This window comes from Streptomyces sp. NPDC088194 (genome assembly GCF_040702025.1).
GTDB lineage: Bacteria > Actinomycetota > Actinomycetes > Streptomycetales > Streptomycetaceae > Actinacidiphila.
Genome location: NZ_JBFBIV010000070.1, coordinates 1 through 47,473, shown reverse-complemented (window position 1 = coordinate 47,473; position 47,473 = coordinate 1). Strand labels below are relative to the sequence as shown.

44 protein-coding genes, 1 pseudogene and 1 riboswitch are annotated in these 47,473 nt (G+C 74.3%); of the genes and pseudogenes, 24 read left to right on the top strand and 21 right to left on the bottom strand.

What is annotated here, in order from left to right; all coding sequences use genetic code 11:
* Positions 1–89 precede the first annotated feature (89 nt).
* A complete protein-coding gene (locus tag AB0399_RS30035; protein ID WP_329367304.1) occupies positions 90–647 on the top strand; it encodes a hypothetical protein in 558 nt (185 codons plus the stop codon).
* 289 nt (positions 648–936) lie between these two features.
* Positions 937–2,142: a S8 family peptidase gene (locus AB0399_RS30030; RefSeq protein ID WP_366413484.1), complete on the top strand. Its 1,206-nt coding sequence runs from the start codon at positions 937–939 to the stop codon at positions 2,140–2,142.
* A 107-nt stretch (positions 2,143–2,249) separates the two neighbouring features.
* On the opposite strand, the gene AB0399_RS30025 is transcribed toward AB0399_RS30030, so the two are convergent.
* Both AB0399_RS30025 and cobN read right to left on the bottom strand, forming a co-directional pair.
* Positions 2,250–3,194, bottom strand: a complete 945-nt coding sequence (locus AB0399_RS30025) for a D-2-hydroxyacid dehydrogenase family protein (RefSeq protein WP_328474267.1) — start codon at positions 3,192–3,194, stop codon at positions 2,250–2,252.
* A gap of 77 nt (positions 3,195–3,271) precedes the next feature.
* A complete protein-coding gene (cobN, locus tag AB0399_RS30020) occupies positions 3,272–7,009 on the bottom strand; it encodes a cobaltochelatase subunit CobN (RefSeq protein WP_366413486.1) in 3,738 nt (1,245 codons plus the stop codon).
* A gap of 281 nt (positions 7,010–7,290) precedes the next feature.
* Positions 7,291–7,377: riboswitch (cobalamin riboswitch) on the bottom strand.
* A 115-nt stretch (positions 7,378–7,492) separates the two neighbouring features.
* Here cobN and cobG point away from each other — a divergent pair.
* The 3 genes from cobG to AB0399_RS30005 are packed head-to-tail and all read left to right on the top strand — an operon-like array spanning position 7,493 to position 11,195.
* Positions 7,493–8,923, top strand: a complete 1,431-nt coding sequence (gene cobG / locus AB0399_RS30015) for a precorrin-3B synthase (protein WP_366413483.1) — start codon at positions 7,493–7,495, stop codon at positions 8,921–8,923.
* 20 nt (positions 8,924–8,943) lie between these two features.
* Positions 8,944–9,606 carry a precorrin-8X methylmutase gene (locus tag AB0399_RS30010; RefSeq protein WP_328466302.1) on the top strand — a complete coding sequence of 221 codons (663 nt, stop codon included), beginning with the start codon at positions 8,944–8,946 and terminating at the stop codon, positions 9,604–9,606.
* A complete protein-coding gene (locus AB0399_RS30005; RefSeq protein WP_366413482.1) occupies positions 9,603–11,195 on the top strand; it encodes a precorrin-2 C(20)-methyltransferase in 1,593 nt (530 codons plus the stop codon). Before AB0399_RS30010 ends, AB0399_RS30005 begins: the two co-directional genes overlap by 4 nt.
* A 111-nt stretch (positions 11,196–11,306) precedes the next feature.
* On the opposite strand, the gene AB0399_RS30000 is transcribed toward AB0399_RS30005, so the two are convergent.
* Positions 11,307–12,050: a cobalt-precorrin-6A reductase gene (locus AB0399_RS30000; RefSeq protein WP_366413481.1), complete on the bottom strand. Its 744-nt coding sequence runs from the start codon at positions 12,048–12,050 to the stop codon at positions 11,307–11,309.
* A 1,122-nt stretch (positions 12,051–13,172) separates the two neighbouring features.
* On the opposite strand from AB0399_RS30000, the gene AB0399_RS29995 reads away from it, so the two are divergent.
* From AB0399_RS29995 to AB0399_RS29980, 4 genes are all read left to right on the top strand, one after another.
* A complete protein-coding gene (locus tag AB0399_RS29995) occupies positions 13,173–13,523 on the top strand; it encodes a hypothetical protein (RefSeq protein ID WP_329367291.1) in 351 nt (116 codons plus the stop codon).
* A 298-nt stretch (positions 13,524–13,821) separates the two neighbouring features.
* Positions 13,822–14,097, top strand: coding sequence for a hypothetical protein (locus AB0399_RS29990; protein WP_328466309.1), 276 nt, complete (start codon positions 13,822–13,824; stop codon positions 14,095–14,097).
* A 161-nt stretch (positions 14,098–14,258) separates the two neighbouring features.
* The gene (locus AB0399_RS29985) at positions 14,259–14,537 is read left to right on the top strand and encodes a hypothetical protein (RefSeq protein ID WP_366413480.1); all 279 of its coding nucleotides are present in this window, start codon (positions 14,259–14,261) and stop codon (positions 14,535–14,537) included.
* A gap of 152 nt (positions 14,538–14,689) precedes the next feature.
* The gene (locus AB0399_RS29980) at positions 14,690–15,037 is read left to right on the top strand and encodes a hypothetical protein (protein WP_329367286.1); all 348 of its coding nucleotides are present in this window, start codon (positions 14,690–14,692) and stop codon (positions 15,035–15,037) included.
* 184 nt (positions 15,038–15,221) lie between these two features.
* On the opposite strand, the gene AB0399_RS29975 is transcribed toward AB0399_RS29980, so the two are convergent.
* The 9 genes from AB0399_RS29975 to AB0399_RS29935 form a co-directional block, all read right to left on the bottom strand.
* On the bottom strand, positions 15,222–16,082 hold the full coding sequence (locus AB0399_RS29975; RefSeq protein WP_366413479.1) for an alpha/beta hydrolase: 861 nt from the start codon (positions 16,080–16,082) through the stop codon (positions 15,222–15,224).
* 422 nt (positions 16,083–16,504) lie between these two features.
* The gene (gene cobM / locus AB0399_RS29970) at positions 16,505–17,248 is read right to left on the bottom strand and encodes a precorrin-4 C(11)-methyltransferase (protein ID WP_329367282.1); all 744 of its coding nucleotides are present in this window, start codon (positions 17,246–17,248) and stop codon (positions 16,505–16,507) included.
* Complete coding sequence (cbiE, locus tag AB0399_RS29965) at positions 17,245–18,474, bottom strand: precorrin-6y C5,15-methyltransferase (decarboxylating) subunit CbiE (protein ID WP_366413485.1); 1,230 nt, start codon at positions 18,472–18,474, stop codon at positions 17,245–17,247. The genes cobM and cbiE overlap by 4 nt, the downstream gene beginning before the upstream one ends.
* A 178-nt stretch (positions 18,475–18,652) precedes the next feature.
* Positions 18,653–19,225: a dihydrofolate reductase family protein gene (locus AB0399_RS29960; RefSeq protein WP_366413478.1), complete on the bottom strand. Its 573-nt coding sequence runs from the start codon at positions 19,223–19,225 to the stop codon at positions 18,653–18,655.
* Positions 19,226–19,378: 153 nt separating this feature from the next.
* Complete coding sequence (locus tag AB0399_RS29955; RefSeq protein WP_366413477.1) at positions 19,379–19,789, bottom strand: rodlin; 411 nt, start codon at positions 19,787–19,789, stop codon at positions 19,379–19,381.
* A gap of 160 nt (positions 19,790–19,949) precedes the next feature.
* A complete protein-coding gene (locus AB0399_RS29950) occupies positions 19,950–20,168 on the bottom strand; it encodes a hypothetical protein (protein ID WP_328466323.1) in 219 nt (72 codons plus the stop codon).
* Between the two features lie 353 nt (positions 20,169–20,521).
* Entirely contained in the window at positions 20,522–21,001 is a 480-nt protein-coding gene (locus AB0399_RS29945; RefSeq protein WP_329367274.1) for a chaplin, read from the bottom strand.
* Positions 21,002–21,138: 137 nt separating this feature from the next.
* On the bottom strand, positions 21,139–21,381 hold the full coding sequence (locus AB0399_RS29940) for a chaplin (RefSeq protein ID WP_329367273.1): 243 nt from the start codon (positions 21,379–21,381) through the stop codon (positions 21,139–21,141).
* A gap of 377 nt (positions 21,382–21,758) precedes the next feature.
* Complete coding sequence (locus AB0399_RS29935) at positions 21,759–22,169, bottom strand: rodlin (RefSeq protein ID WP_328466329.1); 411 nt, start codon at positions 22,167–22,169, stop codon at positions 21,759–21,761.
* A 443-nt stretch (positions 22,170–22,612) separates the two neighbouring features.
* On the opposite strand from AB0399_RS29935, the gene AB0399_RS29930 reads away from it, so the two are divergent.
* Genes AB0399_RS29930 through AB0399_RS29895 form a run of 8 tightly spaced genes read left to right on the top strand, consistent with a single transcriptional unit; the run spans position 22,613 to position 33,174 of the window.
* The gene (locus AB0399_RS29930; protein ID WP_366413476.1) at positions 22,613–23,863 is read left to right on the top strand and encodes a glycosyltransferase; all 1,251 of its coding nucleotides are present in this window, start codon (positions 22,613–22,615) and stop codon (positions 23,861–23,863) included.
* On the top strand, positions 23,860–25,962 hold the full coding sequence (locus AB0399_RS29925; RefSeq protein WP_366413475.1) for a sugar transferase: 2,103 nt from the start codon (positions 23,860–23,862) through the stop codon (positions 25,960–25,962). Before AB0399_RS29930 ends, AB0399_RS29925 begins: the two co-directional genes overlap by 4 nt.
* The gene (locus tag AB0399_RS29920) at positions 25,962–27,365 is read left to right on the top strand and encodes an O-antigen ligase family protein (protein ID WP_366413474.1); all 1,404 of its coding nucleotides are present in this window, start codon (positions 25,962–25,964) and stop codon (positions 27,363–27,365) included. Before AB0399_RS29925 ends, AB0399_RS29920 begins: the two co-directional genes overlap by 1 nt.
* Complete coding sequence (locus tag AB0399_RS29915) at positions 27,362–29,080, top strand: lipid II flippase MurJ (RefSeq protein ID WP_366413473.1); 1,719 nt, start codon at positions 27,362–27,364, stop codon at positions 29,078–29,080. The genes AB0399_RS29920 and AB0399_RS29915 overlap by 4 nt, the downstream gene beginning before the upstream one ends.
* Positions 29,077–29,859 (top strand): polysaccharide deacetylase family protein, encoded by a 783-nt coding sequence (locus AB0399_RS29910; RefSeq protein WP_366413472.1) that lies wholly within the window; start codon positions 29,077–29,079, stop codon positions 29,857–29,859. The genes AB0399_RS29915 and AB0399_RS29910 overlap by 4 nt, the downstream gene beginning before the upstream one ends.
* Entirely contained in the window at positions 29,856–31,181 is a 1,326-nt protein-coding gene (locus AB0399_RS29905) for a glycosyltransferase (RefSeq protein ID WP_366413471.1), read from the top strand. Before AB0399_RS29910 ends, AB0399_RS29905 begins: the two co-directional genes overlap by 4 nt.
* Positions 31,182–31,189: 8 nt before the next feature.
* Positions 31,190–31,888: a lipopolysaccharide biosynthesis protein gene (locus AB0399_RS29900; protein WP_366413470.1), complete on the top strand. Its 699-nt coding sequence runs from the start codon at positions 31,190–31,192 to the stop codon at positions 31,886–31,888.
* A 2-nt stretch (positions 31,889–31,890) separates the two neighbouring features.
* Positions 31,891–33,174 carry a GNAT family N-acetyltransferase gene (locus tag AB0399_RS29895; RefSeq protein WP_366413469.1) on the top strand — a complete coding sequence of 428 codons (1,284 nt, stop codon included), beginning with the start codon at positions 31,891–31,893 and terminating at the stop codon, positions 33,172–33,174.
* Positions 33,175–33,192: 18 nt separating this feature from the next.
* Here AB0399_RS29895 and AB0399_RS29890 read toward each other — a convergent pair whose 3' ends face one another.
* Positions 33,193–34,539: a glycosyl hydrolase gene (locus AB0399_RS29890; RefSeq protein ID WP_366413468.1), complete on the bottom strand. Its 1,347-nt coding sequence runs from the start codon at positions 34,537–34,539 to the stop codon at positions 33,193–33,195.
* 331 nt (positions 34,540–34,870) lie between these two features.
* On the opposite strand from AB0399_RS29890, the gene AB0399_RS29885 reads away from it, so the two are divergent.
* Positions 34,871–35,320, top strand: coding sequence for a tyrosinase family oxidase copper chaperone (locus AB0399_RS29885; RefSeq protein WP_329367258.1), 450 nt, complete (start codon positions 34,871–34,873; stop codon positions 35,318–35,320).
* A 39-nt stretch (positions 35,321–35,359) separates the two neighbouring features.
* Positions 35,360–36,211 carry a tyrosinase family protein gene (locus AB0399_RS29880; RefSeq protein ID WP_366413467.1) on the top strand — a complete coding sequence of 284 codons (852 nt, stop codon included), beginning with the start codon at positions 35,360–35,362 and terminating at the stop codon, positions 36,209–36,211.
* 110 nt (positions 36,212–36,321) lie between these two features.
* Here AB0399_RS29880 and AB0399_RS29875 read toward each other — a convergent pair whose 3' ends face one another.
* Positions 36,322–36,606: a chaplin gene (locus AB0399_RS29875; RefSeq protein ID WP_329367254.1), complete on the bottom strand. Its 285-nt coding sequence runs from the start codon at positions 36,604–36,606 to the stop codon at positions 36,322–36,324.
* 299 nt (positions 36,607–36,905) lie between these two features.
* Positions 36,906–37,580 carry a hypothetical protein gene (locus tag AB0399_RS29870; RefSeq protein WP_366413466.1) on the bottom strand — a complete coding sequence of 225 codons (675 nt, stop codon included), beginning with the start codon at positions 37,578–37,580 and terminating at the stop codon, positions 36,906–36,908.
* Between the two features lie 294 nt (positions 37,581–37,874).
* On the opposite strand from AB0399_RS29870, the gene AB0399_RS29865 reads away from it, so the two are divergent.
* Positions 37,875–38,375 (top strand): DUF5949 family protein, encoded by a 501-nt coding sequence (locus tag AB0399_RS29865; protein ID WP_329367250.1) that lies wholly within the window; start codon positions 37,875–37,877, stop codon positions 38,373–38,375.
* Between the two features lie 106 nt (positions 38,376–38,481).
* Here the strand turns inward: AB0399_RS29865 and AB0399_RS29860 are convergent, their stop codons facing one another.
* Positions 38,482–38,748: a hypothetical protein gene (locus AB0399_RS29860; protein WP_366413465.1), complete on the bottom strand. Its 267-nt coding sequence runs from the start codon at positions 38,746–38,748 to the stop codon at positions 38,482–38,484.
* Positions 38,749–39,066: 318 nt separating this feature from the next.
* Between AB0399_RS29860 and AB0399_RS29855 the strand changes: the two genes are divergently transcribed.
* Positions 39,067–40,125, top strand: a complete 1,059-nt coding sequence (locus tag AB0399_RS29855) for a hypothetical protein (RefSeq protein ID WP_366413464.1) — start codon at positions 39,067–39,069, stop codon at positions 40,123–40,125.
* Here AB0399_RS29855 and AB0399_RS29850 read toward each other — a convergent pair.
* The 3 genes from AB0399_RS29850 to AB0399_RS29840 all read right to left on the bottom strand — a co-directional run bounded on the left by AB0399_RS29850 (position 40,122) and on the right by AB0399_RS29840 (position 43,075).
* Positions 40,122–40,703, bottom strand: a complete 582-nt coding sequence (locus tag AB0399_RS29850) for a hypothetical protein (protein ID WP_366413463.1) — start codon at positions 40,701–40,703, stop codon at positions 40,122–40,124. The two genes, AB0399_RS29855 and AB0399_RS29850, sit on opposite strands and share 4 nt — an antisense overlap.
* Before the next feature lie 53 nt (positions 40,704–40,756).
* Entirely contained in the window at positions 40,757–41,224 is a 468-nt protein-coding gene (locus AB0399_RS29845) for a DUF1992 domain-containing protein (protein ID WP_366413462.1), read from the bottom strand.
* Positions 41,225–41,341: 117 nt separating this feature from the next.
* Positions 41,342–43,075, bottom strand: coding sequence for a SpoIIE family protein phosphatase (locus AB0399_RS29840; RefSeq protein WP_366413461.1), 1,734 nt, complete (start codon positions 43,073–43,075; stop codon positions 41,342–41,344).
* A 173-nt stretch (positions 43,076–43,248) separates the two neighbouring features.
* Here AB0399_RS29840 and AB0399_RS29835 point away from each other — a divergent pair, with 173 nt between their 5' ends.
* Positions 43,249–43,641, top strand: a complete 393-nt coding sequence (locus AB0399_RS29835; protein ID WP_328466366.1) for a VOC family protein — start codon at positions 43,249–43,251, stop codon at positions 43,639–43,641.
* A gap of 78 nt (positions 43,642–43,719) precedes the next feature.
* On the opposite strand, the gene AB0399_RS29830 is transcribed toward AB0399_RS29835, so the two are convergent.
* The gene (locus tag AB0399_RS29830; protein WP_366413460.1) at positions 43,720–44,400 is read right to left on the bottom strand and encodes a MarR family transcriptional regulator; all 681 of its coding nucleotides are present in this window, start codon (positions 44,398–44,400) and stop codon (positions 43,720–43,722) included.
* Positions 44,307–45,938 (bottom strand): annotated as a pseudogene (locus tag AB0399_RS29825) (FUSC family protein); the annotation flags it as partial. The pseudogene AB0399_RS29825 and the gene AB0399_RS29830, both read right to left, overlap by 94 nt.
* 184 nt (positions 45,939–46,122) lie before the next feature.
* Here AB0399_RS29825 and AB0399_RS29820 point away from each other — a divergent pair.
* Positions 46,123–46,419 (top strand): type II toxin-antitoxin system VapB family antitoxin, encoded by a 297-nt coding sequence (locus AB0399_RS29820; RefSeq protein ID WP_328466369.1) that lies wholly within the window; start codon positions 46,123–46,125, stop codon positions 46,417–46,419.
* Between the two features lie 21 nt (positions 46,420–46,440).
* Positions 46,441–47,088: a LytR C-terminal domain-containing protein gene (locus AB0399_RS29815; RefSeq protein WP_329367234.1), complete on the top strand. Its 648-nt coding sequence runs from the start codon at positions 46,441–46,443 to the stop codon at positions 47,086–47,088.
* Positions 47,089–47,473 lie beyond the last annotated feature (385 nt).

Sequence of the window (47,473 nt, the reverse complement as noted above, 5' to 3'; positions counted from 1 at the left end):
GTAAAGGGGGTGCCAGGAAGGGCGCGCCGGGCGTCAGGGGGGCGTCAAGGAAGGGCGCGCGAGCCCGGCCGAAACCTAGCGTCTGGGGCATGGGACACGGTGAGCGCTCCGGCGCGGTACCCCGGGCGCGGATCGGCGGAGCGGACGGCCCCGCGGTCGCGGCCGATCGCGCCTGGGCCGGGCGGCGGTGGAGCGCGTACGGCGCGGCCGCGACGGTGCTGGCCGTGGCGCTGGTGATGGACGGGTGGGACGGCACGCTGGACATGCTGCGGCTCGCGGCGTGCGGGGCGCTCTCGACGGCGCTGTTCGCGATCCTGCTGCCGGCGCGCACCACGGCGGGCGACGGCTGGCTGGAGGTGCGCGGGCTGGTGCGCAGGCGGCGCGTGCACACGGACTACCTGGTGTCGGCGCGGTTCCTGGGGGAGATAGACCGCCGGGTGGTGCTGCGCGACGCGTTCGGCGGGCGGGTGTCGGTGGAGGTGCGGGTGCTGCTCGCCAACCCGTTCCTGTGGCACGAGCTCGACCGCGGCGCCCGGCGCGCCCACGCCGCCGGGCTGCTCCCCGACCGCAGCGCGCTGCGCGAACTGGCCGAGTCGATCGACACGGCCGGCGCCCGCGAGCTGCTGTCGGCCGCGGGCATGCCCTGACGGGCGGTCGTGGCGCCCGATCGGCTGACGCGGAAGCGCGGCAGGTGTGTCGGGGTGGGAGGCGGCCTCGGTCGCGGCGGATGGTGGTGGGTGGTGGTGGCGCCCGCCGGACGCGCTCTCGTTCCGCGTGTGGACGTTCGCGCCGCTCCAGAAGCCCAGCAGCTCGGCAACTCAGCAACTCAGTCGCTCAGCAATCCAGCAGCTCCGAAGCTCCGTATCCCGGTAGCCGCCGTGGCCCTCGTGGCCCCTGCGGTTCCCCCACCGAATCCCCCCACTCCACGGAGACCGAATGCGCCTGTTCGCGCGCGGCCTGTCCGCCGCCCTCCTCCTCGCACCCCTGGCCGTCCTGCCGTCCGCCGCGTCCGCCGCGTCGGCGGCGCCGCTGCCGGGGCCGGCCAGGCCCACCCCCGCCCCGCTGATCGCCGCCACCGGCGACGCGGTGCCCGGCCAGTACATCGTGACCCTCGACCAGGGCGTGAACCTCACCGGCGAGGTCCGCACCCTGGGCATCAGGCCGCTGTTCAGCTACGACAAGGTGCTGCACGGCTTCGCCGCCGCGCTGACCGCCTCCCAGCTCGACACCGTGCGCGACACCCCGGGTGTCACGGCAGTCGAGCAGAACGGCCGGATCACCGGCTCCGACCTCACGATCAGCGGGCCGCACAGCCGGGCCACGGCCACCAGTTGGGGCCTGGACCGGATCGACCAGCACAACCTGCCGCTGGACGACGAGTTCAGCACCGTCGGGACCGGCGCCGGCGGCACCGCGTACATCATGGACACCGGGATCGACTTCGGGCACAGCGAGTTCGGCGGCCGGGCGGTGCCCGGGTTCGACGCGGTCGGCGACGGCCAGGACGGCCAGGACTGCCACGGCCACGGCACGCATGTCGCGGGCACCGTCGGCGGCGCCACGTTCGGCGTCGCGCCCAAGGCGACACTGGTGAGCGTGCGCGTGCTGGACTGCAAGGGCAACGGCAGTGACGCCGAGGTGATCGCCGGGTTCGACTGGGTGGCGAAGAACGCCCAGCAGCCCGCGGTGCTCAACGCCTCGCTCGGCGGCGACTACTCCCCGGCGGTCAACTCGGCCGTGGACGCGCTGGCCGACAGCGGGGTGCTGCCGGTGGTCGCGGCCGGCAACGACACCAAAGACACCTGCGGGGCCTCCCCGGCGAGCGCCGGCCAGGCACTGGCGGTGGGCGCCACCGACCGCGGCGACGACGAGACCGGCTTCAGCAACTACGGCACCTGCGTGGCGCTCTTCGCGCCCGGCCAGGACATCATCTCGGCGAAGCTCGGCGGCGGCAGCGTCGCCAAGAGCGGCACGTCGATGGCCAGCCCGCACGTGGCCGGCGCCGCGCTGCTCTACAAGACCGAGCACCCGTCGGCGACCGCCGAGCAGGTCAAGGCCGCGCTGGTCGACAGCAGCACCCAAGGCGTGCTGACGGTCGAGCACGACTCCCCGAACCGGCTGCTGTTCACCGGCGGCCTGTGAGCACCACCCGGTAGGACCCGGTGGAAGACCGGGTACGACGGCGGCGCGCCCGTACGGCTTGAAGATCCGAAGGTCCGAAGATCCGAAGGTCCGAGAGCCCTTCCTGATCAGAGGGTCCGTACGGGCGCGCCCGCCCGCCACGCCTCGATGTCCTCGACGGCGTCGGTGTAGAAGATCCGGTACGTCGTGTCGGTCACGTAGCCCATGTGCGGGGAGAGCAGGGTGCGGGGCGCCGCACGCAGCCAGTGGCCGTCGGGCAGCGGCTCGGTGTCGTAGACGTCCAGGCCGACGCCGGCCGGGCGGTCCGTGGCGAGGGCCCGGCGCAGCGCGTCCTCGTCGATCAGCCCGAACCGCGAGGTGTTGACGAGGTAGGCGTCCGGGCGCATGGCGCCGAGTTCGGCGTCGCCGACGAGGCCGCGGGTGCCGTCGGCGAGCACCATGTGCACGGTGACGACCTTCGCGGTGGCGAACAGCTCGTCCTTCGCGACCAGCCGGGCGCCGCTCTCGGCCGCGCGCTCCGCGGTGAGGTTCGGGCTCCAGGCGACCACGTCCATCCCGAAGGCGGCTCCCACCGCGGCCACTTGGGCGCCCAGCCGGCCGAGGCCGACGACGCCCAGCACGTCGCCCGCCAGGTCCGGCGCGATCCGCTGCTGCCAGCCGCCGGCCCGGATCGCGGCGTCGTCGGCGGCGACCTGGCGGACCAGGCCGAGGATCATCGCCCAGGTCAGCTCGGCGGTGCCGGTCGGATGGGTGCGGGTGCCGCTGACCAGCACGCCGAACTCGGCGGCAGCGGCCACGTCGACGGCCGCGTTGCGCATGCCGGTGGTGACCAGCAGCCGCAGCCGGGGCAGCCGCCGCAGCACCTCGCGCGGGAAGGCGGTGCGCTCGCGCATCGCCACCACCACGTCGAACGGCTCCAGGGCGGCGACCAGTTCGTCACGGTCGGCGAGGTGCCCGGGGAAGAAGACCGTCTCGGCCCCGGGCAGCCGCCCGGACCAGTCGGCCAGCGACTCGGCGACCTGCTGGTAGTCGTCCAGTACGGCGACACGCATCGGCACGGCGGCTCCTCCTGGGTGGGTCTCCTGGGGTCTCCTGGCTGCGGCGATCCTACGACCGCGCTCCCTGGGGCCTACCCCGCGCTGTCCTCCGCGTCGCCGCCTTCGAGGTCGCCCTCGGTGTCCAGGTAGACCTGGCGCAGTTCGGCGAGCACCGCGGGGTCGGGCTCGGCCCACATGCCGCGGGACTCGGCCTCCAGCAGGCGTTCGGCGATGCCGTGCAGGGCCCAGGGGTTGGCGTCCTGGAGGAAGGCGCGGTTGGCGGGGTCGAGGACGTACGCCTCGGTGATCTTGTCGTACATCCAGTCGGCGACGACGCCGGTGGTCGCGTCGTAGCCGAACAGGTAGTCGACGGTGGCGGCGAGTTCGAAGGCGCCCTTGTAGCCGTGCCGGCGCATCGCCTCGATCCAGCGCGGGTTGACCACGCGGGCGCGGAAGACCCGGGAGGTCTCCTCGACCAGGGTGCGGGTGCGGACGGTCTCGGGGCGGGTGGAGTCGCCGATGTACGCCTCGGGGGCGGTGCCGCGCAGCGCCCGGACCGCGGCGACCATGCCGCCGTGGTACTGGAAGTAGTCGTCGGAGTCGGCGATGTCGTGCTCGCGGGTGTCGGTGTTCTTCGCGGCGACGGCGATCCGGCGGTAGGCGGTCTCCATCTCGCCGCGGGCCGCCCGGCCGTCCAGGCCCCGGCCGTAGGCGTACCCGCCCCACACGGTGTAGACCTCGGCGAGGTCGGCGTCGGTGCGCCAGTCGCGGGAGTCGATGAGCTGGAGCAGCCCGGCGCCGTACGTGCCCGGCCGGGAGCCGAAGATGCGGGTGGTGGCGCGCCGCTCGTCGCCGTGTTCGGCGAGGTCGGCGCGGGTGTGGGCGCGGACGTGGTTGCGGTCGTCGGGCTCGTCGAGGGAGGCGGCCAGCCGGACCGCGTCGTCCAGCAGGGCGACGGTGTGCGGGAAGGCGTCCCGGAAGAAGCCCGAGATGCGCAGGGTGACGTCGATCCGGGGGCGGCCGAGTTCGTCCAGCGGCACGGGCTCCAGGCCGGTGACGCGGCGGGAGGCGTCGTCCCACACCGGGCGGATGCCGAGCAGGGCGAGCGCCTCGGCGATGTCGTCGCCCGCGGTGCGCATCGCGGAGGTGCCCCACAGGGACAGCCCGACGGAGGCGGGCCAGTCGCCGTTGTCGGTGCGGTAGCGGGTCAGCAGGGAGTCGGCGAGGGCCTGTCCGGTCTCCCAGGCGAGCCGGGAGGGCACCGCCTTGGGGTCCACGGAGTAGAAGTTGCGGCCGGTGGGCAGCACGTTGACCAGGCCGCGCAGCGGCGAGCCGGACGGCCCGGCGGGCACGAAGCCGCCGGCCAGGGCGTGCACGGTGCGGTCGAGTTCGTCGGTGGTCGCGGCGAGCCGGGGCGCCACCTCGCGGGCGGCGAACTCCATGACGGCGGCGGCCTGCTCGCCGTACCCGGCGGTGGCCGCGGGCACGGCGGCCGGGTCCCAGCCGGCGTCCTCCATCGCCTGGACCAGGGCGCGGGCGCGCTCCTCGACGGCGTCGGCGGCGGTGCGGGTGGCGGCGGACTCGTCGAGGCCGAGGGCCTCGCGCAGCCCGGGCAGGGCCGCGGTACCGCCCCAGATCTGCCGGGCCCGCAGGATCGCCAGCACCAGGTTGACCCGGTCGGTGCCGGCCGGGGCCTGGCCGAGGACGTGCAGGCCGTCGCGGATCTGGGCGTCCTTGATCTCGCAGAGCCAGCCGTCGACGTGCAGCAGGAAGTCGTCGAAGCCCTCGTCGTCGGGGCGGTCGGCCAGGCCGAGGTCGTGGTCGAGGCGGGCGGCCTGGATCAGGGTCCAGATCTGGGCGCGGATGGCGGGCAGCTTCGCCGGGTCCATCGCGGCGATCTGGGCGTGCTCGTCCATCAGTTGTTCGAGGCGGGCGATGTCGCCGTAGGAGTCGGCGCGGGCCATCGGCGGCACGAGGTGGTCGATGAGGGTGGCGTGCGCGCGGCGCTTGGCCTGGGTGCCCTCGCCCGGGTCGTTGACCAGGAACGGGTAGATCAGCGGCAGGTCGCCGAGCACCGCGTCCGGGCCGCAGGCGGCGGAGAGCCCGGCGTTCTTGCCGGGCAGCCACTCCAGGTTGCCGTGCTTGCCGAGGTGGATCATCGCGTCGGCGCCGAACCCGCCGTCCGCGGCCGGGGCGGCGATCCAGTGGTACGCCGCCAGGTAGTGGTGCGAGGGCGGCAGGTCGGGGTCGTGGTAGATCGCGATCGGGTTCTCGCCGAAGCCGCGCGGCGGCTGGATGAGGATCAGCAGGTTCCCGTGCCGGAGCGCGGCGAGCACGATGTCGCCCTCGGGGTTGCGGCTGCGGTCCACGAAGAGCTCGCCGGGCGGCGGGCCCCAGTGCCGCTCCACCGCGGCGCGCAGCTCCTGCGGCAAGGTGGCGTACCAGCGGCGGTAGTCGGCGGCGGGGACCCGTACCGGGTTGCGGGCCAGCTGCTCCTCGGTGAGCCAGTCCTGGTCGTGGCCGCCGGCGTCGATGAGCGCGCGGATGAGGGCGTCGCCGGAGTGGGGGGCGGGGTCGGGCGTACGTTCCAGGTCGTCGCCAGGGTGCGGGTCGCCGGGGGTGCGGTCGGGGGCGTTCGCCGGTGCCGGCCCGGTGTCCAGGCCGGTGTCCAGGCCGGTGTCCAGGCCGGTGTCCAGACCCGGGACCGGGTCGGGGCCGAAGTCGTAGCCCTCCTCGCGCAGCCGGCGCAGCAGGACCATCGCGCTGGCGGGGGTGTCGAGGCCGACCGCGTTGCCGATGCGGGAGTGCTTGGTCGGGTAGGCGGAGAGCACCAGGGCGATGCGCTTGTCGGCGGCGGGTATGTGGCGCAGCCGGGCGTGCCGTACGGCGATACCGGCCACCCGGGCGGCGCGTTCGGGGTCGGCGACGTACGCGGGCAGGCCGTCGGCGTCGACCTCCTTGAACGAGAACGGGACGGTGATCAGCCGCCCGTCGAACTCCGGCACCGCGATCTGGGTGGCCGCGTCCAGCGGCGAGACGCCCTCGTCGCTCGCCAGCCAGGCGGCGCGCGAGCCGGTCAGGCAGAGTGCCTGGAGCACCGGCACGTCCAGGCCGGTGAGCGCGCCCGCGTCCCACGCGTCGTCGTCGCCGCCCGCGGACGCCTCGGCGGGACGGGTGCCGCCGGCCGCGAGCACGGTGGTGACGATCACGTCGGCGGCGGCCAGTTCGGCGACGAGTTCGGGCTCGGGGGTGCGCAGGGAGGCGACGAAGTACGGCAGCGCGCGGCCGCCGCCCGCCTCGATCGCGTCGCACAGGGCCGCGACGAAGGCGGTGTTCCCGCTCATGTGGTGGGCGCGGTAGTAGAGCACGGCGACGGCGGGGGCCTGGGCGGGCGTCTCGGCGGCCGTGCGCTCCAGCGGGCCCCAGGAGGGCGCGGGCGCGGGCGGGTCGAAGCCGTGGCCGGTGAGCAGCACCGTGTCGGACAGGAAGCGGGCGAGCTGCTCCAGGTTGGCGGGGCCGCCGTGCGCGAGGTACGCGTGCGCCTCGGCGGCGAGGCCGACCGGCACGGTGGAGGCCGCCATCAGCTGGGCGTCCGGGGCCTGTTCACCGCTCAGGACGACCACGGGGAGGCCGGTGGCCAGCAGCGCGTCCAGCCCCTCCTGCCACGCCCGCAGGCCGCCGAGCAGGCGTACGACGACCAGGCCGGCGCCCTCCAGCAGCCCCGGCAGGTCGTCCAGGGCGAGGCGGGTCGGGTTCGCGAAGCGATACGGCACCGGCCCGCCCGCCGCCCGCGCGCTCAGCAGATCGGTGTCGGAAGTACTCAGCAGCAGAACGCTTTCGCGGTGCCCCTGGTGGTGTGCCGCCGCATCCGCGGAAGCACGGTCACCCTCAAGGGGCGTGTGGGGGTCCCTCCCAGGCGAAGCGCTGGGGGAGAGCGGAGCGACCAGCCCAGGCGCACCCGCGGACGAAGACGCGTCGGCAAGGGGCGGCCCCTCGCTCGCCGGAGAGGTGGTCCTGGAACCGGCAGAACGGGGCAACTCGGGAGGACCCGTAACGGTCACGGCAAACCCTTCCTCGGGGTGTCCGCGCCCCGGGCAGTGTCGGACGGCGGGAGTTCCTGGCTCGCTCGACCGCCGGAGGCACCCGGTGGTCAAGTTCACAGTGGCGGGACCGCGCCGGATTCGCACCGGGCTTCCTCCCCTGTCGCCGTCTGCGGCGATGGCGAACCGGAAGGTCCGCACGGGGAGCATAGTAAGCGCCATAGCCGTTCAGCAGTTCATCCGATTTGTGGCACGGTCGGTATGCTCGCCGCCATGTCCACCGCCCCCGACCAGCCCCGCCGGCCGCCCCGGCCGGCCGCCGAGGCATGTCCGGCGGACGGAAACGCGCAGGTGCGCGAGGGTGCCGGACAGCCGCGGAACCGGGCGGACGCCTGCCCGGGGACGCTGCGGCTGCACCCGGCGGACGACGGCGCGCTGGCCCGTGTCCGCATCCCCGGCGGAGTGCTCACCGCGGCGCAGGCGGAGCGGTTGGGCGAGGCGGCGCGGCGGTTCGGCGACGGTGATGTCCATCTCACTTCGCGCGGCAACGTCCAACTGCGCGGCCTGGGCGCGGCCTGCGGGGCGGACATGGCCCAACTGCTCGGCGCGGCCGGGCTGCTGCCGTCGGCGGCACACGAGCGGGTACGGAACATCGTGGCCTCGCCGCTGTCGGGCCTCGACGGGCGGGGGCACCTGGACGTCGGGGAGTGGCTGCGGGCGCTCGACGGGCTGCTGTGCGGCAGCGGGACGGCCGCGGCGCTGTCCGGGCGGTTCCTCTTCGCCCTCGACGACGGGCGCGGCGACGTCGCGGCCCTGGCCCCCGACGTGACGCTGCGCGCGGCACCGGACGGGACCGCGCTGCTGCGGGTCGGCCGCAACCCGGCCCTCCGCCTTCCCGCCGCCGACGCGCCCCGGGCCGCACTGCTCGCCGCGGAGGCGTTCGTCACGTCGGCCGCGCCCGACGGCGGCGAGCCCACCGCGTGGCGGGTGGCCGACCTGCCCGACCGCGGCGCGGCCCTCACCGCCGCCCTCGCCGACCGCCTTCCCGCGCCTCCGGCCACCGAGCCGACCCCGCCCTCCGCCTCCCCCGCACTCGGCCCGATCCCGCACCCGGCCACCCCCGGCGGCCCCCTCGCCCTCTCCGTCCTCGCTCCCCTCGGCCGCCTCACCCCCACCCAGTGGCGTGCCCTGACCGCGCTTGCCGCCCGCACCCCGGCCGCGCACCTGCGGCTCACCCCGTGGCGCGGCGCCGTCGTCCCCGGGGTGCCCGCCGACCGCGCCCAGGAGGAGCTGGCCGCCCTCGCGGCGGCCGGACTGGTGACGGACACCGCCTCCCCGTGGGTCGGCGTGAGCGCGTGCGCCGGGCGGCCCGGATGCGCGAAGTCGCTCGCCGACGTACGCGCGGACGCGGCGGCCTTCGTCCACCCGGCCCCCGGGGACAGCGAGCCCGCCCGCCCCGCCCCCGGGAGCGGGGAACCCGGGGACGCCCCCACCCCCGCCCGCCCCCTCCCCGTCCACTGGTCCGGCTGCTCCCGCGGCTGCGGCCGCCCCCGCACCGGCGACCGCGTCGACGTCGTCGCCACCTCCGGCGGCTACCGTGTGGACCTCTTCCGTACCGGCGCCCCGCCACGCGGCGCCCACCCCCGACCCTCCGACCTCGCCGCCACCGTGGCGGCCGCGCGCCGCGGCGCGCCGATCGAATGAGCGAGACCACCGTGCCTCCTGTGCCCCCGGTCCCCCCGGGCTCCGCGAACCCGTACGCGTACGAGTACGAGAAGGACGGCGCGGCCATCTACCGCCGCTCCTTCGCCACGATCCGCGCCGAGGCGGACCTCGGCGGGCTGCCCGCGGACGTCAGCCAGGTCGCGGTGCGGATGATCCACGCCTGCGGGATGGTCGACCTGGTGGCCGACCTCGCGTACAGCCCCGGCGTGGTGGCCCGGGCCCGGGCGGCGCTGCGGGCGGGGGCGCCCGTGCTGTGCGACGCGGCGATGGTCGCCAGCGGGGTGACCCGCAAGCGGCTGCCCGCGGACAACGAGGTGATCTGCACGCTCGGCGACCCGTCGGTGCCCGCGCTCGCCGCCGAACTCGGCACCACCCGCACCGCGGCGGCGCTGGAGTTGTGGCGGGACCGGCTCGACGGCGCCGTCGTCGCCATCGGCAACGCGCCCACCGCGCTGTTCCGGCTGCTCGAACTCGTCGCCGACGGCGCCCCGCGGCCGGCCGCCGTCATCGGCGTCCCGGTCGGCTTCGTCGGTGCCGCCGAGTCCAAGCAGGCCCTGACCACCCACCCGTCGGCCCTCGACCACCTGGTCGTCCACGGCAGGCGCGGCGGCAGCGCCATCGCGGCAGCCGCACTCAACGCGATCGCGAGCGAGGAAGAATGAGCAGCCGCCTTTCCGCGGAGCACGACGCCACCGCCCCCGAGGGCCCGACCGCTGCCGGCAGCGGTGCCGGTTCCGGCGTGGGGCGGCTGTACGGGGTCGGTCTCGGGCCCGGCGACCCGAAGTTGATGACCCTGCGGGCCGTGGAGGTGATCGCGGCGGCCGACGTCGTGGCGTACCACAGCGCGCGGCACGGCCGGTCGATCGCCCGGGGGATAGCGGCGGCGCACCTGCGCGACGGGCAGATCGAGGAGCAACTGGTCTACCCGGTGACGACGGAGACGACCGACCATCCCGGCGGCTACCAGGGCGCGATGGAGGAGTTCTACGAGCAGGCGGCGGCGCGGCTGGCGGCGCACCTGGACGCGGGGCGCAGCGTCGCGGTGCTGGCGGAGGGCGACCCGCTCTTCTTCGGGTCGTACATGCACATGCACAAGCGGCTGGCCGGGCGGTACCCGACGGAGGTCGTGCCCGGGGTGACGTCGATGGCGGGCGCGGCCGCACGGCTGGGGGCGCCGCTGGTGGAGGGCGAGGAGTCGCTGACGGTACTGCCCGGCACGCTGCCCGAGGAGGAGCTGGCCGCGCGGCTGGCGGCGGCGGACACCGCGGTGGTGCTGAAACTGGGCCGTACGTTCCCGGCGGTGCGGCGGGCGCTGGAGCGGTCGGGGCGGCTGGCGGAGGCGCGCTACGTCGAGCGGGCCACGATGGCGGGCGAGCGGATCGCGGAACTGGCCGAGGTGGACCCGGAGTCGGTGCCGTACTTCGCGATGGCGGTGCTGCCGAGCCGGGGCGGCGCGGCGGCGCCCCGGCAGGAGCGGGCCGAGGAGGCGGCGGCCGAAGGCGTCGGGCATGTCGTGGTCGTCGGCACCGGGCCGGCCGGGCCGCTGTGGCTGACCCCCGAGACGCGCGGCGCGCTGGCCGCGGCGGACGACCTGGTCGGCTACACCACCTACCTGGACCGGGTGCCGGTCAGGGCCGGACAGCTGCGGCACGGCAGCGACAACCGGGTGGAGGCCGAGCGCGCCCAGTTCGCGCTGGAACTCGCCCGCAGGGGGCGGCGGGTGGCCGTGGTGTCCGGCGGCGACCCGGGGGTGTTCGCGATGGCCACCGCCGTGGTGGAGGCCGCGTCGCAACCGCCGTACCGGGACGTGCCGATACGGGTGCTGCCCGGCGTGACCGCGGCGAACGCCGCCGCCGCGCGGGTCGGTGCCCCGCTCGGCCACGACTACGCGGCGGTCTCCCTGTCCGACCGGCTCAAGCCGTGGGAGGTCATCGCCGAGCGGCTGCGCGCGGCCGCTTCCGCCGACCTGGTGCTCGCGCTGTACAACCCGGGGTCGAAGAGCCGGACCTGGCAGGTGGCCAAGGCACGCGAACTCCTGCTGGAGCACCGCTCTCCCGACACCCCCGTGGTGGTCGCCCGTGACGTCGGCGGCCCGGGCGAGCAGGTCCGGATCGTCCGCCTCGCCGATCTGGAACCCGCGGAGGTCGACATGCGCACCCTGCTCATCGTCGGCTCCACCCAGACCAGGACCGTGGTGCGCGGCGACGGCGAGCAGGTGGTCTGGACACCGCGCACCTACCCCCGGAGCTGATCGCACCCCCCTCCCGCCACCGTGCCCTCAGCCCATCCGCCCCCGCACCCTCCTCCCGCCACCGCGCCCTCAGCCCCTCCGCCCCCGCACCCCCCTCCCGCCGCCGTGCGCTCAGCCCATCCGCTCCCGCACCCACCGCGCCGCCCGCTCCACGTCCTCCGCGACCTCCACCCCCGCCACCCCCCGCGGCCGGCGCACCACCACCACCGGCAACCCCGCCTCCCGCGCGGCCACCAGCTTCGCGGCCGTGGCCGCACCCCCGCTGTCCTTCGTCACCACCACCCCGATCCGGTGCTCCCGCAGCACCGCCCGCTCCCCCTCCACCGTGTACGGCCCCCGGTCCAGCAGCACCTCCATCCGGCGCGGCACCGCCCCTTCCGGCGGGTCCACCGACCGCACCAGGAACCACAGGTCGTCCAGCCCGGCGAACGCGGCGAGCCCGGTGCGTCCGGTGGTCAGGAACACCCTGGAGGCGATGCCGGGCAGCATCTCGGCGGCCTGCGCGAGGGAGGCCGCCGGATGCCAGCGGTCGCCGGGGCCGGGTGTCCACCCGGGTCGGCGCAGCGCCAGCAGCGGCACCCCCGTGTGTGCGGCGGCCTCCGCCGCGTGCGCGCTGATCGTCTCGGCGAACGGGTGCGTGGCATCCACCAGCGCGTCCACGGAATGGTCGCGCAGCCACCTCGTCATCCCCTCGGTCCCGCCGAACCCGCCGATCCTCACGGCTCCCTGCGGTAGGCGGGGGGCCGCCACCCGCCCGGCCAGCGACGACGTCACCCGCACGGTGCCCATCGCGACCAGCACCCCCGCGAGTTCCCTCGCCTCAGCGGTCCCCCCGAGAACCAGCACATGCCGCACACCGCACCCCTTCCCACCAGCCCCTCGACCCCGCATCGTACGTTCCACGTGAAACATTCCTCCCGGCCCACCCCGCCCTGACGGTCGACGGCCCACCCGCCGGCAGGTGCTCCCGGTGCCGACCGCGCACGGGCGGGAATTCCGGTAACTGCTCACGCCATTCCGCTCGTTCCGGTCGGTCGCCGAGTCGAACGGGCGGCTGGTGAAGATGGCAGGCCGCCGGCCGGAGAATCTCCGGAAATCTCCGCGAAGCGCCTACTGAGCTTCCAAAGCCGGGCAGGAAGGCGCCCTCCGATTTGCCGTCGAGCCGGTCGATCACCACCCCGGTCCGGGAAAGCGCATAACGCCCATGCCCACCCTGTCGACGGAACTGGTCGACCTTGGTGACGACAACATCGAACTCAGCCGAACGACCGTCCAGAACCGTCCAGAACCGGCCTGCCGCCACGGCTCCCGACCCTCCCTGCCACGGCTACCGGACGGCGCGCCGCAGGTCAACGGGGTTGCGGGCGAACGCAGTTCAGTTGTCGAACACCTCGGCGAGCGAACCCCCGGGCCCGGTACCGGAATTCGCACCCCTGACACCGACAAAGGACACCCGGTGACGATCCGCCCGCGCCGCATGACACGAACGAGTGAAGCGCAGAGAAGCGAAAGACCCCGTTAGCGGGCGTGCCGTCGGCGGTGGAATCGCGATCGGGTCAACCAGTGCCGCCGATGCGCCACCGGGCCGCCGAACCTGGCACATCGCTCCCGGCACCGGCCCCGCAGATGCGCGCCGTCGGATTCGGCGCAGGCGTGAACTCGCCGCCCGGCTCTCTCACCTGCGCCGCGCAGTTGTGAACGAGGACCGCCCGGTTGATCGGGCTGGCCGACCGAATCGGCGGCTACTGCTAGCCTTCACGCAGTCACGGTAGGTAATCGACCCCGTGCGTCAATTGAAGGATCAGGGATATGCGCAAACTCCAGCAACTGGCAGTCGTCGCCATGGCAGTCGGCAGCCTTTCCGCCATTGGCGCGGGCGTCAGTTTCGCCGACACGCAGGGCCAACTGCCTCCCCAAGGGACGCAGGGTCAGCAAACCCCGCAAGAGACGCAGGCCCAGCAGGCCCCCCAAGGCGGCATGCAGCAGGCCCCGCAGCAGGCGCAGGGCCAGCAGGCTCCCCAGGGCGTGCAGCAGGCCCCCCAGAGCCAGCAAGCTCCCCAGAGCGCGCCGGCCCCGCAAGGGACGCAGGTCTCCCCCCAGGTCGCCCCCCAGCTGTCGCCGACCGTCACGCTCCCGCAGGCCCTGCCCCTCGGAGCCCCGCAGGCCGCCCCCCAGGAGGCGCCGCAGGAGCAGAACAACCTCTTCCGTCCGTACCAGGAGTGCAGCCCGCAGACGGTGCTCCAGGCGAACATCCCGATCGCCCTCCTGGGCGACTCCAAGACCCAGGGCGACACCTGCACCCAGGTGAACAACGCCTTCAACAAGTAGGGAACGGACCCACGGGACCGTCTCCGTTGCGCTCTCCAGGCGACGGCCCTTCGAGTCTGAACACCCTGCGGGCTGAGCCGATCAGGTTGTTCCGGGCGGCGCGTCACTCAAGCGACCACTGAGGCCCAACTCCCCTCACTGCGAACGGTGTTGGGCACTCCGCTTCGACCGAATGGCCCCCGAAGAACCGGTTGGCCACCTCACGTGCCTCTCACGGCTCACGGCATCCAGTGCTTATCTTCATCACACCGTGAGTCGGTCACGGAGAGTATCCGATCAACCACACGAAGGAACAGACATGCGCATGATCCAGAAGGCAGCCGTCGTGGCCGCCGTGCTCGGCACCATCGGCTTCGCCGGCGCCGGCGCCGCCTTTGCCGGCGACCACGGTGGCAGCGAGTACCAGGTGTCGCAGAGCACCTCGTGCAAGTCGCACGACCTGAACCTCGACGTCCTCGGCGAGGTCGGCGTCCTCAACGGCCTGCTGGGCAACGCGCTGAACGGCGAGGGCAACCCGGGCGCCCAGGCCACCAGCCTCGGCTCGACCATGGGCTGCAACAACAGCGCTTTCTGAGCGCTGTCGGAGTAGCTGAACCCATGGACGCGGCGGGCCCCACCATCACGGCCCGCCGCTTTCATGCGCCCCTTCAGAAGTACCGGTGCGCATGGGGCCCATGACAGCGCCATCGCACCGCGCATCGTCAACCGTGCCTGACCCAAAACATGGAGCATGACATGCACAAGATCTACAAGGCGGTCGCCGTGGCCGCCATGCTCGGCAGCTTCGGCCTCGTCGGCATCGGCACCGCCGCCGCGTCCGACAACCCCGGCGGAAACAAGTTCAACGTGCAGCAGAGCACCTCGTGTAAGTCGCACGACCTGAACCTCGACGTCCTCGGCGAGGTCGGCATCCTCAACGGCGCCCTGGGCAACGCCCTGGGCGGCGAAGGCAACCCGGGCGCCCAGAGCTCCCAGCTCGGCTCGAGCATGGGCTGCAGCAACAGCGCCTTCTGAGCCAGACCAGCCCAGTAGGTACCAGATGGGTCCCGGAATCCACGGCCGAACCCCGGCCTCTCGGGCGCCGGGGCCCATCCTCACGGAGATCAGTTGAGACCGGACACCGGTGCTGGTCCGAGTGTGACACCGACCACGAAGGAACACGGCACATGTTCAAACACACGAAGAGCGCGGCCCTCTCCGTGCTCGTGGGTGGCCTCTCGTTGGCTTGCGTGGGTATCGGCCATGCCGTTGCCGCGGGGCCGTCCACCAACTGCACGCGTGACGCTCAGGGGAACGACACCTGCGTCACCAAATCCGAGAACACGTACACCAGCAAAGACGGCACCTACCACCTGCAGCAGCAGCAGGACTGCACCAACGTGTCGCGTCAGGAGCCCCAGACACCGCAAGTCGCGGTGGGGCAGCCGGGGACGACGCAGATCGGGGCGGTCGTCGACTGCTCCAACCACGCGCCGGCACCCGAGGGATTCAAAGCACCTGACATCTCACGCTAGTGCCGTGGCGGGCACTCGCCGCCCCCACGGATGAGGCGCGGCGGGCCGAACCCCGTCCACTGCGTCCCCGTCGACAGATGGCCGGACCCGGATCGTCCCCGGGCCCGGCCATCTGTCGTGCACCCCGGCGGCCTCGGCGCGCGCTCCGCTTCGCGTGCGCCTCAGACCGCGGGCCGGAACACGGTCACGTGGTCCTGCCCAGCCACTCGATCGGGTTGGTGTACGAAAGACCGGTGAGTTGCTGGTCGGTGCAGAACCTGGTGATCAGGTCGGAGAACTCCGAGATCCGCTCGACCGGCGCCAGATGGTCGGCGTATTTGATGGTGGTGAAAGCGGCCCGCGGAAGGGCCGCGGCGACTGCACGGCCCATCGCCGGTGTGCAGAGCGTGTCGTACTCACCGGTGCACACCAGGATCGGCACGGCGGGAACCGGCTCGTCCCGGTACCAGTCGTGGGTCATCAGCCGCGCGTTGTGCTCCACCGACTTGTTGATGTCATCCTCGGACTGCGCCATGAACTGCCCGTAGAGCAACCGCGAGACCGCCTGGTGCTTGTAGACCACACCGGTTCCGGGAGGAGACATGAACTGCTCCACCAGTTCGGAGGCGATCTGCGCCCGGTCGCCGAGTTCGAGCATGCGCGCCCACCGCGGGACAGCGGAGGAGTAGTGCGCCGGGATGGCGGTGGTCATCCCGACCAAGCCCAACTTCACCAAGCGGTCGGAGTAGTGCTGCGCGTATCGCAGAGCGATGGCCCCGCCGAAACAGCTGCCGATGACATTCGCCCGGTGAATGCCCAGTTCCTGCGTCATGTGGTGCACACAGTCGGCAAGGAAGTCCATCCCGTAGCTGGCGGGGAGGAAATCCGCACTGCCGTAACCGGGCAGGTCCACGGTGATGATCGTACTGCATTCGGCCAGCCACTTCTGGTGCCGCAGCCACGCGAAGCGGTTCTGCGCCGAACCGCCCAGCAGCACCAGCGGTTCCGTCCGGGGGTTGTCCTGACGAACAATGCGGCAGTGATACGCAAATCCCTCGAAGACCAACGTCCTTTCCTCCGACTGCGCTTGGGCAGGTGCCCCGGAGTCAGGGCGGGGAACCGGCACAGATGTGTCCTGTGACGTGCTGATGTCAGAGCGCATAATGTCTCCGAGCGCGCGCGAAGAATGGGGAACCGAACACCATGATCCACCCTTTGGAGCATGGAGAGCCCAATCTCACCCACGGTGGGCGTGTCGGAACCCGCCCATGCGATCCGGACTTTTTCCCGTCCCGTACTCGGCCATTTCCCGGACGGTCGGCAATCGGGAGTCTTTTACGAGGTGGGGCAACTCGGGATCGCCGCCGATCACCGTCGAACAATTCCCCCAGCGCCCGACGCGTCGAACTGGCCGCCGCGGCAATCCGCTTCGGCCAGCGGGGGCGGCTGACCTCGCCGGCCGCGCGGTCGGCCGACCTCGCCCGCTGCTCAGTCGCGCACGCGAGCCGTGGAGTAGAGGTGGCTGTCGAGGAAGGACTCGGCTGCCAAAGTGCGGCCTACGATGATGACGGCGGTCCGGCGGATTTCCGCGTCGTGGACCTGTTCCGCGATGCTGCCGAGGGTGCCGCGCAGCACCACCTCGTCGGGGCGGCTGGCGAATGCCACGACTGCGGCCGGGCACTGAGCACCGTAGTGCGGCGTCAACTCGGCGACGACACGGTCGACGTAGCCGGCGGCGAGGTGCAGGACGAGCAGGGCGCCGCTGCGGGCGAGGGTCGGCAGGTCCTCACCGGGCGGCATGGGCGTGGCCCGCTGCGCCACCCTCGTGAGGATCACCGTCTGCCCGACCGCCGGCACCGTCAACTCCCGCTTGAGCGCGGCAGCGGCCGCGGCGAACGCGGGCACCCCGGGCACCACTTCGTACGGCACCCCGGCCGCGTCGAGCCGGCGCATCTGCTCGGCCACCGCGCTGAACACCGACGGGTCCCCGGAGTGCAGCCGCGCCACGTCGTGGCCGTCGCGGTGCGCCCGCACCAGCGCCTCGGTGATCCCGTCGAGATCCATCCGCGCGGTGTCGACGAGTTCGGCCCCGGCCGGGCAGTCGGCGAGCAACTCGCGCGGCACCAGGCTCCCGGCGTACAGGCAGACCTCGCACGAGGCGAGCAGCCGCGCACCGCGCACCGTGATGAGGTCGGCGGCGCCGGGCCCGGCGCCGATGAAGTAGACGGTCATTCGTCTTCCGCTTCTGCTGGATCGGCCGGCTTGACCACCGACCACTGGGTGACCGGCATCGCCTGACGCCAGCCGGTGAAGGCGCCGACGGGTGCGGCGTGGGCGACCGAGAGCCGTACGAGGTCGCCGCCGCGGCGGCGGTAGTGGGCGGCGAGCAGCGCCTCGGACTCCAGGGTGACGGTGTTGGCCACGAGCCGGCCCCCCGCGGGGAGCGCGTCCCAGCAGGCGTCGAGGAGGCCGGGCGCGGTGAGGCCGCCGCCGACGAAGACCGCGTCGGGAGAGGGGAGTTCGGCCAGTGCGGCGGGTGCGGCGCCGGTGACGACCCGCAGCGCGGGCACCCCGAGCCGTGCGGCGTTGGCGGTGATCCGGGCGGCCCGTACCGGATCGCGCTCGACACCGACCGCGCGGCAGGAGGGGTGCGTACGCATCCACTCGATCGCGATCGAGCCGGAGCCGCCGCCGACGTCCCAGAGCAGTTCGCCGGGCGCGGGGGCGAGCGCGGCCAGCGTGACGGCGCGGACATGGCGCTTGGTGAGCTGCCCGTCGTGGTCGTAGCTCTCGTCCGGCAGCCCGGGCACCGCGCCGAGCCGCCGCGCGTCCGGGGCGCGCCGGCACTCGACGGCGACGACGTTGAGCGGGTCGCCGGGTGCGTGCGGCCAGCCGTCGGCGGTGCCGTCGGCCGCGACGCGCTCGCGGGCACCGCCCAGTTGCTCCAGCACCCGCAGCCGGCTGGGCCCGAAGCCGCGGTCGCGCAGCAGCGCGGCGACCTCGCCGGGGGTGGCGGCGCCCGCGCTGAGCACGATCAGCCGACGGCCGTGGTGCAACGCGGCGGCCAGGGCCGCCGCCGGGCGGCCGACGAGCGTGACCACGGCGGTGTCCTCGACCGGCCAGCCGAGCCGGGCGCAGGCGTAGGAGACCGACGAGGGGTGCGGCAGCACCCGCAGCGCTTCCGGGCCGAGCACCTCGGCCAGGGCCCGGCCGATGCCGTGGAAGAACGGGTCGCCGCTGGCCAGCACGGCGATCGCGCGGCCGTCGTGCGCGGCGAGCAGCGCGGGCACGGCGGGCCGCAGCGGCGAGGGCCACGGCACCCGCTGCCCGGCGCACTCCGGTGGCAGCAGGTCGAGTTGGCGCGGGCCGCCGATCAGCGTGTGCGCGGCGCGCAGCGCGGCACGGGACGCCTCGGGCAGCCCGTCCCAGCCGTCGGCGCCGATGCCGACGACGGTCACCGGGGTGGGGTCGGAGCTCACGCGGACACCTCGGGTCGGGGAAGCGGCAGGTCAGCAGGACCTTACCGACCAGCCGCCGACCCCGGCCCGCCGGGTGCGCCGGGCCCGCGGCCCCACGGTCCGCCGCCAGGAGCAGCTGAGCCTCCGCCCGCGGTGCCCCGCGCGGTCCTGCCTGCGGCTACGCCCTCGGCTCCGGCCCGAGGCCGTAGGTGAGGTAGGCGAACTGGCCGAACTGCTCGACCGAGGTCAGGGTGAGCCGGTCCGACTCCAGCCGGCGCGGCAGCAGCGGGGCGCCGCCGGTCAGGATGACCGGTGCGACGCCGAGCACCAGCTCGTCCAGTACTCCCGCGTCGGCGAACTGCCCCGCCAGCTCGCCGCCGCCGACCAGCCAGATCGTACGGTCGCCGGCGGCCGCGGCCATCGCGTCGTGGACCGGCCGGACGTCGCCGCGCACGAAGGTGATGTCGATGCCGGGCACGGGCGGCAGCTCCCGGTGGGTGAACACCCAGCAGGGCGTGTCGCCGTACCAGCTGCGCCACTTCTCGGGCTGCCGCAGCATCTCCTCGTGCTCCAGCATCCACTCGTAGGTGGTGGCGCCGAGGGCGAAGGCGCCGACCGCCTCGAAGAACACGGGGAAACGGGCCCCGCCCTCCCCGCCGTGGTCGGCCGTGAAGAGCCAGTCGAGCGATCCTGCCTCGTCCACGATCCTGCCGTCGATGCTCGTCGCGGTGAAGTACGTCGTCCTGGGCATCGCCTCACCGTAGCGGCGGGCACTGACAGCGGGGCATGCCGACGGGCCGCCGGCGAGGGGGGAAGGCCGGCGGCCCGTGCGGGGTGGAGCGGGCCGGTTCGGCTCGCGGGGCGAGCGTCACCGGCCGATGGCCGGGAAACGGCCGGGGGTGGCTCAGTGGTTGGCCACACCGTTGCCGGAGAGCACCGGGATGTTGCTGAGCACGTGCGAGAGCGGCTCGTCGCCCTGCGCCTGGGTGGAGTTCTCGGTGCACTGCTGGTTCTGCGGCGACGTCAGCACGTTGACGTCCTGGACGGTGACCGGGATGACACCGATCAGCGAGCCGACGTTGGCCTTCACCGGCACGCCGAGGCAGGGCTTGTTCAGGGTGCCCTGGACCAGGCCGATCTGCGGGCTCTGGGTGCCGCCGGTCTGGGTGTTGCCGTACGCCTGCTCGGCGCCGTTGCCGTTCACCGTGGTGGTGCCCGCATCGTTGCCGATGGCCATGGCCTGCGGGGCGGCGGCGGCACCGACGGCGGCGACCGACGCGGCGAGAGCAGCACCGGCAAGCATCTTCTTGATCATTTTCGTCCTTTTTTAGGTGCTTGGTGCACTGTTCTGGAAGGTCTGGAGCAATCTGGTCAACTGCCCCAACGAGGTTTGGTTCCGGCCTTTCACTCCGACGGGGGATAAGCCGGGCGGGCGGAAAGGACGGGAAAGTCGGGAAGGCGGCAAGTGAGCGGCGTCAGCCGAGCGGCAGGCCGTTCGTCGGCAGCCCGCCGAGCAGCGAACCGGCGGGCAGCCCCCCGGTGGCCTTGGCCAGCCCGGACAGCGCGGAACCCGCGATGTCGGTGCCGTTCTGCGCCGTCTGCAGGGCGGAGCCGACGGGCGTCGCGTCGGCGATCTTCTGCAGCGGCTGCTCGTTCAGCGCCTGGTCGACACCGCCGTTGATGCTCGTGGGCATCGTCGACATGTTGCCCACAGAGACGGGGGCGCCGCCGGCGCCCTCGGCAAAGGCGGGTGCGGCCATTCCGGCCGCCATCACCGATCCGGCCACTGCCGCCGCAACCTTTGAGTACTTCACTTGTCACCCTTTCCTAAGCCGAGAGCCGACGGCCCGGCCCTGGGGAGGGCGAGTGCCGCGGGACACCGTCGGATGCCGAAGTCCGGCGCCGTGTACAACGACCACGCCGATCCGCAGGCAACGGAAATCACACCGCATCGGCCGACAATCACCCTTACGTGCAGAACAACGGCGCGGTCCTGCTGTCAATCGCCTTTCCGGGGCGCATTCCTCGATACGCCGCCGGAACGGTTTCAGCGCGTTCGGGCCGTGGCGCGCGCCGCATTCGAGGCCGCGTGGGAGCGTCGGTACAGCAGCGCTCCGCCCATGAGCAAAGCGGCTCCGGCCGCTCCCGCGATGCCGAGTTCGCGGTTGTCCAGCCCGGTCTCCGCCAGCCGCTGGTGCACCACGACAGGCTTGGCCGGGGACACGGGGGGGACCTTCTCGGTGCGCGGCGGCGCCTGGGGCGCGGGGGTGGTGGGCGCAGGGGACTCGTCGTTGCGGCAGGAGTTGCCGAACGCCGGGTTCAGCAGCCCGGCCGCGTCCACGGTGTTGCCGCACGCGTTGATGGGCGCGTGCACCGGGACGTCCACCGAGTTGCCCGACAGGATGCCGGGCGAACCGGCCGCGGTGCTGTCGCCGCCCGCATCGGCGTGGGCAGCACCTCCCGCCACGGCCAGGACACTGCCCGCGGCAGCAACGGTGAGCAGGCTCCGGCTCAGGATCTGTCGCATCGACTCTTCTTTCCGCATTGCTACTCCAGAGGCGCGCGGCTCTTCCGCGGCCCCGACAGACGCCCCGGAGCGATCATCCGTGCCGCACTCCGGGGCGGTACCTGATCAGGGCGCTGTCACGACCCGTCAGGCAGACGTCAGTGGCTGTCGGCGTTGACGCACGTGTTGCCGAACGAGGGGTTCAGCAGCGCGATCACGTTGACGGTGTTGCCGCACAGGTTGACCGGCACGTGCACCGGGACCTGGACGACGTTGCCCGACAGCACGCCCGGCGAGCCGGCGGCGACGCCGCCGGCGCCGGCGCTGGCGAACGCGGGGACAGCGGCACCGGCTGCCATCAGGGTGCCGGCGGCGACCGCTGCGACCTTCGAGTACTTCACGGTGGACTCCTTTTCCGGAAACGGCGTCGTGCACCGCCACGGCTTTCGTGACGGCCCGCCGGGCAATTCCACGCCCGAGCACACCGCTGCCGACCGGACCAACGAGCGTCCTGGTGTCGAGGAAACTCCCCGATCGCCACCGGGGCACACTATCCACCCGAATGGGCGGTGTAACTCGCCGAAATCCCGGAATCCCGCGCCGCCCCGATTCCGCCCGGGCCGTTCCCTTTTCCGCACGGCGACGGCCCCGGTCCGCCCGACGGAGACATCGGGGGCCGGGGCCGTACACGACCGAACGAGGCCGGAGCGAGCCGGTCGGGAACCGGTCGTAAGCGGGTCGCGATCCGGTCGGCGGCGAAAGCGCGCCGATCAGTGGATCAGTGGTTGGCCGCGCCGTTGCCGGACAGGATCGGCAGGCCGTCCAGGATGTGCGAGAGCGGCTCGTCACCCTGCGACTGGGTGGAGTTCTCGGTGCACTGCTGGTTCTGCGGCGACGTCAGCACGTTGAGGTCCTGGACGCTGACCGGCACGACACCGATGAGCGAGCCGAGGTTCGCCTTGGCCGGCAGGGCGATGCAGGGCTTGTTGAGCGAACCCTGGATCAGCGCGAACGACGGGCTCATCACACCGCTGGTGTAGGTGTTGCCGTAGTTCTGCTCGGAGCCGTTGCCGTTGGCGGTGGTGGTGCCGTGGTCGTCGCCGATGGCCATCGCGCCGGGGGCGACCGTCGCGGAGACACCCGCGAGCGAGGCCGCGACGGCGGCCGTGGCGAGGATCTTCTTGATCACGATAGGTCCTTCTGGGAAGAGAGGGTGGCCCCGGTACCAGGGCCAGTCTGATCAACAGCGCGACAGCCGGTTGGTAATGAACCTTCACCCGAACGGATAGCCCCGGTCACCATGCGGGACGCATTCCCTCACAAGGGTGATTGCCGATCTCCGACGCTGACACCTCGTCGCGTGGGTGAAATCCGATGGTCATAAGAAACGGCCAGCTCAGAGCGACTGCCGGCGGCGCCGCGCGTCCTGCGCGCGTTACCCGGGGTCGTCTGCGACCGTGCTGTGAGAATTCAGAGCGATTACCTGACAGGCACCGCATTCGTTGAGTGCACGCGGCCCGTTGATCAAGGTTGGTCCAGCGCTCCGGGCGATCAGCCGGAGCCGATCGCCGGGCCGTGGTACCGACCGGACTTCGGACTTCCCCGGGTCCCGGAGAGAGGGAACGGCGCGCGATGCCGCAAGACCATGACGACCAGGCCCCGTTGACGACGGGGACCGCAGCGGCCGGGGAAGCCCGGCTCGACGGGCTGACGGTGCTGCACGTCGCGCAGCCGGTGGACGGCGGGGTGGCCCGTGTCGTCGCCGACCTGGTGCGCGCGCAGGCGGCGCGGGGCGCACGGGTCGTGGTGGCCTGCCCGCCCGGCGGCGACCTCGGTCCGGCCGCCGCCGACGGTGGCGCCGAGGTGGTGGCCTGGCCCGCCCGCCGTGCGCCCGGCCGCTCGCTGCCCGCCGAGGTACGGTCCCTCGCCCGGGTGATCCGCGCGGTCGGCCCCGACCTGCTGCACCTGCACAGCTCCAAGGCGGGGCTGGCCGGCCGGCTGGCGGCCCGGGGCCGCGTCCCCACCGTCTTCCAGCCGCACGCCTGGTCCTACGACGCGGTGTCCGGCCCGACCGCCTGGGCGGTGCTGCGCTGGGAACGCGCCGCCACCCGCTGGACGCACCGCGTGCTGTGCGTCAGCGGCGCCGAGCGCGACTCGGGGGCCCGGCACGGGGTGCGCGCCGCGTGGGCGGTCGTGCCCAACGGCATCGACACCGAGCACTTCCGGCCGCCGCTGCGGCCGGCCTCCGCGCGGGAGGCGCTGCCCTCGCTCGCGGACCTCGGCGCCGACGCGCCCGTGGTGGTCTGCGTCGGGCGGTTGTGCCCGCAGAAGGGACAGGACGTCCTGCTGCGGGCCTGGCCCGAGGTGACCGCGCGGCTGCCCGCCGCCCGGCTGGTGCTGGTCGGCGACGGCCCGGACCGGCAGCGGCTGGTGGGCGACGCGCCCCCGGGTGTGCTGTTCGCCGGGAACGCGGCCGACCCGCTGCCCTGGTACCAGGCCGCCGACGTCGTGGTGCAGCCCTCCCGGTGGGAGGGGATGGCGCTGGCCCCGCTGGAGGCGATGGCGTGCGCGCGGCCGGTGGTGGCCACCGACGTCGACGGCGCCCGGGAGAGCGTGCCGGCCGCCGACACCGAGCTGTGCGTCGTGCCGCCGGGCGAACCGGCGCCGCTCGCGGCCGCGTTGCTGCGGCTGCTCACCGACCCGGCGACCCGTGCCGCCGCCGGCCTGCGCGCCCTCGCCCACGTCCGCGCGCACCACGACGTACGCGTGTCCGCGGCGGCCGTCGGCGCGCTCTACACGGCCCTCGCACCGCACCCGGCGCGGCCCGGCGCGAACTCCCCGGCCACCCACCCGGACCGCGAGGTCGAGGTGCCCGCCCGGTGAACCGCGTGAACCGCCCCTCGACCCCGGACCACTCCGCCCTCCCCGAGGCCGCCGCCCCGCCGCCCTGGCCCGAGACCGGCCTGCCGCCGTACGGTGACGCGGCTTACGGCGACGCCGCGTACGGCGATACGGCATACGGCGACGCGGGATACGGCGCGGGCTACGGTGCCACGGCCGGACCCGGCGCCCCCTTCGGCGACTTCGCTCCTTCCGCCGCACCGGCCGGACCCGGGCAGGCCGGGTCCGGGAACGGCCGCACGGCGACCCGGGCGGCCCGCCCCGGCCGGACCGCCAAGGCAGCTCAGGCAGCCCAGCCGGGACAGACGGGTCAGACAGCGCAGGCGTCGCAGACGGCGATGGACCCGGGCAGGTGGCAGACCGCGGCGGCCGACCGTGCTTCCGACGCCGACCTGCGGGTGGTCGTCCCCCAGCCGCAGATCCGGCCCGCCGCCGGCACGTGGCCCGAGCCCGACGCGGCCCCGGGCCGGCACCCCGCCACCCCCGGACGCCCGGCCGAACCCGCCTCGCAGGAAAGGCCGTCGAGCGCCGAACGGCTGCTGTCGCCGGGCGTCGTGCTCGCCGCGGCGGACTGCCTCGCCGGCCTGGTCGGGCTCTGCGCGGTCGGGCCCTTCGGCGCGCCCGTGCTGCCCGCGGTGCTGCTGTGCGTGCTGCTGGCCGCCCACCGAAGAGCCGGCCTCTACCGGCCGGGGCTCACACCCACCGCGCTGGACGAGGTGCCCGCCATCGCACTGGGCACGGTGCTCGGCTGGGGCCTGGCCGCCGCCGCGACCGCCGCGACCGAGCCGCGCGGCGCGCTGAGCTGGCCCGAACTCCTCGACGCCACCGCGCTGACCGGCTGCGTGGCCGTCGCCCTGCGTGCCCTCGTCCATCGCCTGCACCGCACCCGCGCCCGCCGCGCACCCGCCCCGACCCTCGTCGTCGGCGCCCCGAACGCGGCCGAGCAACTCGCCGCGACACTGCGCGCCCACCCCGAGTACGGCCTCGCCCCGGTGGCCGTCGCCACCCCGGCGGACCACGGCGGTCCCGCCGAACACGGCCTCACCGCCGCCGATTTCGCGGCCCTCGGCGCCGAACCCACCCTGGAGACGGCCTCGTTCGGCCCGGCCGGCGCACGCGTGGACGTCCCGCCGCACCCCTCGGCCTCGCCGTCCGTCCCCCTCGCCGTCCAGGACACCGTCCCGGTCCCCACCCACGGCGCACCCGACGCAAGCACCGCCGACACCGGCCCCGCCCTCGCGTCGATCCCGCGCCTCGCCGTGACCGCCGCCGCGGACATCGCCCGGGTCGCCGTGCGCGACGCGGTACGGCACGTGGTCGTGGTCGGGCCTGCCGGGCCCGCCACGGCGGAGGCCGTCGCACTGCTGGCCGCGCGGGGCTGCCGGATCTGGCAGGCCGACCAGGACGGACCGCGACCCGGCAGCGGACCAGGCGGGGCCGGGCGGATCGAGCCGGCCCACCTGTGGGGCTACGCCTACCGCCCGTTCACCGACAGGACCCGGCAACGGCCGTACGGCAAGCGGGCGCTGGACATCGTGCTCGCCGGACTCGCGCTGACCGCGGCGGCCCCGATCCTGGCCGGCTGCGCGCTGGCCGTGCGCCTCGCGGACGGCCCCGGCGTGCTGTTCCGGCAGGAGCGGATCGGGCTGGGCGGACGGCCGTTCACCGTACTGAAGTTCCGCACCCTGCGCCCCGCCGACGACCACGAGGCAGCGACCTTGTGGAGCGTGGCGCACGACAGCCGCACCAGCACCGTCGGCCGGCTGCTGCGCCGCACCTCGCTCGACGAACTGCCGCAGTTGTGGAACGTGTTGCGCGGCGACATGAGCATGGTCGGCCCGCGCCCCGAACGCCCTTTCTACGTGCAGAAGTTCAGCGCCGAGCTGCCCGGCTACCAGGACCGGCACCGGATGCCCGCCGGGATCACCGGCCTCGCCCAGGTGAACGGTCTGCGCGGCGACACCTCCATCCCGGACCGGGCCAGGTTCGACAACCACTACATCGAGAGCTGGTCGCTGTGGCAGGACGTCGCGATCCTCGTCCGCACCGCGACCTCGCTCTTCCGGTTCGGCGGTAGCTGATGACCCTGACCCTCGCGCCGTCCGGCCGCACCCGCGGCGCCGGCCCCGCCGGCCGCCACGACGGCGCCGTACGACACCACCTGACGCTGCGTCATCTCGCGTCGTACGCGCACCTGCTGCCCGCCGTCGCCACCATCGCGCTGCTGGCCGCGCCCGTCGCCCCGGGCAACGTCAGCACCTCCGGCAAGGTCACACCGGCCGACGCCGCCTCCGCCGTGCTCGTACTCGCCTGCGCCGTACGCCTGTTGCGCGACCGGCGGCGCCTGCTCAGCCCGGCCGCGGCGATCGTCCTCGGCGCGCCCGTCGTCGGCTTCGCGGTCGCCGCGATCGCCTCGCCCGACCCCGGTGCCGGCGTGACCGGATTCGTGCGCTACGCCCAGGTGTTCGTGCTCGTGCCGGCCGCGCTGGTGCTCCTGCTGCGCGACCGGCGCGACTTCGCCGTGGTCGCGGGCGCGGTGGTCGCCCTCGCCCTGGTCCAGGGCGGGATCGGCGTGTGGCAGTACGCCACCGCGACCGGCGCCTCGTACCAGGGCGAGGACATCCGAGCGGTCGGCACGTTCGGGCCCTCCGACATCATGGGCATGGCCACGGTCGTCGCGTACGGGCTGGTCATCTCGGTCGGCTACGCCCTCGCGCCCGGCCGCCGCGCGGTCCGCACCGGGGCGGCGGCGTGCGCGGCGCTGCTCCTGGTGCCGCTCACCGTCTCCTTCAGCCGCGGCACGTGGATCGCCACCGCGCTCGCGCTGGCCGCGATGACCCTGCTCGCCGGATGGCGGCAGGCGGTACGCGTCTTCGCGGTGCTCGCCGCCTGTGCGGTGCTGCTGGTCGGCGGGGTCGGCGTCGGATCGCAGCTGATCACCCAGCGGCTCGCCAGCATCACGCAGGTCACCGACGCGCCCGACCAGTCCGTCACCGACCGCTACACCCTCTGGTCGGCGGCGCTGTCCATGTGGCGCGAGCACCCCGCCACCGGTGTCGGCCTCAAGCGCTTCCCCGACGAGCGCGACTCCCACGCCTCGCTCGCCCTCGACTCCGGCAGCGACACCGCCGGCGCCGGGCAGACCTTCACCCGCGAGCCCCTGCTCTCGCCGCACAACATGTACCTGCTCGCCCTCTCCGAGCAGGGCCTAATCGGCTGCGGCCTGCTCACCGGCTCCTGGGCGGCCCTCCTGGCCGGCGGCGCCGCCCGCCTGCACCGCGCCCGGCGCGCCTTCCGTACCCGCGGCGCCTTCCACGCCCGCACCGCCATCGCCCCCGGCCTCGCCGCCGTCGGCCTCCTCCTCTGGCAGGCCGTCGACTTCCTCTACGCCGACATCGGCGGCCCCTCCACCCCCCTCACCGCCGTCCTGCTCGGCCTCACCGCCTGGTGGTCGCTCAACTCCACGGACGAGCCCGCCCGATGAACGACAGGGAAGCAGGGTTCGTCAAAGGCGCCCGGGGCACCCCTCAGGACGTCTGGACCCACCCTGCCGACGCACCCGAAGCCGCGTGCCCGCCGGCCGTGTTGGCGTACCCCGGCACCGAGCCCCCCGACGTGTGGGCGCCCCCGCCCGAGCCGATCGACGTACCGCCGCCCCGGCCGCGCGACCCGGGCCCGGCCCGGGAGCCCTCCTCCCGGATGGCCCACGCTGCCGCGGCCACCGCTGGGCTGAGCATCGCGGGCTCCGTCCTCGGCCTCGTCCGCGACCAGGGCATCGCCCACCTCTTCGGCGCGGGCGCGGAGAGCGACGCGTTCCTCGTCGCGTGGACCATCCCCGAGATCGCGGCGACCGTCCTGATCGAGGACGCCATGGCCCTGCTGATGGTGCCCGCGTTCAGCGCCGCCCTCGCCCGGGGCGAGGGCCCGCACGCCCTGATCCGCGGCAGCCTGCCGCGCCTGCTCGCCGCCCTGGCGCTGCTGACCGCGGCGCTCGCGGCAGGCGCCCCCTGGGTCGTACACGTGCTCGCCCCCGGCATCGCCGACCCGGCCACGGCGGTGGCCTGCACCCGGCTGACCGCGCTGACCGTCCTCACCTTCGGCGTCGCCGGCTACCTCAGCGCCGCGCTGCGCGCGCACCGCCGCTTCGCCGCGCCCGCCGCGATCTACGTGGCGTACAACACCGGCATCGTCGCCGTGCTCTTCGCGCTGCACGGCAGGTTCGGGGTACGGGCGGCCGCCGCCGGGGTCGCGGTCGGCGGCGCGCTGATGATCGCGGCGCAACTGCCGTCCTTCCTAAGGGTGTTGCGGTCCACGCCGACCAGACCGGCCGGGCCGCGCCCGGACAACCCGCTCGGCCTGGCGCTGCTCGCGCCGGTCATCGTCTTCACGCTCAGCCGCCAGGCGCAGGTGCTGGTCGAGCGGTTCTTCGCCGCCCCGCTGCCCGCGGGCGCCATCTCGCACCTCAACTACGCGGAAAAGGTCGCCCAGTTGCCGATGTCACTGTCGGTGATGATCGTGACGGTCACCTTCCCGGTGCTGTCGCGCGCGCTGGCCGACGGCGACCGCGAGCAGGCCAGGCGCCGGGTCGAGCGCGACCTCGCGCTCGCCTGCCTGGTGGTGCTGCTCGGCACCTCCTACGTCATCGCCTGTGCCCCGCAGATCATCGAAGTCCTCTTCCAGCGAGGTGAGTTCACCGCCGTCGACACCGCGGACACCGCCACGGTGATGCGGGTCTACGCGCTCGGCCTGCTCGGTCAGAGCCTGGTCGGGGCACTGGTCCGGCCGTACTTCTCGGCGGCGGGCCCGACCTGGTACCCGGCCGCCGCGATGGGGCTGGGGCTGGCGGTCACCGCGGCCGCGGACGCCGCCGCGGTCGGGCCGTGGGGCGCGTACGGCATCGCGGCCGGCAACGCGCTGGGCATCACCGTGACCGCCGCCCTGCTGCTGCGGGGCCTGGGCGCGCACACCGTCGCCGTCCGGGTCGCCGCCGTGGCGCCCCGGATCGGGCGGATCGCGCTGGCCGCGCTGTGCGCCACGGCCGCCGGCTGGGCGCTGGCGCACCGGCTGCCGGACCCGGCGGTGGCCGCGGCCGCCTGCGCGGTGGCGGTGCCGGTGGTGTTCGCCGGCGCCGCGCTCGCCGCCCGGGTGCCCGAAGTCCCGTACCTGCTCGCCACCGTCACACGGAAGGGCCGCCCATGACCGCTGACCTCCTTGCCCCCGCGGGCGTCCACGCCGGCCGCCGGGCGCCCTGGACGCTGATGTACCACTCGGTGGGCGACCGCCGGGCCGGCGACCCCTACCTGGTCACGGTGACCCCGGAGCGGCTCGCCGGACAGCTGCTCTGGCTGCGGCGGCGCGGCCTGACCGGCGTCGGCATGCGGCAGTTGCTCGCCGCCCGCGCCCGCGGCCGGGCCGGCCGGCTGGTCGGGCTGACCTTCGACGACGGCTACGCCGACTTCCTCACCGACGCGGTGCCGCTGCTGCGCGCGCACGGCCACACCGCCACCGTGTTCGTGCTGCCCGGCCGGCTCGGCGGCACCAACGCCTGGGACCCGGACGGCCCGCGCAAGCCGCTGCTGACCGCCGACGGCATCCGCGCCGCGCACACCGCCGGCATGGAGATCGGCTCGCACGGCCTGCTGCACCGCGACCTGACCGCTCTGGACGACGCCGATCTCGACCTCGAACTGACCGAGAGCAGAAGCCTGTTGACCGACATCACCGGCACCGCCCCGGCGGGCTTCTGCCACCCCTACGGCGCGGTCGACCCGCGCACCGCGCTCGCCACCCGGCGGGCCGGATACGACTACGCCTGCGCGGTCGACCCCGGGCCGGTCGCCTGCGGCCACGCCCTGCCGCGCACCTACGTCGGCCAGGCCGACAACTCCCCCCGGCTGCATGCCAAACGGCTGCTGCACCGGCTGCGGCGAGCCGAGCTCGCCACCCTCCCCGCCGTGCCACAAGGAGGCGACGCATGAAGGTCCTGCACGTCATCACCGGCCTCAACGTCGGCGGCGCCGAGCAGCAACTCCGGTTGCTGCTGCGGCACCTGGACGCCAAGTGCGAGGTGGCCACGCTCACCGACCCCGGCCCGGTGGCCGACGCGATCCGCGCCGACGGCGTGCGCGTGCACGACCTGCGGATGACCGGCAACCGCGATGTCGGCGTGCTCCCGCGCCTCACCCGCTTCATCCGGGCCGGCCACTACGACGTGGTGCACACCCACCTGTACCGGGCCTGCGTCTACGGGCGGATCGCCGCGCGGCTGGCCGGGGTGCACACCGTCGTGGCCACCGAGCACTCGCTGGGCGCCACCCAGATCGAGGGCCGGCCGCTGGGCCTGGGCACCCGCACCCTGTACCGGGCCACCGAGCGGCTCGGCCACGGCACCCTCGCGGTCTCGGCGACCGTCGCGGAACGGCTGGTGTACTGGGGCGTGCCGGAGGCGCGGGTGCACCTCGCGCCCAACGGCATCGACCCGGACCGGTTCCGCTTCGACCCCGAGGTACGCGCCGAGGCCAGGACCCGGCTCCGTATCCCCGTCGGCGCGTACGTGGTCGGCGGGGTGGGGCGGCAGGTGCCCGGCAAGCGGTTCGACGCGCTGATCCGGGCGGTCGCCGAGGTCCCGGACGTGCATCTGCTGCTCGCCGGCGACGGCCCCGAACGGGTGCCGCTGCTGCGGCTCGTGCACCACCTGAACCTCCAGCACCGGGTGCACGTCGCCGACTCCAGCGGCCCGGAGGTGCCCGGACTGCTCGCCGCGATGGACCTGTTCGTCTCGGTCTCCGCCGAGGAGGCGTTCGGGCTCGCGGTGGTCGAGGCGCTGGCCGCCGGACTGCCCGCGCTCTACACGGCCTGCCCCGCCGTGGAGGACGTGCCGGCCGAGGACGCGCCCGGTGCCTGCCGGATCGACCTCGGCGAACTGCCCGCCGCCCTGGCCGCGGAGCACCGCGCGGGGCCGCGCCGGCTGCCCGCCCCCGCGGCGGTCGAGTACTACCACATCGCCCGCACCGCGCAGCGCGTCATGGCGCTGTACGCGCAGGCGGGCGAGCGGCGGGGCCTGCGGCGGCGCGGGTCCGGTCCGGCCGCGACCGTACCGCGCCCGGCCCGGGCCGCCGGTTCCCAGCCGGCGCCGCGACCGGTCTCGCAGCAGGCCGCGCAGCCGCTCTCGCAGCAGGCGGCGGCGCCGGTTCCGCAACCGCCCGCGCAGCAGGCCGCCCCGCCGGCCTCCCGGCAGGCGCCCGGCACCGTACCCGGGGCCGCCGCCGAACCCACCACCCCGACACCCGCGCAGAAGTGAGACACACCGTGACCCACACGGACGACATCAACGACCCGCAGGACCGCGGGCGGCGCACGCCGCGACGCGCGGTGCCGCGCTGGCTGCCCCTGCCGCTCGGCATCGGCATCGGCCTGCTCGGCGGCATCGGGTACGGCCTGGTGGCCACCCCGCAGTACGCCGCGACCAGTTACGTGATGGTCGTACCGCGGCAGGGCACCGACTCGCCGACCGCGCTCGGCTTCGCCCAGGCGTACGGCCGGATCGTCACCGGCTCCGCGGTGCTGGCCGGCGCGCAGGCCGCCACCCACACCGCCGCCGGGGACCTGAAGAGCCATGTCCAGGCGGCGACGTCGCCGGACGCCCCGATGATCTCGGTCACCGGCAGCTCGTCCAAGGCCGGCACCGCCGCCTCCATCGCCAACGGCGTGGCCCGCTCGCTGGCCGCCACCGGCAACCGCGACTCGGACAGCACCGGCGTCCGCCTGCTCCTCTTCTCGCCCGCCGCCGCGCCCGCCGCGCCGTCCTCCCCGTCGGCGGCGCTGTCCGGCGCGGTCGGCGCGAGCGCGGGCGGGCTGCTCGGCGCGCTCGTCCTCCTGGTCCGGCCCAGGCGCGAGGAGGACGCCGCCCACCCGGCCCGCACCCCGCTCCCGTCGCCGTCCGCCGCCCCGTCCGCCTCCGCTTCGCCGTCCTCGTCCGAGCCCCGGCCCGAGCGGGCGGCGGTGTGACGGTGGAAGGCCCCGACACCGCGGCGCCGCCGGCCGCCGTCCGCCCGCCGCACCCCAGAAGCGCGGCGGACGCAGCCGGTGCGCCCGACCCGCTCGGCACACTCGACGTGCGCATCTGCCGCGACCCCGACGAGTTCGCCGCGCTCGCGCCCGAGTGGACCCGGCTGCACCGCAGTTGCCCCCGCGCCACCCCGTTCCAGAGCCACGCCTGGCTGCACTCCTGGTGGCTGTCGTACGGGCGGCAAGGCCGGCTGCGGGTCGTCCTGGTCCGGCGCGGCGGGAGCGGCGGGACCGAAGAGGGCCGCCGGGAGGGCGAGTTGGTGGGCGCGGTCGCGCTGATGCGCACCTACCGCCCGCTGCCCGCGCTCGTGCCGCTCGGCGGCGCCATCACGGACTACTCCGACGTGCTCATCGCCCCCGGCACCGCGGGAGCAGGCACCGAAGCGGACACCGAACCCGGCGCGGACCGTACGGACCGTACGGGTGACGGCGCCCGGCGCGGCGACCCGGTGGCCGCCGCCCTCGTCCGCGGGATGCGCCGGGCCGCCCGGGGCGGGGTCGTGGACCTGCGCGAGGTGCCGGCGGGCGCGGCGGCCGAGCGGGTGTACGCCCTGTGGCCCGGCCCCAAGCGGCGGCTCGCCGACTCCGAGTGCCTGGAGCTGCCCGGCGGGCCCATGCCCGGCCTGATCGCCCGGGTGGGCAGCTCGCGCGGCCAGCGCATCCGCGCCCATCTGCGCAAGATCGACGCCTCGGGCATCGAGGAACACGACGTGCCCGCCGCCGACGTGCCCGCCGCCATCGGCACGATACTGCGGCTGCACACCGCCCAGTGGGAGGGCCGGGGCGTCACCCCCGAGCACCTGCGCCCCCGCTTCGCCGCCCATCTCGGCCGCGCCTGCGCCCGGATGACCGAGTCCGGCGAGGCCCGGCTCACCGAGTTCCGGATCGGCGGCGAGGTGGTCGCCGCGAACCTCACCGTCCTGTCACCGACCCTGGCCGGCGGCTACCTCTACGGCGCCGACTTCGCCGCCCTGCACTCGGCGAAGGTCGACCTCAACACCCTGCTGATGCGGCACGGCGCCCGTCTCACCACGGCCGGCGACCGCCCCGTCCTCAGCATGATGCGGGGCGCCGAACCGCACAAAGCCCACTGGCGTCCGCTCTCGGTCCCCAACTCCCGGCTCCTGCTGGGCACCCGCCGCGCCCTGCCGTCCCTCCTGGCCCGCCGGGCCCTGACCGCGGCCCGGGTCCGGCTGCGGGAGGTACGCCGCAGGCGCCGGCGGTAGGCCGCCCGCCGGACCCCCTCACAGCGCGCTGGTCGGCCCGGGGGACGGGGTGGCCGCGGGCGGGGCGGGAGCCGCGGGGGCAGCCGGCGCCGACCTGCGCGGCTTGAGCCGTACGCACACCTGCCCGCTGGCGTAGGACTGCTTCATCACCTCGCTGAGCGGCATCGGCACGCAGGTCTCGACGGGCACGGACGTGGGCGCGGTGCCGGTGCCGGGGGAACCGGTGCCATGGGTGGGGGCCGGGCTGGGGGACGCGGACGCGGGGGTGGCGATCTTCCGGCCGAAGAGCAGCGCCCGGTACACCTTCGCCGCGTTGGGGTTCTGGTCGCACTGCCAGACGCCGTGCGGGCAGTAGTCGGTGATCGTCTGGTAGAGCGGGTGGTGGGTGATGATCCAGGTGAGCATCAGGCTCATGTAGTCGGCGTCGTCGCCGTTCCTGAACAGACCCCACTCCGGGTAGGAGATCGCCTTCCGGTGCGCGGCGGCGAAGTCGACCTGGGCCTGGAGGCCGTACGGCTCGGTGACCTGCTCGTGGAAGTCGGTGCCGGGCGGCTGGTCGTAGGAGTCCATGCCGATGACGTCGACGGTGGAGTCGCCGGGGTAGCACGTGGTCCAGGCGATCGCGTCCCGGCCGCGGTTGGGGGCGAAGTCGAAGCGGAAGTGCTGGCCGGGCACGGCGCGCATGGCGGTGACCACCCGGTTCCAGTACGCCTTCCAGCCCGCGGGGTCCGGGCCGCAGCGGTGGGTGTAGGTGGTGCCGTTCATCTCCCAGCCGAGCACGATCACGGTGTCGGGGACTCCGAGCCGGACCAGCCGCCGGGCGAGCTGGGTGAAGTGCGCGTCGAAGGCGCCGCTCGCGCCCTGCTCGATCAGGTCGCGCACCTGGTCGTCGGGGACGTGGCCCTCGTTGTCGGCCTGCATCGGCACGTTGAGCACGAACAGCCGGCCGGGCTCGGCCCGGGTCCACGCGGCCCACGGCTGGAGCAGGTCGTCGTCGCCCTCGATGCTGTCCCAGTTGTCGCCCGGCAGGTAGGTGTGGCCGACGTTCACCCGGGTGCCGCCGAGCCAGTTCTCCAGCCCGCCGAGGCTCTGGACGCCCTTGCTGCCGGAGTCGGTGAAGGCGCCCATCGGCGGCAGCCCGTCGGCCGAGGCCGCGGGTCCGCTCGGCGGGACGGAAGGGGTGCGGGTCGCCGTGCCCGACGCGGACGGCAGGGGGACCGCCACCGGGTTCCCGTAGGCGGGCAGACCGAGCAGCCGCCCGGCGGAGTCGTCGCCGAGCGCGGTCGCCGCCACCCCGGACAGCAGCACCGCGGCCGTGGCCGCCGCGACGCTCCCCCGCACCCACCAGTGGTGTCGCTCGGCCATGGCCACTCCTCGTTCGACGGCAAAGGCGCGCCGGACGCGCCGCCTGACCGTCAGTCATAACGTACGAATAAATGGCGCGCGCGGATTCGACAGCTCGGTCGTGACCGTGCCGCGGACTTCGGGTGGGCCTGTTCTCTCGCCCTCTTCCCCGAACTCCCTTGCCCGCAAAGGAATCCTCTCACCCGTCAATAGCGGCCGCGAGCCGCTGGTGATATCACCCGGTCAGGTGAACTTCCGGATCGTCGTTGCCGACCACCGGCCGCGATCCCGGGATTCCCCGCCGCACGGGGCAAGATGAGCCGCGGCCGAGTGCCGACGAGAGGAGCCGGGCATGCCGTCACGCAGAAGAGTGCTCAGGACCGGGCTGATCGCCGCGGCCGCCGTGTCGGGCACCGCGGCCGGGCTGCGTCCGATGCTCGCCGCCGGGCAGCCGACCTCGCGCGCCGCCGCGCAGGGGGCAGGCGGGCAGGACGGGAAGGGCGGCGGACCGGGGGCGGACGGCGACGGATCGGACTCCCTGCTGGACGAGGTGGCTTCGCCGCTGTTCGACGAGGTCTACCGCGGCCGCCGCATCCAGGGCTTCCCCTCGGGCGATCCCAGCGGCCTGCTGCTGCTGATCGACGGGCGTCCGCTCGGCGCCATGCGCAGGTACGACGGCAGCTTCGTCAGCATGGCCAACCACTTCCAGCCGTATCCGACGCCGCTGGCCACCGCCCGGGGCGCGGTCGACGTCATCGGGAGCGCCGAGCTGGCCGATGCGGCCGCCGCGCACCATCACTGACCCGCCGAGCGTCGAGGGACCGCACCTGTGTACACCCGGATGAACCAGCGGAATCTGACCAGCGACCAGCGCTCGCGCTTCGTGCAGGCCGTGCTGCAGCTCAAGCGGAACGGCGGGTACGACAAGTACGTCAAACTGCACATGCAGTACTTCAGCGCGGACGGCGAGACCGGGCTGCGGGTGGCGCACATGGCCCCGACGTTCTTCCCCTGGCACCGGCAGTTCCTGCTGGTCTTCGAGCACGAACTGCGGATGATCGACCCCGACGTCACCATCCCGTACTGGGACTGGACCGTGGACCGCTCCGAGACGTCGGCGCTGTGGGAAGCGGACTTCATGGGAGGCAACGGCCGCTCCAGCGACGGGCAGGTGATGACCGGCCCGTTCGCCTACCAGGGCGGCAACTGGCCGATCACCTTCGGTGTCACGCGGGAGAAGTACCTGACCCGCGACATGGGCCGCCCGGACCGGCCGATCGTGCTGCCGACCGCCGCCGAGGTCAATGACGCGCTGAAGATCGCGACCTACGACACCGCGCCGTGGAACTCCGCGCCGAGCACGAAGGGGCTGCGCAACAAGATGGAGGGGTGGGTGGTCAGCGACGCCAAGGGCGGCTACCTGCACAACCGGGTGCACCAGTGGGTCGGCGGGCACATGACCGGCGGGTCCTCGCCGAACGACCCGATCTTCTGGCTGCACCACGCCTTCATCGACCTGATCTGGACCCGCTGGCAGCGGCTGCACCCGAAGTCCGGCTTCCTGCCGGCCAAGCCGCTGAGCGCCGGCGACCCCGAGCACGGCCGGGTGATCAGCCTCACCGAGCCGATGCCCCCGTTCAACGTGAAGCCGTCGGTGGTACTGGACCACCGCAAGTACTACACCTACGAGTGACGGCCTGGGGTGCGCCAGGCGTGCCCCTGCCGCACCTGCCGCACCTGCCGCATCACGCGTACGGCCCCCGCCTCGTGCGGAGGCGGAGGCCGTACGGCGGTGCGAGGAACTCAGTACTGGCCGCCGCCGTTGCCCCCGTTGCTGTCACCGTGCGAGGAGTCGTTCTCGCACTGGTTGCCGAACGTCGGGTTGAGCAGGCCGATGACGTCCACGGTGTTGCCGCAGATGTTGACCGGAACGTGCACGGGCACCTGGACGACGTTGCCGGACACGACACCCGGCGAACCGACCGCAGCGGCTCCGGCACCGGCGTCGGCCGAAGCCACACCCGCACCAGCGGCCAGCGCGGCACCTGCGGCGGCGGTGAGGGCCGCGGCCTTCGCGATACGCGACATCAAGATCTCCCTGAGACGTCATACGAGATGAGAATTGCCGCAACGCTGCGGCTATTGACGCCTTGGGCAACGGCCGGGGACCGGTAATGGTCACGCAGGTTGGGCCGAATCGGTGAGGGTTCCTCGGTTTGGAAGCGCGGCCGGCGCGGGAATTGGGGCGCGCCGCCCGCGTAATACGCCGAGGAGGTGAATTGACGCGGGGGCGGGCACACACGCGGCCCGCGGCCCGTTCCTTCTGACGAGGACGGACGGCGGGCCGGGTGTCCGCGGTCAGCGCGGCGGGAGGGCCGGGCGTGGGGTCACAGGGTCGGGGTGGTGGGGAGTGTGGGAGTGGACGGCAGCGAGGGGAGGGCCGGCAGCCCCGGCAGGTTGGGCGCGGGCAGGCCGCCGCCGAGCACGGTGGCGACGGCGACGTTGACCAGGCCGGTGACGACCGCGGTGCCGGCGGCCAGCGCGCCGGTCGCGTCGCCGGAGGCGACGGCCTTGCTCAGCGAGTCCACGGCGGTCTGGAGCGCGGTCAGGGCGTCGGCCTGCACATCGGCTGCGGCCCGCGGGTGCACCGCCCGGGTGGCGGCGGCCGAACCGTTGGGCGCGGCGGGGGCGTTGGGCGCCGCGGGGGCGTTGGGCGCGGCCGGGGCGTTGGGGGTCGCCGGGGTCGCCGGGAGGGCCTTCTTCGCCGCGGTGATCGCGGCCGTCGCGGCGGTCGCGTCCGAGGCCACCTTGTCCTTCGAGACCGGCGTGGCGAGCGCGTCCTGGACCAGCGTCGTGACCGGGGCGAGCACGCCGCCCAGGTTGCCGAGCGTCTTGGCCTGGGCGAGCACCGCGGCCGCGTCGGCCTGCGCCTTGGGTGCCGTGGGCTGGGCGGCGGCGTGGTGGTGCGGGGTCTCGGCGGACGCGGTGCCGACGGCGCCGCCCGCAAGAGCGGCCACGAGCGCGGCGGAGACGACCAGACCAGTGGTGCGGTGGCTGTGCATGGAACGTTTTCCCTTCGTGGGGGCAAGTCTGCTACCTCGACCACCGTGGAAAGCGGCACCTGCTCCCGCAACCGAAGCGTCCTCGCGGCCTCGGGGCCCACGACCCGACACCGGCGCAAGTCGACTGCGAACGCGGGGGGTTCGGCGATTCGCCCACCACCCGGCCGGGATACTCCGTTGGGGTGCGCGCCCGGGGCGGACCGCTCCACGAACGGGCGAATCCTGTGCCCGGGGGTCCCCCGCTGAGGTGACATCGGCGGGGTGCGGGGCCGGTAGCCCGTTAGGGTCCGGCCCATGAGCCAGACCAATACCGCGTCCGCGTCGTCACTCCAGAGCCGGCTGGGCACCCTCGTGGTGATCCCGTGGGCCGGCAGCCACGAGGACGGCCAGGACACCCCGTTCCTGCTGGCCTACTCCCTCGGCGACGGGGTGGACGGCCCGGCAGCCGGGCAGGAGGCGGTGCTCGAGGCGGCCGAGGAGATCGGGTTGCCGGTGGGCGGCGCGATCCTGGACATCGCGCAGGCTCCGAAGGTGAAGGTGGGGCTGCTCGTGGAGGGCGGCAAGGCGGTGCTGACGATGCCTTACCTGAAGGTGACCTGCCCGGTGCCGGAGCAGTGGACGGCCGCGGCCCGCGCCCGCACGTCGGTCTACGTGATCCTGGCCAGCCGCCCGTGGCCCGAGGCGGTCCCGGGCACCGAGGTCACGGAGGAGGAGCTGCGCGCGTTCGCCGCCGACGAGGAGGTGCTGGGCAGCGCGGCCCACTTCACGGTCCCGGTCGGCAGCCTGCGCGGCTGAGCGGCCACGCAAAGGGGCGCCCCGGAGGGGGCGCCCCTTTCCTCGCGGATCGTACGAGGTACGCGGTGAGGTGGCGGTGCCACCCGGGCGGAGCTGCGGGCGACGGTCAGCCGTTGACCAGCTGGTTGCCCGCGCTCACCGCGTCGGACCCGGCCTTGACGGCCTTCTGCACGGCGGCGACCTTCGGGCCGACCCCGGACTGCTGGACCACCCCGCCGGCGACGCTGCCGGCCTGCACTCCGGTGTCGGAGGCGGTCACCGCGGTGCTCGAGAGGGTGGAGCTGAGGTCGGCGGCCTGTACGACGGGCGCCGCGGCGGCAGCGAGCACGAAGGAGCCGGCCGCGGCGGTGGTGAGGATGCGGAATACGTTCATGGCCGGTACAACGTCCGAGCCCGCCCCCAGGGCACGCCCGGGACGCCCACCGTCAGCCCCCGTCCACCGCGTTCACCCGCTCAGGTGGAGCGTCGCACCCGTCCGGCCGCATCCGGCCGCGCGGCGGTGAGCGATGAAGGCCGGCGGTGACAGCGGAGGGGCCCCGGCGACCCGCGGGACGGGAGGGGCACGGCGCGCCGCGGTGTTGCCGGGCCGTGACAACTACCGCACAGCGCGGCGACGTTGGCTTGTCACGCTGCCCTCACAGCGGTTCGCACACCACCGCCGCACCGTCTCATCGTTCATGGGGGAACCGAGATGCCCGCGTCCACTCGCCGCAGCCGCAGCCGCAGCCGCGGCCGTAGCCGCCGTACCGCCACCGCCGTCGCCCTGACCGCGGGCCTCACCGCGGGCGCCGCCCTGCTGCTGACGGGATGCGGCCCCGACGACCCCACCGCGGACGGCACCACCCCGCCCGCGACCACCGGCAGCGGAACCGGCGGAAGCGGCGGAACCGGAAGCCCGACCGTCACCGCGAAGCCGGTCACCTCCGCCTCGCCTCTCAACGGCACCGCGCACAACGGCCTGACCATCAGCGACGGCAGCCGCTACGTCGTCATGAACGGCACCCGCGTCGACTTCGGCACCCTGGTGCGCGACCTCGCCTGGTCCCCGGACGGCCGCCGGGCCGCGTTCGTGGACGGCGACGGCGATCTGGCGGTGAGCAACCCCGACGGCACCGGCCGGGTGATCGCGGCGAAGAACCCCGGCGGGCAGACCTGGTCGCACCCGACCTGGCAGACCCGCAAGGCGGACCCCGCCGACGGCATGCCCGCGCTGGACAACCTGATGTTCGCCGTGCGGTCGGGCTCCACCACGAAGCTGGAGAGCGTCCCCGCCACCGGCGGCACCCCGCGGCCGATCAGCCTCAACCAGATGGCCGGCGAGCACCCCGACCCGCTGCCGACCACCGGCAACGTCTGGCCGAACGCGGGCACGGCCGGCGCCGCGACCTACGCCAACGCCGACAGCGGCAAGGTCTACATCCGCGACGACAACCTCCGGCAGCAGGGCTCGGCGCTCACCGACGGCTCAGAACCGGCGATGTCGCGGGCCGACGACGAGGCCATCGCCTTCGTCCGCTCCGTGGACGGCCACGACCACCTGTTCCTGGAGGAGTCCACGGACAGCGGTCCGGCGTACAAGGACCTCACCCCGCACGCCACCACGGACTACACCGAGCCGGCGTTCGCGCCCACCGGCGACCTGATCGCCGCCCGCACCCCGGACGGCATCGTCGAGGTCCGCACCGACGGCTCCGGCACCCCGCAGCGGATCTCCGGCTACCGGGGACTGCCGGCCTTCCGGAACTCCTAGGCCGGCGAGCCCAGTTCGGCCCGCAGCGCGGCCAGGTGGGTGTCGGCCGTCTCGTGCGGCAGGAACTCCACCACGTCAAGGAAGCGGAAGAGGGTCCGGGCCCCGGTGACCGCGAACTCGTACTCCGCGAAGCCGACCACCGCGCCCAGCACCCCGCGCACCGCGCCCCGTACGACATGCGCCGTCATGTCGTCGGGGCGCTCGGCGTCCGTGCCGCGGCGGGCGTTGGGGCGGGCCAGGTAGGGGCAGACCATCGAGGCGTAGAGCATGCACGCCCGGTGCCCGGGGCCCTCGGTGGTCGGCGCGAGGTTGCGGTACGGGCGGGCGGCCGCGCGCGCGTCGGCGATCGCCTCGGCCTCGGCGGCGCCCACCACCCGCCACACGGTGCCGCGCGGCATGCGGGTGCCGCACACCGAACACAGCCGCTGCCGGGCGCAGTCGGCGCTGCGCTCGTGGTCGGTGAGCGCGAACTGCGGCCGCTCGTCCAGCCACGGGGTGATCGCGGGCACGGGATAGCCGCGCTCGTCCCGCGGTCTGGCCTCGACGGGCGGCGGTTTGGGTACCGCGTCGAATCGCACGGGCCATGCCTATCAGGGCGGTACGGGCAGCCGGAACACCCCGTCCGCCGGGCTCAGTCCGCGGGCCCCCGCCCGTCGCCCGTACCCCTGTCGCCCGCGCCGCCGTCGCCGGTGCCCCCGTCGCCCGCGCGGCGCTCGCGCCACTCGGCCACGACCTGCTCGATGTCGAACGGGCGCAGGTTCAGCGGCGGTCCCTGCGGCGGGCGGCGGATCGCGGCCTCGATCTTCTCGTTGACGGCCGCGATGATCTGCCGCACCCGCCGCTCGGAGCGCGCCTCGGCGACGGCGGCGACCGCGTCCTCGGCCTCCTTGCGCAGCACCAGCGACGGCGGCAGGAAGGACAGTCCCTCGCGCTGCATCTTGCCCTTGACCCACCACAGTTCGTCGTAGGGGGTGTTCAGCGAGGCGAGCGGCTTCCCGCGGCCGGGCAGGTTCGCGAAGTCGCCGCGCTCCTCCGCCTCGCGGATCTGCCGGTCGGCCCAGGTCTCGAAGGAGACTCCTGGCGGCTTGCGTTCGGTCATGCGTCCACTCCTCGATACGCCTCGACTCGGGGTCGCCGGGCACCAACGGTGTGCACCTTCGAGGCTAACAAGCCCACCCGGCCGCGCGGTAAGGGGTGGCCTCCAGGGGTACGGGCCTTACGACCTCTCCGTCCTCGGCCCGTGTCCCGGCACCGCCCGCGCGGCCAGCAGCGCCACGTCGTCCTCGGCCACGGCCGGCGCGAGCCGGTGCACCACCCGCGCCAGCAGCGCGTCCAACGACCCTCCCCCTGGCTGCGTCGGGGAGTCCCCCGCGTGCGGCAGCCGCAATCCCGCCAGCCGGCCCAGCGACACGTCGATGTCCTCGCCGCGCCGCTCCACCAGCCCGTCGGTGTACAGCAGCAGCGTGTGCCCGGGCGGCCAGGGCGCGTACACCGTGTCGTACTCCCCGCCGAGGTCCGCGCCCAGCGGCGGGCCGGGCGGCACGTCCAGCAGCGTCACGCTGCCGTCGGGGGCGATCACCGCGGGCGGCAGGTGGCCGGCGCTCGCGAACCACGCGGCGCCGCGCAGCGGATCGGCGATCCCCAGCAGGCAGGTCGCGGGCCGCTCCGCGCCCCCGGCCGCCAGCAGCCGGTCGATCCGGCTCAGCACCCGGTCCGGCGCGTCCCCCTCGCCGGCGCCGACCCGCAGCATGGACCGGTAGTGGCTCATCTCGACCGCCGCGCCGACCCCGTGGCCCATCACGTCGCCCATCGCCAGCAGCGTCAGCCCGCCGGGCAGCGCCAGGGTGTCGAACCAGTCGCCGCCGACGAGGTCGTTGGCGCCCGCCGGAAGGTAACGGGTGGCGACGTCGACCCGAGGGTTGGGGGTGGTCGGCGCGGCCAGCAGCGCACGCTGCAGCTCCACCGCGATGCCGTGCTCCCGGGTGTAGCGGCGGGCGTTGTCCAGGCTGATCGCGGCCCGCTCGGCGAGCGCGCGGGCGACGGCCACGTCCTCGTCGTCGAAACCGGGCGACGACCCGGCCCTGATCATCGTCACCGTGCCGATCTGCCGGCCGCGCGCGGCCAGCGGCACGATCAGCCCGGAGTGGATGCCCGCCGCCCGGTAGGCCGCGGCCCGCTCGGCGTTCGGCGCGGACCTGCTCAGCTCCTCGTCGGGCAGCAGGTTCATCACGATCGGGCAGCCCGTCTCCAGGCAGCGCGGGATCGCCGAGCCGGGCTGGTAGTCGACGTACGTGCCGGGCGCGCCGAAGCTCGGCGCCACCTCGCGCAGTGCGGGGCGGGCGCTCATCGCGGACCGGCGCAGCCGTGCCGTGCCGTCCGGCGGCGGCCGGCGGCCGTCCCCGGTCCCGCTGGACAGCACCTCCACCGTCGCCATGTCCGCGAGCACCTCGACCAGCAGGTCCGCCAGTTCCTCGCAGGTCTGCTCCATCTCCAGCGTGGAGCCGATCCGCATCGCCGCCGCGTCCAGCACGAGCAGCCGCTCCCTGGCCCGTTCCAGCTCCCGCCGCGTCTCCCGGTCCGCGCTCACCTCCATCAGCACCAGGCCCAGGCCCAGCACCCGCCCGCCGTCCAGGACCCGGTGGCAACTGCCGCGCCAGTGCCGCCGGGCGTGCGCGGAGCCCGCCCTGGTCTGGCCGCTGGAGTCCAGCTCGCGCGGCCGGCCGTCCGCCAGCACCGCGCGCATCATCGCCTCGTCGACGTCGACCCCGGGCACCACCTCGACGATCCGCCGGCCGACGTGCGCGTCGACCTCCACCCCGTTCATCCGCGCCAGCGCCGGGTTCACGTACAGGTACCGCAGATCGGGGTCGAGCAGCGCCACACCCGCCTGCGTGCCGTCCAGCAGCATCTGCCACACCGCGCTGCCGGGCCCCGGAACGTCGGGCTGCATCGGCGTCCCTCCTCCGGGTCGGGTCGTAGCTCCACCCTGCCCGCAGGTCGCCGGATCGGCGATTCAAGGGGGTGCGTACGGAGCGGGGCCCGGAGCGGTGCCCTCGGCACACGGGTCCGCGCGGACGCCCGCTGCGTACGGCTCTCCGGCGTACCGGTCTCTAGGGTGGCGGCATGGTGCATGTACTCAGCAGCCGGACCCTTCTGCGGCCCGCCGACCCGGACCGCTCCCGCCGCTTCTACGGCGACGTCCTGGGCCTGGAGGTGTACCGGGAGTTCGGCGAGGGCCCCGAGCGGGGCACGGTCTACTTCCTCGGCGGCGGCTTCCTGGAGGTGTCCGGGCGCTGCGACGCCGCCCCCGCCGACACCCTGCGCCTCTGGCTCCAGGTTCCCGACGTCGAGGCCGCCCACCGGGAGCTGCGGGCCCGGGGCGCCGAGATCGTGCGGGAGCCGCGCCAGGAGCCCTGGGGGCTGATCGAGATGTGGATCACCGACCCCGACGGCCATCGCATCGTCCTGGTGGAGGTCCCGGCCGACCATCCGCTGCGGTACCGGCCCGGACTCTGACGGCCGGGATTCTGACGGCCCGGACCCTGACGGCCGGGGCCTGAGCCGGAGTCGTCATCGGGCCCGGAGCCGCCCGGGTCAGCCCGGGGGCACCCCGAGCCGTCCCTCCAGCTGGACCAGCAGTTCGGCGAGGAGCGCGGCGACCTGCCGCTGGTCGCCGTCCGGGAGGCCGGAGAGCGCGACCCGCTCGTAGCGCAGCTGGTCGGGCACGACCGAGTCGATCAGCTCGCCGCCGCTGCGGGTGAGCCGTACCCGGGCGACCCTGCGGTCCCTGGTGTCGCTGCGGCGCTCCACCCAGCCGCGCTCGCCGAGCAGCTTCAGCCGCTTGGTCACGGCCGCGCCGGAGGAGAAGGTCTCCCGGGCCAGCTCGCCGGGGGTCAGTTCGCGCCCGGTCCGCCGCAGGGTGCTGAGCAGGTCGAACTCGGCCCGGGTCAGGCCGACCCGGCGCAGCGGGGCGTCCTCGGCCTGCTGGAGGAGCGCGGCGCAGCGGTTGATCCGGCCGATGACCTCCATCGGAGCGGTGTCCAGGTCGGGGCGGACGGTCTGCCACTGGCGGACCACCACGGCCACGGTGTCGTCGGCCGGGCCACCCTCGCTCGCTGCCGTCATGCCGCCGCACTCCCTCCGGTACCGGTCGCGGTGCCGCCGGCCTCCAGCCCCTGCACCAGCCCCTGCGCGCGTACCGTCTCGGCGAGCGTACGGTGTCCGTCCCGCTCCACGTCCAGCACCTCCTGCTCGGGCAGCGGGGACTGCCACCACTCGCCGGCCGCGATGTCCCTGGCCTGGCGCAGCTCGATCAGGGCGAAGGCCAGCCGCCGTCCATCGGCCTCCAGGGTCCCTCGCGCCGGGGCGGCGAGTGCGGACCGTGCCTGCCGCTGTGCGGTACGGGCGCCGGCCAGCGCCGTCCGCAGCTGGTGGCCGGGGCGGCGGGTGACCACCGCCATGCTGACCAGCACCCCGACGACGGCGCCGACCAGGGTGTCGAGGACCCGGTCGGTGAGGAGCTCACCGACCGGCCGGCGCCCGGCGAACTCGACGACCAGCAGCGCCATCGGCGTCACGCAGATGCTGCCCAGCCAGTAGTTGCGGGGCATGAGGGCCTCGGCGCCGAAGTTGAACGCCAGGGCGACCAGCACCAGGGCGGTCGCGCCGGTGTGGGTGAGCGGGACCACGGCGGCGAAGACCAGGACCCCGATCAGGTTGCCGACGACCCGCTGGATGCTGCGGCGCCAGGACTGGGTGACGTTCGCCTGGGAGACGGCGGCGGCGGTGACGATGGCCCAGTAGGGGCGTCCGACGCCGAGGCCGAAGGAGGCGTAGCCGGCCAGCGCGCAGCCGAGGAAGGTGCGGACGGCGACCGGGAAGAGCACACCGCCCGGCCGCAGCCGCTGCCAGAGGGAGGGCGCGGCGGCGGCGAGCTCGGTCTCGATGCCGAGGAGTTCGGTGTCGTCGACCGGACCGGCCGGGCGCGGGACGGGGCCGGTGCCGCGCAGCCGCGCGGCCCAGCCGCTGAGGAGGGCGGGGGCGGCGGGGGTGGGAGCGGAAAGCGCGACCTCGGCGCGGATCAGCAGGCGTTCCAGGGCCCGCCGGTCCTCGGTGCGCCGACCGCTGATCATCAGGTTCTGCCAGCCGGTCTGGATGGCGGCGGCCGCGTTCGCGCGGGCCGGCCGCGCCTGCGGGTCGCCGGCCGGGAGTCCCGCGTACCGTGCCGCCGCCCGGAGCGCGCCGCGTACCGCGCGGCGCTCGGGGCCCTGCGGCCGGACCAGCCCGGGGGCCATGCTCACCAGGTAGGCGAGGGCCGCCGATGCCAGGGCGAGGGCGATGTGGCCGGGGACCTGGCCGAGGGTCTGGGGCGCGAACAGGGCCGCCGAACTGATGAACGCGAAGATCACATGGGCGGGCGGGCCGATCCTGGTGGCATCGCAGAGCAGCTTCTGCAGCGCGGCGAGCAGCGCGCCGACGGTGATCAGCACCATGACGCTGCCGGTGAGCGAGGCGACGACGAGGGCGACCGCGAGGCCGCCGACCATGCCGAGGACGACGCCGATCAGAGTCCTGGCGCGGCCGGCATACGGCCGGTTGTGCGCGTAGGTGGCGCAGAGCGAGCCGGCCATGGTGTACATCGCCAGATCCAGCCGGCCCAGGCAGAGCAGGATGATGTTGGGGATCGCCGAGGCGATCACCGCGCTGGTGGCGGGCTTGAACCAGATGTCCGACGTCCTGCCCAGGCGCAGTACACCGGCGGTGGGGAGCCTGCGCGGCCGGTGCGAGCGGGGGGTGGGGGTAGCGCCGTTCATCCAACAAGCTTACCAAGTGTTTTACTCGAAAAATAAATGGCTGCCGCGCCCGCGGGCGCGGCAGCCCTCACCCGGTCGGCGGAACCAGGTCCGGATACCTTTCGTACGGCTATGGGCCTTTCGGTCCCGTGCCATCCCTGCGGCGTGGCTGCGCCCGGACAAGCCGGGCCGGTAGGCTTTCCGTGTGATCTTCAAGCGCATCGGAAACGGGAAGCCGTACCCGGACCACGGCCGGGTCAGCACGCGCGAGTGGGCGGACGTCGCCCCGCGTCCCGTGCGACTGGACCAGTTGGTGACCACCAAGGGACAGCTCGACCTGGAGACACTCCTGGCGGAGGACTCCACCTTCTACGGGGACCTGTTCGCACACGTCGTGAAGTGGCAGGGCGACCTCTATCTGGAGGACGGGCTGCACCGCGCCGTGCGCGCGGCGCTCCAGCAGCGGCAAGTGCTGCACGCCCGGGTCCTGGAGATGGACTGACAATCCGCTTACGCTGCGCTCATGAGCATGCTGACCCCCTCCGGGATGGGCGGGAAGTACCGGGTAACGGGTAACTCGTATCCGCGTATGCGTCCGCCCAGGCGGCGCGGCCGATTCGTGGCCGCCCTGATCGCCGCGGTTGTCGTACTCGGCCTCTTCAGCTGGGGGGCCCTGCAGCTCTTCCATGTCTTCAGCGGCGACAGCAAGGACGCCAAGGCGAACGCCGCGCCCAGCCATCCGTCCTGCTCGCCCGCACCCGCTCCGGTGGCCACCGGCAAGCCGATCGCCCTGCCGAAGCCGACGCAGGTGACGATGAACGTCCTCAACGCGACCACGCGCGGCGGGCTCGCGAAGTCCACCGCGGACCAGCTCGCCGGCCGCGGCTTCAAGGTGGCGAAGTTCGGCAACGCGCCCGACGAGTACAACGCGAAGATCACGCAGTCCGCGCTGATCATCTCCGGGCCGGCCGGGGAGGCCGCCGCCCGCGAGGCGGGTACGCAGATGGTCGGCTCCGCCGTGAAGATCGACCCCAAGCGGAAGGGGGCGACGGTCGACGTGCTCATCGGCAACGCCTTCGCGAAGCTGGCGACGCCCACGCAGGCGGCGGAGGCGCGGGTTGTCGCGGCGAATCCGCCGGCGCCCAAGCCGACGTGCAGCCCCAAGAACTGAGCAGATCCACCCGGCTGCCCCGTCCTGCCGTTCGCGGGACCTCGCGGTCCGGGGCTGGTCGCTGGGGGCGTGCCCTTTGGGGGAGTTCCCCGCGTCCCTGAGTATGTGCTGCTCCCACCGGGCCTGCCCCGGGAGCACCCGGGCAAGATCCAGGGGCGCGCCACCGGCCTGCGGCCGGGAGCAGGCCGGCACCACGACGGCACGGCGCGACCAGCCCCCTACCGGCAGGTGGTCCCTGAACCGGCAGGACAGGGGCACCCGGGAGGGTCCGCTCGGCCGCGGCGGCTAGTCCGTGTTTTGGAAGTCCCGCCTGGCCCGTGGCGCCTGGCACGCACGCTCGCTTCGTTGTCGGGCTTGTCCGAGTAGGCCCACTACGAGGACAACC

Excerpts from the sequence above, each read along its gene's own strand:
- cobG (WP_366413483.1), top strand. The coding sequence starts at position 7,493 with ATGTCCACCGCCCCCGACCAGCCCCGCCGGCCGCCCCGGCCGGCCGCC.
- AB0399_RS29955 (WP_366413477.1), bottom strand. The coding sequence starts at position 19,789 with ATGATCAAGAAGATGCTTGCCGGTGCTGCTCTCGCCGCGTCGGTCGCC.
- AB0399_RS29985 (WP_366413480.1), top strand. The coding sequence starts at position 14,259 with ATGCACAAGATCTACAAGGCGGTCGCCGTGGCCGCCATGCTCGGCAGC.
- AB0399_RS29855 (WP_366413464.1), top strand. The coding sequence starts at position 39,067 with ATGCCCGCGTCCACTCGCCGCAGCCGCAGCCGCAGCCGCGGCCGTAGC.
- AB0399_RS29815 (WP_329367234.1), top strand. The coding sequence starts at position 46,441 with ATGAGCATGCTGACCCCCTCCGGGATGGGCGGGAAGTACCGGGTAACG.
- AB0399_RS29860 (WP_366413465.1), bottom strand. The coding sequence starts at position 38,748 with ATGAACGTATTCCGCATCCTCACCACCGCCGCGGCCGGCTCCTTCGTG.
- AB0399_RS30035 (WP_329367304.1), top strand. The coding sequence starts at position 90 with ATGGGACACGGTGAGCGCTCCGGCGCGGTACCCCGGGCGCGGATCGGC.
- AB0399_RS29905 (WP_366413471.1), top strand. The coding sequence starts at position 29,856 with ATGAAGGTCCTGCACGTCATCACCGGCCTCAACGTCGGCGGCGCCGAG.
- AB0399_RS29835 (WP_328466366.1), top strand. The coding sequence starts at position 43,249 with ATGGTGCATGTACTCAGCAGCCGGACCCTTCTGCGGCCCGCCGACCCG.
- AB0399_RS29945 (WP_329367274.1), bottom strand. The coding sequence starts at position 21,001 with ATGCGACAGATCCTGAGCCGGAGCCTGCTCACCGTTGCTGCCGCGGGC.
- AB0399_RS29910 (WP_366413472.1), top strand. The coding sequence starts at position 29,077 with ATGACCGCTGACCTCCTTGCCCCCGCGGGCGTCCACGCCGGCCGCCGG.
- AB0399_RS29890 (WP_366413468.1), bottom strand. The coding sequence starts at position 34,539 with ATGGCCGAGCGACACCACTGGTGGGTGCGGGGGAGCGTCGCGGCGGCC.
- cobM (WP_329367282.1), bottom strand. The coding sequence starts at position 17,248 with ATGACCGTCTACTTCATCGGCGCCGGGCCCGGCGCCGCCGACCTCATC.
- AB0399_RS29885 (WP_329367258.1), top strand. The coding sequence starts at position 34,871 with ATGCCGTCACGCAGAAGAGTGCTCAGGACCGGGCTGATCGCCGCGGCC.
- AB0399_RS29930 (WP_366413476.1), top strand. The coding sequence starts at position 22,613 with ATGCCGCAAGACCATGACGACCAGGCCCCGTTGACGACGGGGACCGCA.
- AB0399_RS29875 (WP_329367254.1), bottom strand. The coding sequence starts at position 36,606 with ATGTCGCGTATCGCGAAGGCCGCGGCCCTCACCGCCGCCGCAGGTGCC.
- AB0399_RS30025 (WP_328474267.1), bottom strand. The coding sequence starts at position 3,194 with ATGCGTGTCGCCGTACTGGACGACTACCAGCAGGTCGCCGAGTCGCTG.
- AB0399_RS29960 (WP_366413478.1), bottom strand. The coding sequence starts at position 19,225 with ATGCCCAGGACGACGTACTTCACCGCGACGAGCATCGACGGCAGGATC.
- AB0399_RS30030 (WP_366413484.1), top strand. The coding sequence starts at position 937 with ATGCGCCTGTTCGCGCGCGGCCTGTCCGCCGCCCTCCTCCTCGCACCC.
- AB0399_RS29990 (WP_328466309.1), top strand. The coding sequence starts at position 13,822 with ATGCGCATGATCCAGAAGGCAGCCGTCGTGGCCGCCGTGCTCGGCACC.
- AB0399_RS29980 (WP_329367286.1), top strand. The coding sequence starts at position 14,690 with ATGTTCAAACACACGAAGAGCGCGGCCCTCTCCGTGCTCGTGGGTGGC.
- AB0399_RS29845 (WP_366413462.1), bottom strand. The coding sequence starts at position 41,224 with ATGACCGAACGCAAGCCGCCAGGAGTCTCCTTCGAGACCTGGGCCGAC.
- AB0399_RS29880 (WP_366413467.1), top strand. The coding sequence starts at position 35,360 with ATGAACCAGCGGAATCTGACCAGCGACCAGCGCTCGCGCTTCGTGCAG.
- AB0399_RS29865 (WP_329367250.1), top strand. The coding sequence starts at position 37,875 with ATGAGCCAGACCAATACCGCGTCCGCGTCGTCACTCCAGAGCCGGCTG.
- AB0399_RS29840 (WP_366413461.1), bottom strand. The coding sequence starts at position 43,075 with ATGCAGCCCGACGTTCCGGGGCCCGGCAGCGCGGTGTGGCAGATGCTG.
- AB0399_RS29915 (WP_366413473.1), top strand. The coding sequence starts at position 27,362 with ATGAACGACAGGGAAGCAGGGTTCGTCAAAGGCGCCCGGGGCACCCCT.
- AB0399_RS29950 (WP_328466323.1), bottom strand. The coding sequence starts at position 20,168 with ATGCCCACGAGCATCAACGGCGGTGTCGACCAGGCGCTGAACGAGCAG.
- AB0399_RS30005 (WP_366413482.1), top strand. The coding sequence starts at position 9,603 with ATGAGCAGCCGCCTTTCCGCGGAGCACGACGCCACCGCCCCCGAGGGC.
- AB0399_RS29995 (WP_329367291.1), top strand. The coding sequence starts at position 13,173 with ATGCAGCAGGCCCCGCAGCAGGCGCAGGGCCAGCAGGCTCCCCAGGGC.
- AB0399_RS29870 (WP_366413466.1), bottom strand. The coding sequence starts at position 37,580 with ATGCACAGCCACCGCACCACTGGTCTGGTCGTCTCCGCCGCGCTCGTG.
- AB0399_RS29920 (WP_366413474.1), top strand. The coding sequence starts at position 25,962 with ATGACCCTGACCCTCGCGCCGTCCGGCCGCACCCGCGGCGCCGGCCCC.